Source organism: Bradyrhizobium sp. SZCCHNRI2009 (genome assembly GCF_032485115.1).
Lineage (GTDB): Bacteria > Pseudomonadota > Alphaproteobacteria > Rhizobiales > Xanthobacteraceae > Bradyrhizobium.
In genome coordinates this window covers 115,343-170,429 of record NZ_JAUEUH010000003.1, presented here as the reverse complement: position 1 = coordinate 170,429, position 55,087 = coordinate 115,343, and the positions used below count along the sequence as shown (strand labels likewise).

General features: G+C 65.9%; 54 protein-coding genes and 2 pseudogenes (2 of these 56 cut by a window edge). 30 read left to right on the top strand and 26 right to left on the bottom strand.

Annotated features, from left to right (window positions below; all coding sequences use genetic code 11):
* On the bottom strand, window positions 1–252 hold the start of the coding sequence (locus QX041_RS12710) for a zinc-dependent alcohol dehydrogenase family protein (protein WP_316165548.1). Its footprint begins 786 nt before the window's first position; only the first 252 of its 1,038 coding nucleotides appear in the window; it begins with the start codon at window positions 250–252; its stop codon lies beyond the left edge, outside the window.
* A gap of 255 nt (window positions 253–507) precedes the next feature.
* On the opposite strand from QX041_RS12710, the gene QX041_RS12705 reads away from it, so the two are divergent.
* Window positions 508–1,980 (top strand): D-aminoacylase, encoded by a 1,473-nt coding sequence (locus tag QX041_RS12705; RefSeq protein ID WP_316165547.1) that lies wholly within the window; start codon window positions 508–510, stop codon window positions 1,978–1,980.
* Window positions 1,981–1,985: 5 nt separating this feature from the next.
* On the opposite strand, the pseudogene QX041_RS12700 reads toward QX041_RS12705, so the two are convergent.
* A pseudogene (locus tag QX041_RS12700) lies at window positions 1,986–2,716 on the bottom strand (IS5 family transposase).
* Window positions 2,717–2,812: 96 nt separating this feature from the next.
* On the opposite strand from QX041_RS12700, the gene QX041_RS12695 reads away from it, so the two are divergent.
* Entirely contained in the window at window positions 2,813–3,058 is a 246-nt protein-coding gene (locus QX041_RS12695; RefSeq protein ID WP_316165546.1) for a hypothetical protein, read from the top strand.
* Between the two features lie 50 nt (window positions 3,059–3,108).
* Here QX041_RS12695 and QX041_RS12690 read toward each other — a convergent pair whose 3' ends face one another.
* The 4 genes from QX041_RS12690 to QX041_RS12675 all read right to left on the bottom strand — a co-directional run bounded on the left by QX041_RS12690 (window position 3,109) and on the right by QX041_RS12675 (window position 5,494).
* Entirely contained in the window at window positions 3,109–4,131 is a 1,023-nt protein-coding gene (locus tag QX041_RS12690) for a caspase family protein (RefSeq protein ID WP_315716330.1), read from the bottom strand.
* A complete protein-coding gene (locus QX041_RS12685; protein WP_316165545.1) occupies window positions 4,020–4,448 on the bottom strand; it encodes a hypothetical protein in 429 nt (142 codons plus the stop codon). The genes QX041_RS12690 and QX041_RS12685 overlap by 112 nt, the downstream gene beginning before the upstream one ends.
* A gap of 94 nt (window positions 4,449–4,542) precedes the next feature.
* Window positions 4,543–5,028 (bottom strand): hypothetical protein, encoded by a 486-nt coding sequence (locus QX041_RS12680; RefSeq protein ID WP_316165544.1) that lies wholly within the window; start codon window positions 5,026–5,028, stop codon window positions 4,543–4,545.
* 4 nt (window positions 5,029–5,032) lie between these two features.
* The gene (locus tag QX041_RS12675; protein WP_315716327.1) at window positions 5,033–5,494 is read right to left on the bottom strand and encodes a DUF1843 domain-containing protein; all 462 of its coding nucleotides are present in this window, start codon (window positions 5,492–5,494) and stop codon (window positions 5,033–5,035) included.
* A 79-nt stretch (window positions 5,495–5,573) separates the two neighbouring features.
* On the opposite strand from QX041_RS12675, the gene QX041_RS12670 reads away from it, so the two are divergent.
* Window positions 5,574–7,046, top strand: a complete 1,473-nt coding sequence (locus tag QX041_RS12670) for a radical SAM/SPASM domain-containing protein (protein ID WP_316165543.1) — start codon at window positions 5,574–5,576, stop codon at window positions 7,044–7,046.
* Between the two features lie 112 nt (window positions 7,047–7,158).
* Entirely contained in the window at window positions 7,159–7,617 is a 459-nt protein-coding gene (locus tag QX041_RS12665; RefSeq protein ID WP_315716325.1) for a hypothetical protein, read from the top strand.
* Between the two features lie 360 nt (window positions 7,618–7,977).
* Here the strand turns inward: QX041_RS12665 and QX041_RS12660 are convergent, their stop codons facing one another.
* Genes QX041_RS12660 through QX041_RS12650 form a run of 3 tightly spaced genes read right to left on the bottom strand, consistent with a single transcriptional unit; the run spans window position 7,978 to window position 10,661 of the window.
* Window positions 7,978–8,727 (bottom strand): CoA-transferase, encoded by a 750-nt coding sequence (locus tag QX041_RS12660; RefSeq protein WP_315716324.1) that lies wholly within the window; start codon window positions 8,725–8,727, stop codon window positions 7,978–7,980.
* Window positions 8,724–9,542: a CoA transferase subunit A gene (locus QX041_RS12655; protein WP_315716323.1), complete on the bottom strand. Its 819-nt coding sequence runs from the start codon at window positions 9,540–9,542 to the stop codon at window positions 8,724–8,726. The genes QX041_RS12660 and QX041_RS12655 overlap by 4 nt, the downstream gene beginning before the upstream one ends.
* A 57-nt stretch (window positions 9,543–9,599) precedes the next feature.
* Window positions 9,600–10,661, bottom strand: a complete 1,062-nt coding sequence (locus QX041_RS12650; RefSeq protein ID WP_316165542.1) for a LacI family DNA-binding transcriptional regulator — start codon at window positions 10,659–10,661, stop codon at window positions 9,600–9,602.
* A 122-nt stretch (window positions 10,662–10,783) separates the two neighbouring features.
* On the opposite strand from QX041_RS12650, the gene QX041_RS12645 reads away from it, so the two are divergent.
* Both QX041_RS12645 and QX041_RS12640 read left to right on the top strand, forming a co-directional pair.
* Window positions 10,784–12,085 carry a Xaa-Pro peptidase family protein gene (locus QX041_RS12645; RefSeq protein ID WP_316165541.1) on the top strand — a complete coding sequence of 434 codons (1,302 nt, stop codon included), beginning with the start codon at window positions 10,784–10,786 and terminating at the stop codon, window positions 12,083–12,085.
* Between the two features lie 155 nt (window positions 12,086–12,240).
* Window positions 12,241–13,206: an NAD(P)-dependent oxidoreductase gene (locus QX041_RS12640; protein ID WP_316165540.1), complete on the top strand. Its 966-nt coding sequence runs from the start codon at window positions 12,241–12,243 to the stop codon at window positions 13,204–13,206.
* Window positions 13,207–13,212: 6 nt separating this feature from the next.
* Here the strand turns inward: QX041_RS12640 and QX041_RS12635 are convergent, their stop codons facing one another.
* The 3 genes from QX041_RS12635 to QX041_RS12625 form a co-directional block, all read right to left on the bottom strand.
* Window positions 13,213–14,526, bottom strand: a complete 1,314-nt coding sequence (locus tag QX041_RS12635) for a tetratricopeptide repeat protein (protein ID WP_316165539.1) — start codon at window positions 14,524–14,526, stop codon at window positions 13,213–13,215.
* A gap of 2 nt (window positions 14,527–14,528) precedes the next feature.
* Window positions 14,529–15,539, bottom strand: a complete 1,011-nt coding sequence (locus QX041_RS12630; RefSeq protein ID WP_316165538.1) for an aldo/keto reductase — start codon at window positions 15,537–15,539, stop codon at window positions 14,529–14,531.
* 158 nt (window positions 15,540–15,697) lie between these two features.
* Window positions 15,698–16,120, bottom strand: coding sequence for a PaaI family thioesterase (locus QX041_RS12625; protein ID WP_315716316.1), 423 nt, complete (start codon window positions 16,118–16,120; stop codon window positions 15,698–15,700).
* An 80-nt stretch (window positions 16,121–16,200) separates the two neighbouring features.
* On the opposite strand from QX041_RS12625, the gene QX041_RS12620 reads away from it, so the two are divergent.
* Together QX041_RS12620 and QX041_RS12615 are read left to right on the top strand one after the other, a co-directional pair.
* Window positions 16,201–16,830: a CoA pyrophosphatase gene (locus tag QX041_RS12620; RefSeq protein ID WP_315751410.1), complete on the top strand. Its 630-nt coding sequence runs from the start codon at window positions 16,201–16,203 to the stop codon at window positions 16,828–16,830.
* 25 nt (window positions 16,831–16,855) lie between these two features.
* The gene (locus tag QX041_RS12615; protein ID WP_316165807.1) at window positions 16,856–18,037 is read left to right on the top strand and encodes a hypothetical protein; all 1,182 of its coding nucleotides are present in this window, start codon (window positions 16,856–16,858) and stop codon (window positions 18,035–18,037) included.
* An 18-nt stretch (window positions 18,038–18,055) separates the two neighbouring features.
* Here QX041_RS12615 and QX041_RS12610 read toward each other — a convergent pair whose 3' ends face one another.
* On the bottom strand, window positions 18,056–18,358 hold the full coding sequence (locus tag QX041_RS12610; protein ID WP_315716313.1) for a hypothetical protein: 303 nt from the start codon (window positions 18,356–18,358) through the stop codon (window positions 18,056–18,058).
* 173 nt (window positions 18,359–18,531) lie between these two features.
* Here QX041_RS12610 and QX041_RS12605 point away from each other — a divergent pair, with 173 nt between their 5' ends.
* From QX041_RS12605 to QX041_RS12585, 5 genes are all read left to right on the top strand, one after another.
* Window positions 18,532–19,008 carry a hypothetical protein gene (locus QX041_RS12605; protein WP_315716312.1) on the top strand — a complete coding sequence of 159 codons (477 nt, stop codon included), beginning with the start codon at window positions 18,532–18,534 and terminating at the stop codon, window positions 19,006–19,008.
* Between the two features lie 208 nt (window positions 19,009–19,216).
* On the top strand, window positions 19,217–20,179 hold the full coding sequence (locus tag QX041_RS12600) for a TAXI family TRAP transporter solute-binding subunit (protein ID WP_315716311.1): 963 nt from the start codon (window positions 19,217–19,219) through the stop codon (window positions 20,177–20,179).
* A 156-nt stretch (window positions 20,180–20,335) separates the two neighbouring features.
* A complete protein-coding gene (locus QX041_RS12595; RefSeq protein ID WP_315826740.1) occupies window positions 20,336–22,429 on the top strand; it encodes a TRAP transporter permease in 2,094 nt (697 codons plus the stop codon).
* Window positions 22,426–22,800, top strand: coding sequence for a DUF1850 domain-containing protein (locus tag QX041_RS12590; RefSeq protein WP_315751414.1), 375 nt, complete (start codon window positions 22,426–22,428; stop codon window positions 22,798–22,800). The genes QX041_RS12595 and QX041_RS12590 overlap by 4 nt, the downstream gene beginning before the upstream one ends.
* 23 nt (window positions 22,801–22,823) lie before the next feature.
* Complete coding sequence (locus QX041_RS12585) at window positions 22,824–23,624, top strand: SDR family oxidoreductase (RefSeq protein WP_315716309.1); 801 nt, start codon at window positions 22,824–22,826, stop codon at window positions 23,622–23,624.
* Window positions 23,625–23,771: 147 nt separating this feature from the next.
* Here QX041_RS12585 and QX041_RS12580 read toward each other — a convergent pair whose 3' ends face one another.
* Window positions 23,772–24,542 carry a hypothetical protein gene (locus QX041_RS12580; protein ID WP_315716308.1) on the bottom strand — a complete coding sequence of 257 codons (771 nt, stop codon included), beginning with the start codon at window positions 24,540–24,542 and terminating at the stop codon, window positions 23,772–23,774.
* A gap of 325 nt (window positions 24,543–24,867) precedes the next feature.
* Here QX041_RS12580 and QX041_RS12575 point away from each other — a divergent pair, with 325 nt between their 5' ends.
* From QX041_RS12575 to QX041_RS12555, 5 genes are all read left to right on the top strand, one after another.
* Window positions 24,868–25,617, top strand: coding sequence for a tetratricopeptide repeat protein (locus QX041_RS12575; protein WP_315716460.1), 750 nt, complete (start codon window positions 24,868–24,870; stop codon window positions 25,615–25,617).
* Window positions 25,618–25,718: 101 nt separating this feature from the next.
* Window positions 25,719–27,101, top strand: coding sequence for a tetratricopeptide repeat protein (locus QX041_RS12570; RefSeq protein WP_410051869.1), 1,383 nt, complete (start codon window positions 25,719–25,721; stop codon window positions 27,099–27,101).
* Window positions 27,102–27,224: 123 nt separating this feature from the next.
* Entirely contained in the window at window positions 27,225–29,129 is a 1,905-nt protein-coding gene (locus QX041_RS12565; RefSeq protein ID WP_315716306.1) for a propionyl-CoA synthetase, read from the top strand.
* Between the two features lie 98 nt (window positions 29,130–29,227).
* Window positions 29,228–29,500 (top strand): hypothetical protein, encoded by a 273-nt coding sequence (locus QX041_RS12560; protein ID WP_315716305.1) that lies wholly within the window; start codon window positions 29,228–29,230, stop codon window positions 29,498–29,500.
* Between the two features lie 183 nt (window positions 29,501–29,683).
* Window positions 29,684–30,415: an OmpW family protein gene (locus QX041_RS12555; protein WP_315751420.1), complete on the top strand. Its 732-nt coding sequence runs from the start codon at window positions 29,684–29,686 to the stop codon at window positions 30,413–30,415.
* Window positions 30,416–30,701: 286 nt separating this feature from the next.
* Here the strand turns inward: QX041_RS12555 and QX041_RS12550 are convergent, their stop codons facing one another.
* The gene (locus QX041_RS12550; protein WP_315716303.1) at window positions 30,702–31,397 is read right to left on the bottom strand and encodes a DUF1013 domain-containing protein; all 696 of its coding nucleotides are present in this window, start codon (window positions 31,395–31,397) and stop codon (window positions 30,702–30,704) included.
* 267 nt (window positions 31,398–31,664) lie between these two features.
* On the opposite strand from QX041_RS12550, the gene ispH reads away from it, so the two are divergent.
* From ispH to rnhA, 3 genes are all read left to right on the top strand, one after another.
* A complete protein-coding gene (ispH, locus tag QX041_RS12545; RefSeq protein WP_315716301.1) occupies window positions 31,665–32,633 on the top strand; it encodes a 4-hydroxy-3-methylbut-2-enyl diphosphate reductase in 969 nt (322 codons plus the stop codon).
* A 147-nt stretch (window positions 32,634–32,780) separates the two neighbouring features.
* Window positions 32,781–33,755, top strand: coding sequence for a homoserine kinase (locus QX041_RS12540; protein ID WP_316165536.1), 975 nt, complete (start codon window positions 32,781–32,783; stop codon window positions 33,753–33,755).
* Window positions 33,752–34,216 (top strand): ribonuclease HI, encoded by a 465-nt coding sequence (gene rnhA, locus QX041_RS12535; RefSeq protein ID WP_316165535.1) that lies wholly within the window; start codon window positions 33,752–33,754, stop codon window positions 34,214–34,216. Before QX041_RS12540 ends, rnhA begins: the two co-directional genes overlap by 4 nt.
* A 123-nt stretch (window positions 34,217–34,339) precedes the next feature.
* On the opposite strand, the gene QX041_RS12530 is transcribed toward rnhA, so the two are convergent.
* From QX041_RS12530 to QX041_RS12505, 6 genes are all read right to left on the bottom strand, one after another.
* Window positions 34,340–34,813, bottom strand: coding sequence for a YcxB family protein (locus QX041_RS12530; protein ID WP_315826555.1), 474 nt, complete (start codon window positions 34,811–34,813; stop codon window positions 34,340–34,342).
* Between the two features lie 263 nt (window positions 34,814–35,076).
* Complete coding sequence (locus tag QX041_RS12525; protein ID WP_315716297.1) at window positions 35,077–35,562, bottom strand: peroxiredoxin; 486 nt, start codon at window positions 35,560–35,562, stop codon at window positions 35,077–35,079.
* A gap of 144 nt (window positions 35,563–35,706) precedes the next feature.
* Window positions 35,707–37,398: a long-chain fatty acid--CoA ligase gene (locus QX041_RS12520; protein WP_316165534.1), complete on the bottom strand. Its 1,692-nt coding sequence runs from the start codon at window positions 37,396–37,398 to the stop codon at window positions 35,707–35,709.
* A gap of 191 nt (window positions 37,399–37,589) precedes the next feature.
* Window positions 37,590–39,005, bottom strand: a complete 1,416-nt coding sequence (locus tag QX041_RS12515) for a D-alanyl-D-alanine carboxypeptidase family protein (protein ID WP_316165533.1) — start codon at window positions 39,003–39,005, stop codon at window positions 37,590–37,592.
* Window positions 39,006–39,178: 173 nt separating this feature from the next.
* On the bottom strand, window positions 39,179–40,969 hold the full coding sequence (locus tag QX041_RS12510) for a glucan ABC transporter ATP-binding protein/ permease (protein WP_316165532.1): 1,791 nt from the start codon (window positions 40,967–40,969) through the stop codon (window positions 39,179–39,181).
* A gap of 85 nt (window positions 40,970–41,054) precedes the next feature.
* On the bottom strand, window positions 41,055–42,110 hold the full coding sequence (locus QX041_RS12505; protein ID WP_315751428.1) for an ABC transporter substrate-binding protein: 1,056 nt from the start codon (window positions 42,108–42,110) through the stop codon (window positions 41,055–41,057).
* 276 nt (window positions 42,111–42,386) lie between these two features.
* On the opposite strand from QX041_RS12505, the gene QX041_RS12500 reads away from it, so the two are divergent.
* The 5 genes from QX041_RS12500 to QX041_RS12480 all read left to right on the top strand — a co-directional run bounded on the left by QX041_RS12500 (window position 42,387) and on the right by QX041_RS12480 (window position 45,687).
* Window positions 42,387–42,788 carry a hypothetical protein gene (locus tag QX041_RS12500; RefSeq protein WP_315716292.1) on the top strand — a complete coding sequence of 134 codons (402 nt, stop codon included), beginning with the start codon at window positions 42,387–42,389 and terminating at the stop codon, window positions 42,786–42,788.
* 105 nt (window positions 42,789–42,893) lie between these two features.
* On the top strand, window positions 42,894–43,295 hold the full coding sequence (gene hisE, locus QX041_RS12495) for a phosphoribosyl-ATP diphosphatase (RefSeq protein ID WP_315716291.1): 402 nt from the start codon (window positions 42,894–42,896) through the stop codon (window positions 43,293–43,295).
* A 69-nt stretch (window positions 43,296–43,364) separates the two neighbouring features.
* On the top strand, window positions 43,365–43,946 hold the full coding sequence (locus QX041_RS12490) for a YqaA family protein (RefSeq protein ID WP_315716459.1): 582 nt from the start codon (window positions 43,365–43,367) through the stop codon (window positions 43,944–43,946).
* Window positions 43,946–44,551 carry a hypothetical protein gene (locus tag QX041_RS12485; RefSeq protein WP_316165531.1) on the top strand — a complete coding sequence of 202 codons (606 nt, stop codon included), beginning with the start codon at window positions 43,946–43,948 and terminating at the stop codon, window positions 44,549–44,551. The genes QX041_RS12490 and QX041_RS12485 overlap by 1 nt, the downstream gene beginning before the upstream one ends.
* Before the next feature lie 167 nt (window positions 44,552–44,718).
* Window positions 44,719–45,687: a nitronate monooxygenase family protein gene (locus QX041_RS12480; protein WP_315716289.1), complete on the top strand. Its 969-nt coding sequence runs from the start codon at window positions 44,719–44,721 to the stop codon at window positions 45,685–45,687.
* A gap of 81 nt (window positions 45,688–45,768) precedes the next feature.
* Here QX041_RS12480 and QX041_RS12475 read toward each other — a convergent pair whose 3' ends face one another.
* The 4 genes from QX041_RS12475 to QX041_RS12460 all read right to left on the bottom strand — a co-directional run bounded on the left by QX041_RS12475 (window position 45,769) and on the right by QX041_RS12460 (window position 51,508).
* The gene (locus tag QX041_RS12475; protein WP_315716288.1) at window positions 45,769–47,340 is read right to left on the bottom strand and encodes an ABC transporter substrate-binding protein; all 1,572 of its coding nucleotides are present in this window, start codon (window positions 47,338–47,340) and stop codon (window positions 45,769–45,771) included.
* Between the two features lie 212 nt (window positions 47,341–47,552).
* On the bottom strand, window positions 47,553–49,085 hold the full coding sequence (locus QX041_RS12470) for an ABC transporter substrate-binding protein (RefSeq protein ID WP_315751429.1): 1,533 nt from the start codon (window positions 49,083–49,085) through the stop codon (window positions 47,553–47,555).
* Window positions 49,086–49,217: 132 nt separating this feature from the next.
* Window positions 49,218–50,828, bottom strand: coding sequence for an ABC transporter substrate-binding protein (locus QX041_RS12465; protein WP_315751431.1), 1,611 nt, complete (start codon window positions 50,826–50,828; stop codon window positions 49,218–49,220).
* Between the two features lie 44 nt (window positions 50,829–50,872).
* Window positions 50,873–51,508: a hypothetical protein gene (locus QX041_RS12460; RefSeq protein WP_315751433.1), complete on the bottom strand. Its 636-nt coding sequence runs from the start codon at window positions 51,506–51,508 to the stop codon at window positions 50,873–50,875.
* Between the two features lie 519 nt (window positions 51,509–52,027).
* Between QX041_RS12460 and minC the strand changes: the two genes are divergently transcribed.
* The 4 genes from minC to QX041_RS12440 are packed head-to-tail and all read left to right on the top strand — an operon-like array spanning window position 52,028 to window position 54,626.
* Complete coding sequence (minC, locus tag QX041_RS12455; protein ID WP_315751435.1) at window positions 52,028–52,723, top strand: septum site-determining protein MinC; 696 nt, start codon at window positions 52,028–52,030, stop codon at window positions 52,721–52,723.
* Between the two features lie 20 nt (window positions 52,724–52,743).
* Window positions 52,744–53,559 (top strand): septum site-determining protein MinD, encoded by an 816-nt coding sequence (minD, locus tag QX041_RS12450; RefSeq protein WP_315716283.1) that lies wholly within the window; start codon window positions 52,744–52,746, stop codon window positions 53,557–53,559.
* A complete protein-coding gene (gene minE / locus QX041_RS12445) occupies window positions 53,556–53,831 on the top strand; it encodes a cell division topological specificity factor MinE (protein WP_315716282.1) in 276 nt (91 codons plus the stop codon). Before minD ends, minE begins: the two co-directional genes overlap by 4 nt.
* A gap of 21 nt (window positions 53,832–53,852) precedes the next feature.
* On the top strand, window positions 53,853–54,626 hold the full coding sequence (locus QX041_RS12440; protein WP_315716281.1) for a thioesterase family protein: 774 nt from the start codon (window positions 53,853–53,855) through the stop codon (window positions 54,624–54,626).
* 334 nt (window positions 54,627–54,960) lie between these two features.
* Here QX041_RS12440 and QX041_RS12435 read toward each other — a convergent pair.
* Window positions 54,961–55,087 (bottom strand): annotated as a pseudogene (locus QX041_RS12435) (methyl-accepting chemotaxis protein); its annotated part runs 47 nt beyond the window's last position; the annotation flags it as partial.

Sequence of the window (55,087 nt, the reverse complement as noted above, 5' to 3'; positions counted from 1 at the left end):
GATGATGACGTGGTCGCCCGGCTTGAACGCGCGCACGGCGCTGCCAACCGCGTCGACCACGCCGACGCCCTCGTGGCCGAGAATGCGGCCCGGTGTACATGTCGGCACGTCACCCTTGAGAATGTGAAGGTCGGTGCCGCAGATCGTCGTCTTCAGGATTTTGACCAGCGCATCGCCAGGCTCGATGATCGTCGGCTTCGGGCGCTCGTCGAGAGATTTCTGGCCGGGACCATGATAGACCAGGGCTTTCATGACGTACCTCCGCAGGTTGCTTCCCGGAGGATGGATGGCGCCAGAGAGGTCGCGCGCCGTTGAGGCGTATCAATCCTGGCCAGAGTCCCTATCACTATCGTGTGTCCCGGGTGGCCAGGACGAAAGGCGACGGCGGACGCGCGTCGCGCCTCCAATGCAGTCCAGCCCGGCTCGGATCACATGCGCATCGCTCTGGACGCATCGGTGCGGCTCGCGGATAGTCTCCCGGCTTCCTACAATTCCGCGTGAGATTTCATGACCGACAACCAGCCTTCGTCCGAGTCCTTCGACCTGATCATCCGCGGCGGCACCGTCATCGACGGCACGCGTGCGCCACGCTTCGAGGCGGATGTCGGCATCAAGGACGGCCGCATCGTCGCCATCGGCGGGCTTGACGGCCGGCGAGCCACGCGGGAGATCGATGCCACCGGCCTCATCGTTGCGCCGGGCTTCATCGACTCCCACACCCATGACGACAGCGCCGTGCTGGTCGATCCCGACATGACATGCAAGGTCTCGCAGGGCGTGACCTCCGTCGTGACCGGCAATTGCGGCGTCAGCATCGCGCCGCTGAAGCCGGGCTCGCCGCGGCCGATGCCGCTCGGCTTGCTATCGCCGAGCGAGGGACAGGTGGTCGAGTATGCCGCGTTCGCCGACTACGTCGCCGCGCTGCGCACGGCGCCCGCGGCGGTCAACGTGGCGCCCATGGTCGGCCACACCGCGCTGCGTGCGTCGGTCGTGAGCGACCTCGGCCGGGCCGCGACGGACGTGGAGATCGCCGAGATGCGCGCGCATGTGCAGGAGGCGCTCGACGCCGGCGCCATCGGCGTCTCGACCGGGACGTTCTATCCGCCGGCGGAGGCGGCGCCGACCGAGGAGATCATCGAGGTGTGCCGTCCGCTCACAGGCAGCGGCGGCGTCTATGCCACGCATATGCGCAACGAGGCGAACGAGGTGATCCAGTCGCTGGAGGAGAGCTTTGCCATCGGCAAGGCGCTCGACGTCCAGGTCGTGATCTCGCATCACAAGGTGGTGGGGCCAGCGAATTTCGGCCGCACCAGGGAGACGCTGCCGCTGATCACGAAGGCGATGAGCTGCCAATGCGTCGCACTCGACTGCTATCCCTACAACGCCTCGTCGACCATGCTGCACACCGACCCGGCCAAGCTGCAGGTCAAGGTCGTCGTCGCGGCCTCCGGACCCCATCCGGAAATGGCGGGTCGGGATCTCGCCGACATCGCCGCGGGCTGGGGCGTCGACCGGCTCGAAGCCGCCAAGCGGCTGCAGCCGGCGTCGGCGATCTACTTCGCGATGGACGAGGCCGACGTGCAGACCATCCTCGCCTTCGAGCCGACCATGATCGGCTCCGACGGGCTGCCGTTCGGCGAGCGTCCGCATCCGCGGCTCTGGGGCACGTTCCCGCGCGTGCTCGGCTACTACTGCCGCGAGCTCGAGCTGTTCTCGCTGGAGACCGCGGTGTGGAAGATGAGCGGGCTGACCGCGCGGAATTTCGGCGTCGAGGGACGCGGCACGATCGCGGTCGGCAACCATGCCGACATCACGATCTTCGATGCCGCCAGCGTCCGGGACAGCGCGACCTATGATGCCCCCTGCGTGCCGGCCGCCGGCATCGAGGCCGTCATCGTCAATGGCGCGCTGACCTGGTGGCAGGGCACGCACCAGAAGGCGCGTGCGGGGCAGGTGATCACGCGCGGATCACGGCAGTGATCTAGCTAGGCCGTAGACTCATTAGCCCGCAGCCATAGGCGCAGTGAGGCAAGCTGGACCATGGCGAGGAAGTTGGCGGCGTGCTTGTCGTAACGGGTGGCGACGCGGCGGAAGTGCTTGAGCTTGGAGAAGAACCGCTCGATGAGGTTACGCTCGCGATAGAGGCGCTTGCTGAAGCAGGGCTTCCAGCGCCGGTTGCTCTTGGGCGGGATGTTTGGCGTGGCGCCCTGGTCCTGGATCAGCGCGCGGATGCGGTCGGCGTCATAGGCCTTGTCCGCCAGCACGATGGTGCGCGGGCCGAGATGGTCGAGCAGCGTATCGGCGATCCGCCCATCGTGGGCCTGTCCTGCCGTCAGGCCGAGCCGGATCGGGAGACCCTGCGCGTCGACGACGACGTGGATCTTGGTCGTGAGCCCTCCGCGTGACCGACCGAGACAGTGATCTGCACCCCCCTTTTTGCCGTCGCGGCCTGCTGGTGGGCGCGAACGGAGGTGCTGTCGATCATCTGTATCGCGCCGTCGTGCGCGGCGGTGACGGCGTCCATCAGCCGGTTCCACACACCTGCCTTTCGCCATCGCACAAAGCGGTTGTAGCAGGTGGTGCGCGGGCCATAGCGCTCGGGCAGGTCGCGCCATGGCGCACCGGATCGCAGCACCCAGAAGATGCCGTTCAGCACCCGCCGGTCATCGACGCGGGGCACGCCTCGCGGTTTGTTGGGCAGCAGCGGCTCGATCATGCGCCACTCGAAGTCTGTCAGGTCGTATCGGCTCATGGTAAGCCTGAATCACAAACTGTCGCTTCGTGGAAGCCATTGCCTACGAACGGGTGACGAATGCAATACGATACGGGGCACGAGATCAGGGTCGGCGACAAGGTTATTGCCGATGGAATGAGGGGGGTGGTCGTCTGCGACTTTGACAGCCGCGAGTTCGCGGAGGGCTATGAGGGCTGGGATATGCCGACAACGGAACTGGTCGGTGGGGGCACCCTTTCGTCGGGTATTATGATCGATACCGTCGAGGCCGGCTTGATTCATTATGTCGAGGGAAGCGGCACGATTGCCCGTGTCTCCTCCTAAACGCCAGTGGCTGGTGAAACCCAGCTACGTCCCGTTTATGAGTTCACAGCCTAGATCGTGAACGGGCGCTGGCTGTCGTACTCACGATCTTCCTTGCCGGTCCTGTAATGGTTCGGCGATTGCGTCGGCAGCATCTTGCGCTGAATCTGAAGGTGGAAATCGTTGTAGTTGCCCTTGAATTGACCGTTCGCCCAGACCAGCAGCAGCGCCGCGGTGAAGACGCTGTTGATGGCGCCATCGAATGACACCTGATTGTCCTGGCAGCCCGAGATCAGACGGATGCTGGCCTTGGCGACATCGCTCGACTCCGCACCCGGCGCGCCCTTCGCGGCCCGGCCGATGGCTTCATAAAATGCGCGGTTTTGCTCATACGTACGAAGGGCGATATCCTGCGGCAAGAACTTGGGCGCATAGCTGATCCCTTTCGTCGCGGCCCTGCCGGCCACGGCGATATCCAAATTCCCGGCGAAGCCGGCGGCCTGCGCCATCTCGTAGTAGCTCACCTTGGCCACAGTGCCGCTATGGCAGGAATCGGAGAGAATCAGAACACGAACGCCATCGGCGATCGCGCCGTACACGCGATAGAGTTCATCATCGATCATCTGTCCGTCATAGAGGCACCAGGTCTCATCGAGTGCGTCGATCTCGTCACCATCGAGGTCCGGAACCTGGCTGCCGTGGCCCGAATAGGTCAGCAGCAGAATGTCTCCGCTGTTCAAGTCGCGGGCGGCCATCGTCAGCATGTCGGTCACGGCGCCGCGCGTGGCCTGCTCGCTGAGCAGAATGCCGGTCCGATAGCCCGCCGTCTTCGCAATCGCCTCCATCGCGCGCGCATCATTCTCACAGGCGTTCAGCTTGCCGTCCCACCCAGCATAGTGCTTCGGATCCAGCCGATTGAGACCGATATGCAGCGAAATGCCCTTGGCCATTTCCGTCCCCCTGATGTCTCGGCTCGCAAACATCAAGCCGGCGGTTCGAGCCGATTGCCGCTTTCCGTGACCACCCAGGCGCAGACCGCGCAGATCGCATCGCCGTAGTCGCCGTGCCAACGGCAGTTCGCGCGGATCGAACACCGCGGCAGCGCCACGGTCCGCTCATTCGGCAAGAGCTCCAGCCCGTGCTCGTTAAGGATCTTGGCGACGCCACAGCGCTTGCCGTCCCACTTCGCGCAGCCGCGCGCGAGGCACGGCGACGAGAAGCGGAAGCGCTGTTCCGGCGGACGTCCCTGCCGGGCGATTGCGACGAAGGCGGCGTCGACCTCGAAGCGCTCGGGAATGAAATCGATCCGGCCCTCGGCATTGACGATGCCGAGCAACGTGTTGCCGTCGGCGCAGCGCGAACTCGGGCACATCGGCACCGACTTTGGCTTCACGGATGCTGCATCGGACATCGCCTGAACGCCTCTCGATTAGCTCTCGCCTCGCCCGGCTTGCTTGGTCTGGACATCGCCGTGATCCGAACGTGTGCCGGGCATTCGACCGCACTCAGGGATTATCCAGCTTCGGTCGATAGACAGCTCCGTAAATGTGGGAGCCAGGTCCCGCTCCGAACGCCTTGATCTGCGACAGCGGCGTCGCAACCATGTCGCCGCGCGTATCGAGCTTTGCGATTTCAGCCGTCACCGCCTTCTGAATGGCTTGCTCGATCTCAGACTTCAACTGGCCGGAGAGCGGACCGCCATCGATCTGAGCGACGAAGCGCTCCATCTCCGGCGCGGGCGCCGCCTTGGCGCCTCCACGCTTCGCAATCTCAGCGTCCAAAGCGGCCAGCGCAGCGACAAGATCACCCTGGACGCCGACGATCTGGCGCGCATGGTCGCGCAACGACACCAGATCGTCGATGGATGCGGGCCCTTTGACGGCCGCCGCCAACGCGTTGCCAATGGCAACGCCATAGACCATGATTGCTCCACCGGCGAAGGATGCGATTCCGCCAGCTGTACTCTTCTCGGTCATGATGTCGCCCTCCAAACCTTCAAGGCGCTGACTGAAGATCGATCGTGGCGATCAGACCCGCAGTGGCGCCGCCGTGCGTTCCCCCGAACGATTGGATTTGAGACAACGCCGTGATCTTCAGGTCGCCGCCGCTGTCGTGAGCGGCAATGGCAGCCTTCACCGCATTATTGACGGCCTGCTCGATGCTCTGTCTCGCCTGTGGCTCGATCGGAAGGCCGGTGATCTGCACGGTGAAGCGTTCGGATGGCACCACCTCGGCAGGCGCCGCGCCCTTGGCGGCCGCCTGTCCGCCGCGCTTGACGATTTCCTCGTCGAGCGCGTTCACCGCAGAAACCAGATCGCCTTGAGCGTCGACGATCGCCTTCGCGTGCGAGCGCAATGTGACCAACTCGTCCAGAGTGATACCGCCACTTGCGAGCGCATTGCCGATCGCAAGGCCGTACAGAGGCACCACTCCGCCTGGAACGCCTTCCTTCGCCAAATTCGCCTCCCTCGTCCTCTATACAATCTAAGGTTAGTATTTTACGATACCAATCGTCAACGATGTCGCGGCAAATTTCATGTTCTCTCGTGTACCCCACGCCGATACCGAGATGCCGGTCCGATCAATCCCTTCCGGCGGCTTGCCTACCGCTCAACCGCGCTATGTGGTCTGGGAGATCACGCTCCTTTGCAACCTGAAGTGCAGCCATTGCGGGTCCCGGGCCGGCGCACCTCGCAATGACGAGCTGACCACCGCGGAATGCATCGCTCTGATTGGCGAACTTGCGCGCGCTGGCACCAAGGAGATCGTTCTGATCGGCGGCGAAGCTTACCTCCGCCCCGATTGGCTGGTCCTCGTCGAGGAGATCACTCGTAACGGCATTGTCTGCGGCCTGCAGACCGGCGCCCGGGCACTCACGGAAGCGAAGATCGAAGCGGCCGCGCGCGCCGGACTCAAGACCGTCGGCGTTTCCATCGACGGCCCGGCCGCTACACATGATCGGCTCCGCGGTATCAAGGGCAGCCACGGCCAAGCGGTGGCCGCGATCCGGAACGCGCGAAAGCATGGGCTGATGGCGACCGCCAACTCGCAGGTCAATCGTCTTACCCTGGGCGGCCTGCGCGACATTTTCGATACGATCATCGACGCCGGGGCCTCCGCCTGGCAGATTCAGCTCACCGTGCCCATGGGCAATGCGGCCGATGCTCCATCCATGCTGCTGCAGCCCTTCGATCTCGCTGCGCTGATGCCGGAGCTGTTTGCCCTGTTCGAAGAGGGCCTCGATCGCGGCCTGCAGCTTATGCCCGGTAACAACATCGGGTATTTTGGCCCATACGAAGCGGCTTGGCGCAGTACCTCCGGACGATTCGAATACTACGGCGGCTGCCAGGCCGGACGGGCTGGCCTGGGAATCGAGGCTGACGGCGCCATCAAGGGCTGCCCGTCGCTCCCTACGGCCGCCTATGTCGGCGGCAATATCCGCGATCGATCATTTACCGACATCTGGAACGACAGCGCCGAACTGCGTTTCATGCGCGATCTCGACGAGAGCCGCGGGCGCCGCTGGGGGTTCTGCGCCAAGTGCTACTACGGTCCGATGTGCCGCGCCGGGTGCAGTTGGACCACGCACGTGCTGTCGGGACGGCCTGGCAACAATCCGTTCTGCCACTACCGGGTATTGCGGCTGGCCGAACGCGGCTGGCGCGAGGTGATCGTGCAGCGGACGAGGCCATCGGGACGACAGCCGTTCGACCATGGCTGCTTCGACATCATGATCGAGGACGCCCACGGCGGCCGATACGGCCAGGAAGTGTACGCGAGCGACGAGTTCCAGGATCTCGCGCCTGACGCGGCGGCGAGGCTGGACCAGCTGCTGCTCTGCGAGTCCTGCAAGCACTTCTTCTATCAGGGAGAGCCGGAATGCCCGCATTGCCACGCAGGCGCGGACGCAACGAACAGTGCCGATGATCACGTGCGGGTCGTGCAACGCGTCATGCAGCACCACAACGAGATCGAACAAATCCTGCGCCGTATCGCGGCGCCCGCCTGACCGAAGGGCGCCTCCGCAGGTTGAGCGGAGTCGTTCGTCGGTACCTGCGGCCGCGGGAAGGCGCTGGCGAAAGTCGTCTGGTCCAATCAAACCCAACCGAGGAGAGTATCCCATGAATGCAAATGAAGACGTCAGAGCCGCGCTGGCGAACATTCCCGTGTCCTGGCTGCACATGCCGGCTCTGGCGTTCGCTGAAGCAGGAGCAGCGGGCGCGAAGGAATTCGGTCCGAAGATCGCGCCCGCCGTGCTGGCGCTCGGCGCTGCAGCCGCAGGAGCGATCATCGGTGGTGGCCTGCAACTCACGCACCAATACCTTCACGACAGCAAAGCCGGACCTGTATCGTATCAGGGCATCGACAAGGTGATCTGCACGGCGACCTTCGCCGAGATCGAAGCAGCCGCAACGCGCATCTACCAGGAGTCCGCCCAGGCCAAGGACGGCAATGCGCTGCAGCAGATCATCGATACTGCGGCAGGCGCGAAGTTCGTTCCGGCGCTGGCGCCCGTTGCCGGAGCGGCGGCGGCCTTCATTGCCGGTGTCTATGCCGGTGCTGCGGCGGCACGTCACTGATCAACGGTGAAACTGATCAACGCTGAAGGCGGCGCGCGGCTTGCCCGTGCGCCGGTTTCACCGGCGCGGGGCATCGCATGATGCCGACCGAGTCGACGGGCGGCTTTGGCCCCCCGGGCATCGTGGACGGCGCGTGCGCCAGACCCGCCGCTACCAGTGGCGGCAAACCGTTCCGGTCGCAGCATAGCTCCGCGGAATGGCGATGGGCCTGAGTTTTCTTACTCGTTCGTCCATTTGAGCCTTGGCGGATTTGCCGAGTTCAAAATGCCCGCCCCGCGGCGCGCGGTGGCCTATCCATCCAATTGGCGATCCAATTTTGGCGTCGGCACCAGCATGGACAGGCGTAGCCTGGATCGCTAGCTAAGCCGCTGCAGCCATAGCGCGCGCGAATTCCGGATAGCATTCGGCGAGCTCGTCGAGGATCCGGCCGCGGATCAGCTCGACCGTCGCCCGGTCCGGCGCGGGCGTGGGCGGCACGATCTCCGGCACCGCATAATCGAATCCGGTGCGATCGCGCACGTCGTCGGCGGAGTAGCCCGGGTGCACCGAGCGCAGCCGGAAGCCGCCGCGCTCGCGGTCGAAATCGAACAGCGCCAGATTGGTCAGCAGCGCCTGCGGGCCGCCGCGCCGCTTCACCTCCGGCGTGGTCGCGGCGGCGCTGACGAAATCCACCTTCGGCACCAACACGCGCGGCGAATGCTCCTCGCGAAACAGGATCACCCGCGGAATGAGATGGTAGAGATAGGCCGAGCCGAACGAGCCCGGCCAGCGCACATCCATCCGCGGATAGTCGCCGGTGCCGACCAGGTTGATGTTGCCGCTGCCGTCGATCTGACCGCCGCCGAGAAAGAACGCGTCGACGCGGCCCTGCGCGGCGCAGTCGAACAGCTCGACGCCGCCATTGGTGAAGAAATTGTGCCGGCTCGAGCCGAGGATCGAGATGCGGACCGGCGGCTTGCCCGCTTGCGCGTTCCGTGCGCGCAGCAGCATCGCGCCGGCCGCCGGGATCGGCGACGAGGCGCCGACGGCGACATGGCGGATGCCATCGAGCAGGTCGGCGATGGTGGTGATCAGCAGCTCCTTGCGCGCGCGTTCATCGTGCATGGTCATGCCACCTGCTTGCTGCGGGCCAGGAAGGCGGAGAGATAGCTGCGAAAGCCCTCGTTGGTGCGCGCCATCGCGGCGTAGCGCGCCAGCTCGGCGCCATCGGTCTCGTATTCGTCCCACAGCGGCAGCGGCCAGGCCCCGTTCGCGGCCACCGCGATGGCATCGACATACAGCGCCGGCAGCACGCCGGCCGCCGAGTCTTCGGTCGCCATCAAATCGCGATCGACGATGCGCTCGACGGTGACCAGCGTGCGCTTCGCCGCATAGGCCATCGTCGCCAGCTCGCGGTAGCGACCGATGCGGACATTGCCGAAGCGGTCGGCCTCAGGCGCATGAAACAGCGCCACGTCGGGCGTGATCGCCGGCACCACGACCACCTTGCCGGGCTCGCCGACCGGACTGTCGATCACCTTCCAATCGGGGCGGACCTGCAGCAGATCGCTGCCGATGATGCCGGCGATCGGCATGAACGGCACGCCCTTCTGCCCGGCCAGCAGGCCGGCATGGATCGCAGGGCAGGTGGCATCGCGCAGGCGGATGCTGCCGTCGCGCACGGCCGAGACGAAGCGCGGTGCGCCGCCGGCCTCGCCGAGCGAGACGGCGCTGGTTTCCACCACCGCGGCCACGCCGGCGCCGATCAGCAGATCGGCCTGGAGGCCTGATATCGGCACGCAGACGAGATGCAGTCCGGTGAGGCCGGCCTCGATCATGGCCGCCGTCGCCGCCATCGAGACGCCGGCACGGTCGACCGGGATCGCGATCGATTGCCCCGGTGCGATGGATGCGACGAGCGCCTCCAGACCGACCATCTCCGTCATCGGCGTATCCTCCCGTAGTTGCTTTGCCGCGCAGTGTAGCGATGCCCCGCGGACCTGTCAGTGCTCGTATGCGATCGTCGAGCCGCGGATGATGAGCTCCGGCGCCAGGACGATGTGGTCGGTCGCTGCCTCGCGCCCGGCAAGGCGGTCGAGCAGCAGCCGCGCCGCGGCTTCCCCCATGTCCCGCTGGGCGATCCGCACCGTGGTCAGCGGCGGCGCGACCATGTCGACGAACGGCATGTCGTTGTGGCCGACCACGGAGATATCACCGGGGCAGGTCAGGCCGCGCGCGGCGATCGCGTCATAGACCCCGAGCGCCAGCAGATCATTGGCGGCGACGATCGCGGTCGGACGCGTCCGCCGCGCGAGCAGGCGCAGCGCAGCCTCGCGACCCGCCGCCCGCGTATAGGCTTCGACGGCTTCGACCGGCGCATGGCGGGCGGACAGTCCCGCGACCCTGATGCTGGCCTCGAAGCCGGCGCGGCGCCGTGCACCGGTCGAGATGTGCTGCGGGCCCGCGACGTGACCGATGCGGCGGTGGCCGAGCGCGACGAGATGCTGGACGGCGAGACGCATGCCGGCGGCATCGTCGCTGGCTGCTGAGGGCAGGAGTCCGGCGGCATCGACGCGATTGACCAGCACCACCGGTAGCGCCGCGTCCAGGCAGTGCTTCACGACATCGTCGCGCAAGCTCACCGTCGCCAGCACCAGACCGTCGACGCCGCGGGCAATCAGCCGGTCGACCAGATCCTGCTCCGACCCCTTGCTGCCGACGTCGACGACGATCGTCGCATAGCCCTCGGCGTTGAGACGATCGGCGATGCCGGACAGCACGGGCGGGAAGCCGGGATCGGCGATATCGGGCGCGAGCACACCGATCAGGCCGCTGCGCCCGGTGCGCAGGCCCTTGGCGGCCATGTTCAGCCGATAGCCGAGCGCGTTGGCGGCGGCCTGGATCCGCTCCACGACATCGCCCGCCACCAGATGCTTCATGGCCGGGCTGAGCGCGCGCGACACCGTGGAGGGATGCACGTCGCAGCGCGCGGCGACATCCTTGATCGTCGGGCGTGAGGACGCCGTTGCGCGCGGGCTCCTTGTCGATGGCGACGTCCGTTTCATCTCCGCTCCCCGATGCCGCAGCGCAACGACGTTTTGATCGCGCGGTACCTTGACACATTTTGCGTGCGTGCAATAAATCCGGCTCTGCAATCGATTGCAAGAGCACAATGGGAAACGCCCACATGACAGCTAGCGCGCTGAAGCCGCATCTGGTCAGCCCGGAGCATCTCGATCCGCATTGGCGCTGGGGGCGGGCGATTCCGTCGCATGGCCATGTCTCGGTGGATTTCGAGCGCCGCGTCGATTTCGACAGGTTGCGGCGCTACCGACTGGCGCGGGCGCGCGTGGCGCTGAAGGCGTCGGGCTATGGTGCGCTGCTGCTGTTCGACGTCAACAACATTCGCTACGTGTCCGGCACCAAGATCGGCGAATGGGAGCGCGACAAGCTGTGCCGTTTCGCGCTGCTGGCCGGCGACGGCGAGCCGATCGTGTGGGATTTCGGTTCGGCAGCCGTCCACCATCGTCTGTTCTGCGACTGGCTGGCGCCGGAGAACTGCCGCGCCGGCATGCTCGGCATGCGCGGCACCGTGCCGCCGGCGGTCGGACTGATGAAGGCGCATGCCGAGGAGGTGATGAGCCTGTTGCGGTCGGCCGGCGTCGCCGACATGCCGGTCGGCGTCGACCTCGCCGAGACCGCCATGTTCTTCGAGCTCCAGAAGGCCGGCATGAAGGTGGTCGACGGCCAGCAGGTCATGTTGGACGCGCGCGAGATCAAGAACATCGACGAGATCATGCTGTTGAATCAGGCCGCGGCCATGGTCGACGGTGTCTATCATTCGATCTACGAACACCTGAAGCCGGGCGTGCGTGAGAACGACATCGTCGCGCTCGCCAACAAGATGCTCTACGAGATGGGCTCCGACGACGTCGAGGCGATCAATGCCATCTCCGGTGAGCGCTGCAATCCGCATCCGCACAATTTCACCGACCGCATCCTGCGTCCGGGCGACCAGGCGTTCTTCGACATCCTGCAGTCCTATCAGGGCTACCGGACCTGCTACTACCGCACTTTCAACGTCGGCCGCGCCACGCCGGCGCAGCACGACGCCTACAAGCAGTGCCGCGAATGGCTCGATCATGCGATCGCGCTGATCAAGCCGGGCGTCTCGACCGACACCGTCGCCAAGGTCTGGCCTAAGGCCGAGGAGTTCGGCTTTCCCTCGGAGATGGCCGCCTTCGGCCTGCAGTTCGGCCACGGCCTCGGGCTCGCGCTGCATGAGCGCCCGATCATCTCGCGGCTGGTCTCGCTGGACAATCCGATGGAGATCAAGACCGGCATGGTGTTCGCGCTCGAGACCTACTGTCCGGCGACCGACGGCTTCTCGGCCGCGCGGATCGAGGAGGAGGTCGTGGTCACCGACAGGGGCTGTCAGGTGATCACGCTGTTCCCGGCCGAGGAATTGCCGATCGCCAACCGCTATTGAGCGAACGAACGGTGCGACCAGGAGAGTGGTCTTCGTGTTTTCGTCATTGCGAGCGAAGCGAAGCAATCCAGGGCGGCAGCCGTGACTCTGGATTGCTTCGTCGCTTCGCTCCTCGCAATGACCGCATCCGTGATAAGTAGGACGAGGAGACGACAATGACCACGACGCATTCGCTCGGCTGGATCGGCATGGGGCGCATGGGCTATCCCATGGCCGAGCGCCTGCTCAAGGCCGGCCACAAGGTGTCGATCTACAATCGCACCCGCGCCAAGGCCGAGCCGCTGGCGGCGAAAGGCGGCGTGATCGTCGATCATCCCCGTGATCTCGCCGCGTGCGACATCGTGTTCACGATGGTGTCGACGGGCAAGGATCTCGAGCAGGTCTATTTCGGCGACAACGGCCTGGTGGCTGCCAGTTCCGGATCGCGTCCCCGGATCCTGGTGGACTGCTCCTCGATCGGCATCGAGCAGTCGGAGGCGATCGCCGCCAGGCTCGTTCGACTGGGCTGTGAGTTCGTGCGCGCGCCGGTGTCCGGCAACGGCAAATGCGTCAAGGCCGGCAAGCTGTCGTCGGTCGTCTCCGGCCCCAAGGCCGCATTCGAGGTCATCGCACCCTATCTGGCGAAGATCGCTGTCTCCGGCGTGTCCTATGTCGGCGAGGGCGAGCTCGCGCGCATCTGCAAGATCGCGCACAATGTCTTCCTCGGCGTCGTGATCCAGAACCTCGCCGAGATCACCATCCTGGCGCAGAAGGCCGGCGTGCCGCGCCATGCCTTCCTGAACTTCATGAACGCCAGCGTCATGGGCTCGACTTTCACGAAGTACAAGAGCAACGCGCTGGTCAATCTCGACTGGACCACGACCTTCACGCCGCCGCTGCTGCGCAAGGATCTCGATCTCGGCCTGTCGGCGGCGCGCCAGCTCGACGTCGCGATGCCGGTGACGGCCGCGACGCGCGAGGCATTGCAGGCCCATGTCGGCGCGGCCTCGCTGCAGGCCGATCCTGCCGCCTATCTGGAGAAGGATTTTGCCGCGCTGCTCGAGACCGTGGCGCTCGCCGCCGGCCTCAAGCTGCAGCCCGAGAATGTGCCGATGCCGACCGGGCTGGAGACCGAGGGATAATCCGGCTCAGCTCGCGGTGAGCGCCCGCCAGCGGGTGTCGCGCGCGGAGGGGCGGCGGTGCAGGCGGGCATCGAGCAGGTCTCGCGCCTGGGCCAGCGCGCCGCTGCGGATCAGCGCCAGGATGTAGGTGTCCTCGATCACCTCGCGCTGGGCGTGGCTGCCGCCGATGCGGGGGAGATCGCCGATGACGGGCGCAAGCTCGCGCGCGCATCCGCGCCAATTGTCATCGGCGAACGCACGCAGTGCCCGCAACATGTGCGGCACGATGCGCCCGGCCGGCAGCCTGCCCTCGGCCTGCCGCCGCTCGATCGCGGCAAGGCGTCCCTTGAGCGCGGCGCTGTCATGCGTTGCTGCCGCGATCATCACCAGATGCATCTCGGCGAAGGCGAGGGTCGAACCCGTGAAGCGCGTGCTCGCATAGGCCGCCGTGTCGGCCCATGCGTTGGGCGGCACCGGTTGCTCGTCAGCCATCAGCCGCCACAGCAGCGAGGCGCAGTCGGACAGGGTGTTGAGCGGGGGCGCCGAGTCCATCGTCGGCACCAGCACGTCGGTATAGACCGCCCGCGCCTTGTCGGTATCGCCCCGGTCCAGCGCGCCGAGCGCCTGGTGCCAGCAGATATGGCCATGCAGCATTCCCGTGCGGTCATAGTCGCCGATCCACCCCTCGACGAGCGCATCGGCCTCGTCCACCGCGCCTTCCTCGAACATCGCATGCAGCAGCGCATGCACGGCATAGGCGTTGTGCCGGCGCAGCGCGAAGCTGCGCTCGGTGACGGCGCGGCCCTTCGCCAACTCGCCGGCCTCGGTCAGGGCCCAGCCATGGTTGGACATGAACCACCAGTCCTCGCCATAATCAGCGGCGAAGCGGTCGCAGAGGTCGCGGCGGGCGGCATCGTGATCGGCGCGGCCGGAGAAGGCGAGCAGGCCGAAAGCGCCGAGCGGGAGCGCCATGATCATGGCGTCCCGCGGCCAGTTCGCCAGATGCGCCAGGGTCGATGTCAGCGCGTCAGTGCCGCGTCCCTCGATGGCGAGCACCAGGGTCGCGACATGGCTCTGCTCGCGCGGGGTGCCGCGCTTGGCAGCGAGATCGCGGGCGCGTGCGATGGTCTGCAGCGCCGCCTCGCGCTGCATGTAGATCGCGTGGATGCGAGCACGCGCCGCGTGCGCCAGCGCGAACTCCGGATCGAGCATGATCGCCCGCTCGAACGCGTCAATGGCCCCGGGCCAGAATGCGAGCAGCAGATCCATGCCCTCGCGATAGGCTGCGGCCGCGTCAGTGGAGGCGGTCGACAGTGGCAGGCCGTAGCGATCCTCCTCCATCTTTAGCCCACCCGCGGCCTGCGGCCCTCGATCGGATAGGCCGGATCGTTGTAGCCCGGCGTCGAGGCGTGACCGGTCACGACCAGCCGGTCGATCAGCGCCTCGTCGTCGGCGGCAAAGGGATAGTCGAGCGCGCGGATGTAATCGTCCCATTGCGCCTCGGTGCGCGGACCCGCGATCACGGAGCTGATGAAGGCGGAGTTGAGCACCCAGGACACGGCGAACTGTCCCGGCGTGAAGCCCTTCGTCTCGGCGTGACGCTTGATCTCCTGCGCCAGCTTCAACGATTCGGGCCGCCACTCGGTCTGCATCATTCGCGTATCGTTGCGGCCGGCGCGGGTGTCCATGTCCGGCGGCGCATCGGGGCTGTACTTTCCGGTGAGCACGCCGCGCGCCAGCGGGCTGTAGGGCACGACGCCGAGGCCGTAATAGCCGCAGGCCGGCAGGTGCTCGACCTCCGGCATCCGGTTCATCGCATTGTAGTACGGCTGGCTGACGACAGGGCGGTCGATGCCGATGGCGTCGCAGAGATTGCAGATCTCGGCGAGCCGCCAGGCGCGGTAGTTGGAGACGCCGAAATAGCGGATCTTGCCGGCACGCATGAGATCGCCGATCGCGCGCACGGTTTCCTCGAGCGGCGTCGCGTGATCTTCCTTGTGCAGGTAGTAGATGTCGATGTGACCGGTGCCGAGCCGCCGCAGGCTTTCGTCGGCAGCCCGCAGCACCCAGCGCCGCGACAGGCCGGCGCGGTTGGGATCGTCGCCCATCGGGTTGGCGAGCTTGGTGGCGACGATCCAGCGGTCGCGCTCGCGCGCGATGGCGCGGCCGACCACCTCTTCCGAGACGCCCTTGTTGTAGGCATCCGCGGTGTCGATGAAGTTGACGCCGGCGTCGCGCGCTTTGGCGATGATGCGGGCGGATGCCGGCTCATCGGTGGGACCGCCGAACATCATCGTGCCCAGGCAGATCGGCGACACTTTCAGGCCGGAACGGCCGAGCTGGCGATAGTCCATTGATGCCTCATTCTTGCCACACGCGCGCATGGGTTTGATAGGACGATAAACCCATCAACGCGTCTTTGCGAGCGCAGCGAAGCAATCCAGAGTCCCTTCCGCCACCCTGGATTGCTTCGTCGCTGCGCTCCTCGCAATGACGGCGGAGCGAGTGACCCCTATTCGCTCTTCAAGATCTTGAACACGCCCGAGGCCATCGCGATCACGCGAGGTCCGGCCGTGACCTCGGTGGTGATGAACACCAGGCTGCGGGTGATCCGCACCACATGCGGCCGCGACACCAGGGTCTCGCCGATCTTGCCGGACTCGACGAAATGCGTGTCGAACTGGATCGTCGCCATGTGCTCCTTGCCTGCGGCGTAGCGGGCCGTCATGCCGCAACTGCGGTCGGCCAGCGTCATGATCACGCCGCCCTGGACCAGGCCGCGGCGGTTGTGGTGCTTGTCCTCGGTGACGATGGCGTACTCGTGGACACCGCCGACGACCCGCTGCCACAGCGGGCCGATCAGATGCAGGAAACCGGAGGTGTCGACGATCTCCCAGCCGTCGGACGTCATCCTGGCCGCGGCCGATTTCGTCATCGCTGAAGACCCTTCCCGTTGTGGCCCGAGCCGGCCTGGAGGTCGTTTCATCTGTCGCCGGCCTGGTGTAGTCAAGCTGCATGCCGATGCCGTTCGACGATGCCACCAGGCGGAAAATCGCAAGCTGCTGCGCGGGCTTCGTGCGGTTGGAGGCGACTGCGGCGGCGGCCTCGCTGAAGCGCGCGGCGGTGGTGATCGCGCTGGCCCCCCACCACGAGACCGGCAACACGGCGCTGCTGCTCACTCTGCGTGCCGCAGGGCTGCGCAGCCATGGCGGGCAATGGGCGCTGCCGGGCGGACGCTGCGACGCCGGCGAAACGACGGTCGAGGCCGCCCTGCGCGAGCTCGCAGAGGAGCTCGGGCTGATCCTGGCGCCGGACGCGGTGCTGGGCCTGCTCGACGACTACCCGACACGGTCGGGCTATCTGATTACCCCGGTCGTGGTATGGGCGGGCGATGGCCGCACGCTGCGACCGAATCCGGACGAGGTCTCCTCGGTGCACCGGATCGGCCTGGATGCGATCACGGCGGACGACGCGTTCGACTTCACCGTGATCCCAGAGAGCACGCGGCGCGTGATCCGCTTTCACGCCCGCGAGGGCCTCATTCACGCGCCCACCGCAGCGCTGATCTATCAGTTCCGCGAGGTGCTGTCCGGCCGCGACACCCGGGTGCATGAGCTGGAACAGCCGGTGTTTGCCTGGAAGTAGCCGCCGTTTCGGCTACAAGGGCGGCATGCTTCATCAGCCGATTCGCACGCTTGTCCTGATTGTCGCCTGCGCGGTCGCGGGCGCACCGCCATTGCTGGCCGGGGAACCCGCGCCAGTCGCAGCTCCGCGCGATGCCTTGGCCCAGATGGCCTCGCCCGCCGCGATCGCGGAGTACCAACGCAGGCTCGCCGAATATCAGCAGGCGCGTGCGGTGTTTGACCAGGAGGCGGGCGCCTATTGGAAGGCGATCTCGGATAAGCGCCGCATCCGCAACGCCAAGCGTCGCGACCGCCAGCCGATTGGGCTCGACGACTATGTGCTGGAGCAGCCGCCGGTCTACACCGGGCCGAAGCGGCCGGTGAACCCCGAGCCGGAACCTGAGGGCGAGCCGCGCGAGCGCAAGTACATCCCCGTGGTCGCCGACCTCGTGAAGGCGGCACAGGAGCATTTCCAATGGTCGCCGCAGCGCCCTGCCAACGACATCGATTTCAAACGCGCCTATGCGCGCTTCGCCGCGGCGTCGGGACTGACGCGCGAGCAGGCGGTGCGCGTCTATGCCTTCGAGACCGGCGGCAACGGCAAGCACGACTCGCAATCGGGCTTCAAGGGCAACCGCGCGATCTCGACCGCGATCGGCTACAATCAGCTCTTGACCACCAACAGCGTCGAGCTGCTGGCCGAGCAGGGGCCGCTGTTCATCCGCCTGCTCGGCGAACGCGTGGCTCGGACGTCCGGCCCGGCACGCGGCGCGATGGAGCACAAACTCGCGGTCCTGAAGAAGATGGTCGCGATTGCGCGCTCCGTGCCGGACGACTGGTCGGCGCATGAGAAGATCGGCAACACGCCGCAAGGCTGGGCCATGCATGCGATGGTGCTCGACATCGACGTCGGGCCGATGCTGCAGACCCACAAGCTCTTGACCTCGGTGCTGTTCGCGCGCGCCAAGGGCTACATGAGGCCGCTTTCGGCCGCCGAGCTCGAGATGATGAATCTCACCGGTGACGGCACGGGCTTCGACATGGTGACGATGCCGCTCGAGATGCGCGATCAGGTTCCGACCGCCAACTTCTTCCAGCGCGGCGGCTACGAGCGCAATCCGGTCGCCGTTCGCCACAACACCGTGGCGAAGCTGCTTGCAGTGACGGATTCCAGGATGGACTCGCTCAGCAGCCTGCCCGGCGCCAAGGAACTGGCGGCCGCGTTCTGAGGCTGCGCTCGCTCGCCTTTACTCATCCGCGCCGAACGAGAAGCTGCCGTCGCCGTCGAGATAGGGGGCCGTCCGCATGTAGAGCTGACCGTTCTGGCCGACGAAGAACAGCGTGCCCTTCGGTACCTTCTTGGCGCCCTTGAGCAGCATGTCGGCGTTCTTGGTGCCCATCTTGTAGGCGAGCGTCCGGCCATCCTTGCCATAGGCGTAGCCCATGTCGGGCTTCAGCTCCCACGGCTCCGGTGGTGCCGCGCGCACCGCGCTGGTCAGTGCACCCAGCGCACCGAGGGCGATCAGGGCTTTCAGAACCAAGCTCTTCATGTCCTCCTCCAATCGATGTCGTCTCGAACAAATCACGAACGCTGACGCGACGTCAACGTCGCCCCGTCGCAGTGCAGTGATCGTTGGGCGGATTTTCCATTCGCCGATCTCGCGATTATCCTGCAGCGTGGTTTAGAAACATAGGCCAAGAAAACAATTTGGGGATGATTCGGATGAGCCTTGTCACGAAGATCGGTTGGGTTGCGGCGTTGTCGCTGGTGACGTTGGCATCCGCCCGGGCCGACGACTTCAAGCTGTCCAACAACCAGCGCATCGCCTGCAGCCGCGGTCTCTCCGCCGGCAAGCTCAATACGGCCGTCTGCAAGTCCTACGCCTACCTCTTCAACGTGAAGACCTCGGAATATTTCCGCTGCCAGGTCTCACTGTCGCTGACCCGGGACAACAAGGAAGTCATCAACGTCCAGACCGACGGCGGCTGCACCAGGAAGCCGCGCGTGTTCGACACCGATTCCAAATATGAGTTCGACGCCACCGAGACCGAGCCGGCGAACACCAATTCCTTCTTCGGCAATGGCGGCTATTCGATCTGGGTGGCGGATACGACCCAGCAGAAGGTGCGCGGCTGCATGACGATCTCGTCCGGGCTCGGCTCGGACATCTCCAAGTGCCTCGACATGACGTTCCAGTGACCGGCGGCCTTGCGAGCGAGGCGGCCCGCTCCTCTGGGCTGCACCTGCGGTTCAAGCTGGTGGTGCTGTCAATGTAAGATTGAACGCGGGGCGCATCGGTCCCGGCCTCGCGCCGTGGGAGCGGGAGAGGCTGGTGCGCCAGTCTTTCGGATGGGTTGACCCCGCGCCCGCAGCCGTCCAATTTGCGGCAAAATCAATGGGAGGATCCATGCGCTTCTCGAAAATCTCTGGCACTGCAACCGGTTTCATTCTGGCAGCCGCCTGTCTGCTCGCGGCGCCAGCGGCGCAGGCCCAGAGCTTCATCAACGTGCTCACCGGCGGCACGTCGGGCGTCTACTATCCGCTCGGTGTCGCGATCGGGAAGATCTACGGCGACAAGATCCCCAATGTGAAAACCCAGGTGCAGGCGACCAAGGCCTCCGTCGAGAACCTGATCCTGCTGCAGCAGGGCCGCGGCGAGCTCGCCTTCGCGCTCGGCGACTCTTTGAAGGCCGCCTGGAACGGCGAGGAGGAGGCCGGTTTCAAGACCAAGCTGGACAAGCTGCGCACGATCGGCGCGATCTATCCGAACTACATCCAGATCGTCGCGACGGCCGAGTCCGGCATCAAGACGCTGGCGGATCTCAAGGGCAAGAGTCTGTCGGTCGGCGCGCCGAAGTCCGGCACCGAGCTCAACTCGCGCGCGATCCTCGCCGCCGCCGGCATGAGCTACAAGGATCTCGGCAAGGTGGAGTATCTGCCGTTCGCCGAATCGGTCGACCTGATGAAGAACCGGCAGCTCGGCGCCACCTTGCAGTCGGCTGGCCTTGGCGTCGCATCGTTGAAGGATCTGTCGACCTCGTCGCCGATCACCGTGGTGTCGGTGCCGAAGGAGGTCGTCGACAAGATCGGGCCCCCGTTCGTCGCGGCGACCATCCCGGCCAACACCTATACCGGCCAGGACAAGGACGTGCCGACCGCGGCCGTGATCAACTATCTCGTCACCAGCTCGGCGGTATCCGACGATCTCGCCTATCAGATGACCAAGCTGATCTTCGAGTCGCTGCCGGAGCTCGCCAATGCGCACGCCGCCGGCAAGGAGATCAAGCTGGAGACGGCGGCGCAGGACAGCCCGGTGCCGCTGCACCCCGGCGCGATCCGCTACTACAAGGAAAAGGGCATCCTGAAATAAGGACGCTGCTCGCCCGGCCTGCCTTGTAGGCCGGATCATTCGCAACCGGCTGCGTGGGAAACATTCCGCGCAGTCTTGTCGTTCAGGTGATTGCGGCCATGGTCAGCAGCGCCTGATGGGCGCGTTGGGGGGATCATGACGATCGAAGCCGTGAACATGGAAACGCCGGTCAAGGTCGAGTTCGACAATTTCGAGCACGGCTTTCCGGAAGGCTTCGGCCCCGGCCGCTGGGGCTATCTCGCCTACGGCATCGGGCTCGCCTTTGCGATATTCCAGCTCTACGTCGCCGCCTTCAACTATCTGCCGAGCCAGGTCGTGCGCGGCGTCCATGTCGGCTTCCTACTGCTGCTGACCTTCGGCCTGATCGGCAACTTCACCGCCAGGACCGACGCCGGGCGCATCGCGGGCTGGACCATCGGCGCCATCGGCTTCCTGTGCGGCCTCTATCAGTGGATTTTCTATGCCGACCTGATCGCGCGCGACGGCGATCCGACGCGCACCGATCTCGTGGTCGGAACCCTGCTGGCGGTACTGATCTTCGAGGGCACGCGCCGGCTGATGGGGCTCGCGCTGCCGCTGATGTGCGGCGCCTGCCTGTTGTACTGGTTCTTCGGCCAGTATCTGCCGGCGCCGCTCAACCATCGCGGCTATGATTTCGATCAGGTGATTACACACCTCTCCTTCGGCACCGAGGGCTTCTACGGCGTGCCGATCTACGTCTCGGCGACCTACATCTTCCTGTTCATCCTGTTCGGCTCGTTCCTCGAGCATGCCGGCATGATCCAGCTGTTCACCGACGTCTCGCTCGGCCTGTTCGGTCGCACCCGCGGCGGTCCTGCCAAGGTCGCGGTGTTCGCCTCCGGCATGATGGGCACGATCTCCGGCTCGGGCGTCGCCAATGTCGTCACTGTCGGCCAGTTCACGATTCCGCTGATGATCCGGTTCGGCTACCGCCGCGCCTTTGCGGCCGGCGTCGAAGCCACCGCGTCGATGGGCGGACAGATCATGCCGCCCGTGATGGGCGCGGTCGCCTTCATCATGGCCGAAACCCTGGGCGTCGACTACTCGGTGATCGTCAAGGCGGCGGTCATTCCAGCCATTCTCTATTTCGCCTCGGCGTTCTGGATGGTGCATCTGGAGGCCGGCAAGCACGGCCTGACCGGCATGAAGCCGTCGGAGATCCCGAGCGCCTGGAAGGCGCTGGTGGCGCGCTGGTATCTCGTGCTGCCGCTCGCCGCGCTGGTCTACATGCTGTTCGAGGGTTTCACGCCGCTGTATGCGGGCTCGATGGGACTCGCGCTGACGGTGGCGCTGATCCTGGGCACCTCGATCACCATGGGCTTCTCCAACCAGGTGCTGCGCTACGTCTTCTGGATCGGGCTCGCGCTCGTCGTCGGCGCGCTGTCGCGCAACGGCCTGCAGATCATTCCCGTCGCCTCCGTCGTCGTTGCGCTCATCGTCATCACCGGCTTCGTGCGCGGCGGAATGGGCACCTTGCACGCCTGCCGCGATTCCCTGGCTGAAAGTGCGAAGTCGGCGCTGACCGTCGGCATGGCCTGCGCGATCGTCGGCGTCATCATCGGCATGATGACGCAGACCGGCGTCGGCTCGATCTTCGGAAGCTGGGTGATCGGCCTCGGCAAGACCAGCCTGTTCGCGGCGCTGATCATGACCATGCTGCTGTCGATCCTGCTCGGCACCGGCATCCCGACCATCCCGACCTACATCATCACCGCGGCACTGGCGGCCCCCGCGCTCGCCAAGCTGGGCGTGCCCCTGATCGCGAGCCACATGTTCGCGTTCTACTACGGCATCATGGCCGACCTTTCGCCGCCGGTCGCGCTGGCCGCGCTGGCGGCCGCCCCGATCGCCAAGGAGAATCCCGACAAGATCGGCTGGGAGGCGATGCGGATCGCGCTCGCCGGCTACGTCATTCCGTTCCTGTTCGTCTACTCGCCCGCGCTGATGCTGCAGCCGGGTGACCCGATGGAGACGCAACTCGGCTTCATCGGCGCGGTGGCGTATGCTTCCGTCAAGGCGCTGATCTCGATCGGCCTGTTCGGCATGGTGGCGATCGGCTTCCTGTACGTGCGCATGACCCTGGTCGAGCGCCTGCTGGCGTTTGTCGCGTCCGTCTGCCTACTCGGCGAATTTCCCTACAGTGACGTGCTGGGATTTGCCCTGGCGGTGGTGATCGTGGCGTGGCAGTGGCGGCAGCGGCCGCCGGCTGCCGTGGCGGCGTCCGCTTGAGCCTCTGCCTCGCCTCATCAGGTGTGGTGAAGGCGCTGACCCTCGCCGGCTTCACCTTGGCCTGGACCCACTCGGTCGAGAGGACCGCGTGGCAGGAGGACTGGCGCGTCACGTCTGACGGTCTCGAACTGGTGCAGGCGCGCGTCAAGGGCTCCGGCGCGGGCATGGAGCCGCCGCCGGAGGCGCGGCTGGTCGACGGCTGGTTCCAGTGGCAGACCCAGCGGGGGCCGCTGTCGCGGATCGTGCTCGCCAATTCCGGCGCGGCCGGCGAGTGGCGCATCTGCGCGGACGGGCAATGCCGGACGCTGTCGGACATCTTCGGCCATGACATCGGCGCAGCGACCATCACGATGAGCGCCTGTACCGAATAACGAATAAGCGACGGGAGAACACGATGGATCGTCTCAGGGGCAAGGTGGCGCTGGTGGTCGGTGCGGGCTCGATCGGGCCGGGCTGGGGCAACGGCAAGGCCACGGCCGTGACCTTTGCGCGGCAGGGCGCCAAGGTGTTCTGCGTCGACCGCAACAAGGACGCCGCCGCGGAGACCGCCTCGATCATTTCAGGCGAAGGCGGGCAGGCCGAGGCGTTCACCGCCGACGTCTCGAAGGCCGTCGAGGTCGAGGCGATGGTGAAGGCTTGCGTTGCCGCCTATGGCCGTATCGACGTGCTCGACAACAATGTCGGCATCGCCGAGATGGGCAGCGTCGTCGATGTCGAGGAGGCCGAGTGGGATCGCGTGTTCGCGGTCAACCTCAAGAGCGCCTATCTCGCCATGAAGCACGTCATTCCGGTGATGATCGGGCAGGGCGGCGGCTCCATCATCAACATCTCTTCTGTCGCCTCGATCCGCCAGGTCGGCATCTCCTATGTCAGCTATGGCGCCAGCAAGGCGGCGATGAACCAGATGACGCGCACGACCGCGGTCGAGTTCGCGCCGAAGCACGTCCGCGTCAATGCGATCCTGCCCGGGCTCATGAAGACGCCGATGGTCGAGCACTCAGCGGGGCTGGCCGCGAGCTACGCCAAGGGCGATGTCGAGGAGATGTGGCGCAAGCGTGATGCGCAGGTGCCGATGGGGCACATGGGCGACGCCTTCGACGTCGCCAATGCCGCCTTGTTCCTCGCCTCCGACGAGTCGCGCTATGTCACCGGCACCATGCTGGTGGTGGATGGCGGGCTGACCTGCCGGAGTTAGGTCTCGCCGCGCGCGTCATTGCGAGCAACGCGATGTGTCCGCCGTCGCTCGAAGAGCGAAGGCGGAAGTCTCCAGGAAGCCCTGGATTGCTTCGTCGCCTTCGGCTCCTCGCAATGACGTGTGTTACAGGAGAGATCAGCGCTGCGGCTATTGCGCCATCGCCAGCATGCCGCCTGCAATCGCATGCCACGTCGAGGTCATGCTGATCGGCCAGTTCAGGAGCTTCACGGCGATCAGCGCCAGCCCGCCATAGACGTAGACCCGGTGGACGCGTCCGAACGTGCGGCGGTCGTGGACGATCGCGACGACGAGCAGCAGGTAGGCGACGAAGGCCGGTGGGATCGTCACGAACACCGGCGGCGGGCCGAGCGGGCCGGGCGGCGCCAGGAATGTCAGGAACCAGCGCGCCACGGCGGCGTCGAGCAGCGAGATGCCGGCGAGCAGCATCAGCCGCTTGTGCGTTTCCGGCCGGCGCAGATGGACAACCGCGAGCGCAAAGACCACGGCGAAGAAGGCGATGCCGCTGAGGGGCACGATGGCAAAGGCGATGCCCTCGTTGGCCTGACCCATCGCCGCGGAGCGCTTCATCGCCTCGATGGCAACGAGGAAGCCAAAGATCGTCATCGCCGTGGCGAGCGATACGCCGAAGATGCCGAGCGAGCGGTGCCGCGCCGTGCGTCCGGATGCGGCAAGCCAGCTCTGCAGCGCGAAATACAGAGTCCAGGCGAAGAACAGGAAGCCATGGAAATGAATCACGGGCGCGCCGGAGAATGAGCGGCGGGCCAGTGGCAGCCAGTAGGTCGGTGCGAAGCCGATGATCGCAATGGCCATGCAGGCCAGAGCCATGTTGAAATAGAAATAGCGCGCAGGGGACGCAACGACGCCGCGTGCGCGCGAATTGTCGGTCAGAATAGTCATGCGGTTGTGTCTGCGGGGACCGCAACAGGTTCAAATGGCGACCGAGGACGTCGCCGGGGTGCGCATCCACAACATCTTGAGGGGAATGCGCGGCACGATCACGCGCATTTCAGTCGAGGCCGCAATCCACTCGCGAGCCCCCGTTCGCAAAGGTCGCCTTCTCCCGGAAAGGGACTGTCGCACCGCTGCTGCCGCTGTATAGTTGAAGTGCCGCGGCGGCGATTGCGCCCCCCGCGCGCCGTGCCGGATCGCCCACGACCTGAGAGAGCCATCTGCCTTGACCGCATCCGTCTCCTCGTGGGCTGCTGCCGATCGCCGGGATGGGGTGCTGCGCCTGGCCGCGCTGGTCACGCTCGGATGGCTGGTCTCGACCCAGGCCCATGCGGTCGGCGCGGCCGAGCCCGGCAAGGAGCCGGCGGTGGATGCCGGTGCCTGCATCGCGGCCTCGGAGGCGCACGATGGCGACAAGGTGCTCACCGAATGCGGCGCCGTGATCGACAATCCCAAGGCCGCGAGGGTCGATCGCATCAACGCACTGATCGCGCGCGCCTCGATCTTCATCACCAGGGGTGAGATCGATCGCGCCATCGCCGATTACGGCGTGACCTTGCAGCTCGACCCGACCCTCGCCAGCATCTTCAACGCGCGCGGCGAACTGCATCGCAAGAAGGGCGACCGTCCGAAGGCGCTGGCCGATTTCGCCGCGGCGCTGCGGCTCAATCCGGATCACGCCAGCGCCCGCAGCAACTACCACGCACTCGCTGTGGAGCTCGAGCGCCTGGGCGCGCAGATGGCCGTCGCGGGGCGGCCGAGCTTCAATTGCGCCACGGCGCGTCGCGCCGTGGAGAAGGCGATCTGCGCCGATCCGGAGCTCGCCAATCTCGATCGCGAGATCGACGGCGCGCAGGCCCGCGTCGTTCGCGAGGCGGCCGGCCCCGCCGCAGCCCGCGCCCTGCAGCGCGAGCAGGACGCGTTCATCGCGCGGCGCAACGCCGGCTTTGGCAAGCCCGGCTACGATCTCAAGAAGGCGATGGAGGACCGCCTGCGGCGGCTGAACGGCGTCGACGGCTATTAACCATCGGCGTGGCCGCTTGAACCGGGTTCCGGCCGGAGACGACAACGGGGGAGATCAGCGTCTCACCCGCAACAGTCGAAATTCGAGCCGAGTCCATGCCGATGCACGCTTTCATTCGTTCGATTTCATCCTGCTCATCCTACCTCGCGCTGGGTCTTGCAGCCGGTCTTGTCCTTGGCCTCGGGGCCCAGCCTGCATTCGCCGCGGACCTCGAATGCGCTTTGGGCAGCAAGGCGCCCCCGTCCGAGCTCATCACCGCCTGCTCGACCGCAATCGAGCAGGCATCGAGTTCGCCGAAGGATCAATCCATCGCCTTGGTTGCCCGCGCCGATGCCCGTGCGCGTATCTCGGGCGGCCTGACCCAGGCCCTGAAGGACCTCGACCGTGCCATCGCGCTCGACGGCAAGAATGCGCGCGCCTATCGGCTGCGTGGCGACCTGATGCGCGAAGCCGGTGGCGATGCCGGCAGGGCGGCGGCCGATCTGAGCATGGCGATCTCGCTCGATCCGAATGACGCCGAAGCCTATGAGCTGCGTGGCGTTGTCTATACCGAGCAGCGCCGTCTTGATCGCGCTCTGGCCGACTACGACCAGGCGATCCGGCTGAAGCCCGACTACGCGCAGGCCTTTGCCGACCGCGGCGTCGCCTTCTACCTGCGCGGCGACAACGAGAAGGCCGTGCGCGACTATGACGAGGCGATCCGGCTCGACCCGAAACGGCCGCGCACATTCACCAACCGTGCCGCGGCCTACAAGAAGCTCGGCCAGATGGACAAGGCGCTGGCCGATGACGATGAGGCGATCCGGCGCGATCCGAAGGTGTCGGAATATTACGACAATCGTGGCCTCACCTACGCCGCCATGAAGGAGTACGACAAGGCGATCGCCGATTATGATCAGGCGATCAGGATGGAGCAGCGGGCAAATTTCTTCACCAACCGCGGCGATTCCCATCAGTTCAAGGGCGAGCTCGGCGCGGCGCTCAGCGACTACGACGCCGCGCTGCGGCTCGATCCGAATTTCGCGCTCGCCTACAACAACCGGGCGGTGCTGTACAAGAAGATGGGCGAGCGCGCCAAGGCGCTGGCCGACTACGAGGCCGCGCTGCGGCTGGATCCCGGCAACGACAATGCCATCGCCGGCCGGCGCGTCATGCTGGCCGAGATCAAGAAGTTCGGCGCCGAGCCGCCGCGTCCGTTGAACGCGCCGTCAGAGCGAAGCGGTCCGTCGTTCGATTGCGCCACGGCCGCGCGCGAGGTCGAGAAGGTCATCTGCGCCGACCCGCAGCTCTCGGTGCTCGATCTCGGCATTTCCGAAAGCTATGCCCGGCGCTTGAAGTCCTCCCGCGGCCGCGCCGCTGCCGAGCTGCGCGGAACGCAGCGTGACTTCATCGCGGAGCGCAATGCCCGGTTCGGCAAGCCCGGCTACGACCTTCGTCTAGCCCTGCAGCGTCGCCTGGATACCCTCCGCGATGGAGCGCATTGATCCGGCCCGGAAAATGGCGCGGACGTCCGGGCCTGCCTGATCTGGATCAATTCATGACGGCTTGAACTGTCGCTTTGTCCCGTGACAATACTCGGGAATAAACACAGATCTTGGGGAAACGTCATGAGCGCTGCGAGCCGCTATCACGAGGTCCATGCACGGTCGCTGCAGGACCCGGAAGGGTTCTGGGCCGAGGCCGCCCGCGCGATCGACTGGATCGAGCCGGCCAAGACCATCTTCGATCCCGCGATGGGCGCCTACGGCCGCTGGTTTGCGGGGGCCGTCGTCAATACCTGCTACAACGCGCTCGACCGCCACGTCGCCGCCGGCCGCGGCGATCAACTGGCGCTGATCCACGATTCGCCGCTCGCCAGCTCGGTCACGAAGCTCACCTATGCCGAGATGCTGAAGGAGGTGCAGACGCTCGCCGCGATCATGCAGGATTTCGGCGTCGGCAAGGGCGACCGCGTCATCCTGTATATGCCCATGGTGCCCGAGGCGATGGTCGCGATGCTGGCCTGCGCGCGCATCGGCGCGGTGCATTCGGTGGTGTTCGGCGGCTTCGCGGCCAAGGAGCTCGCGACCCGCATCGACGACGCCACGCCCAAGCTCGTGCTGTCGGCGAGCTGCGGCATCGAGCCCGGCCGCATCGTGCAATACAAGCCTCTGCTCGATCAGGCGATCGAGCTCGCCGACAACAGGCCCAAGGCCTGCATCGTCCTGCAGCGTCCCGAGCATGTCTGCGAGCTGAAGCCCGGCCGCGATTACGACTGGGCGGCGCTGCGCAAATCTGCGCTCGCCAATGGCAAGCTGGCGCCGTGCGTGCCGGTGCTGGCGACCGATCCGCTCTACATCCTCTATACCTCCGGCACGACCGGCAAGCCGAAGGGCGTGGTGCGGGACAATGGCGGGCACCTCGTCGCGCTGAAATGGTCGATGGAGAATCTCTACGGCATCAAGCCGGGTGAGGTCTGGTGGTGCGCCTCCGACATCGGCTGGGTGGTTGGCCACAGCTACATCATCTACGGCCCGCTGATCCATGGCGCGACCTCGGTGATGTACGAGGGCAAGCCGGTCGGAACGCCCGATGCCGGCGCGTTCTGGCGCGTCATCAGCGATCATAAGGCGGTCGCTCTGTTTACCGCGCCCACGGCATTCCGCGCCATCCGCAAGGAGGATCCGGAAGGTACTTTCTTGCGCAAATACGATCTATCGCATTTCCGCACCCTGTTCCTGGCCGGCGAGCGCGCCGATCCGCCGACGGTGGAATGGGCCGAGCAGCAATTGAAGGTGCCGGTGATCGATCATTGGTGGCAGACCGAGACCGGCTGGTGCATCGCCGGCAATCCGGTCGGCCTTGGCCTGTTGCCCGTGAAGCACGGCTCGCCGACGGTGCCGATGCCGGGCTACCAGGTCGACATCGTCGACGAGGCCGCCAAGCCGGTGCCCGCCAACACCATGGGCTCGATCGTGATCAAGCTGCCAATGCCGCCCGGCTGCCTGCCGACCCTGTGGCAGCAGGAGGACCGCTTCAAGGAATCCTATCTCAGCGAATTCCCCGGCTACTACAAGACCTCAGACGCCGGCTACAAGGATGAGGACGGCTATGTCTTCGTGATGGGCCGCACCGACGACATCATCAATGTCGCCGGCCACAGGCTGTCGACCGGCGGCATGGAAGAGATATTGGCCTCGCATCCCGACGTCGCGGAATGCGCCGTGCTCGGCATCAAGGATGCGATCAAGGGCGAGGTGCCGTGCGGCTTCATCGTGCTCAAGGCCGGTGTCTCGCGCAGCCCGTCGCAGATCGAAAAGGAGATCGTGGCGCTGGTACGCGACAAGCTCGGACCGGTCGCTGCGTTCAAGCTCGCCATCACCGTCGGCCGGTTGCCGAAGACGCGCTCCGGCAAGATCCTGCGCGGCACGATCAAGAAGATCGCCGACGGCGAGCAATGGAGCATGCCGGCCACGATCGAGGATCCCAAGGTGCTCGAGGAAATCGGCGAGGCGCTGAAGAGCCGCGTCTGACACGACGCCGCTGAAAAGTGACCCGGGCTTGACCCGGGCGCCCATTCTCGTCAAGCAACGGCGTCAGACCAGCCCGATTGACGAGAATGGAACGTTCGATGCGACAGACCTCCGCCCGCCTGGCCCTGGTGCTGATGGCCGTATTTTCGCTCTCGGCCTGCGCCTCCCGCAACCAGGGTCCGGCGGTGGCGCTCGGCAATGACGACGATGATGCGGTCTGTCAGGCCGGTGGCAAGGTCGCGCCGGGCTCCGCCGAATATGTCGCCTGCCGCAAGGACCGCGACGTGCAGCGGCAGCGCGCCGAGGCACGTGCCGACCGCCGGCAGCGCGATCTCGGCGAATACATGATGAACCACCCCGACCGGCCCTGAGCGCCAGTGCAAGCGCCTCTCATGGCGCGTGACTTCGATGCAACAGTTGCGTGACATCGGCGCTGCAACAATGCCGATTGATTGAGATCAAATCCAACTCCATGGCGTCCCTGCCACATCTGTGACCGCAAGGCGCGGCCGTGCCCGCGCAGATGTTGCTCAAGGGTGGCTATGGGGATCTCGATGAACAGGATGTTGAAACTCTCGTCGTCGCTGCTGGTGCTGGCGGCGATCTGCGGAGCCATGGGCTCGGCGCAAGCGGCCGACCTGCAGGCGGCGCCGGTCTACACCAAGGCGCCGGTGGTCGAGGCGTGGAATCCGTGGATGCTTCGTGTGCGCGCGCTCGGCGTGCTGCCGGATGCTGGCGGCTCCACCGTGAACGTGACCGGCGTGCCGGCGCTGTCGTCGCCGAACTCCGGCCTGTCGATCTCCAACTCGGTCGTGCCCGAGCTCGACATCAGCTACTTCTTCACCAAGAACATCGCGGCCGAGCTGATCCTCGGCGTCACCCGGCATTCCATCGGCGGCACCGGCTCGCTCGACGGTCTCAACATGGGCAAGGCCTGGCTGCTGCCGCCGACGCTGACGCTGCAGTATCACTTCACCGATTTCGGCGCGTTCAAGCCGTATGTCGGCGCGGGTGTGAACTACACGGTCTTCTTCAACCAGAGCGCCGCGAACCAGGTGTGGAACGGTCTTGCCGTCACCAACCTGCACATCTCCAACCAGTGGGGCGCCGCGGTCCAGTTCGGCTTCGACTACATGCTCGACAGGCACTGGGGCCTGAACGTCGACGTCAAGAAGCTGTGGCTGCAGCCGAACTACTCGGCGACCGTCAACGGCGCAATTCCGGTCACCGGCCGCGCCAACATCGATCCGTGGCTGGTCGGCGTCGGCGTCACCTACAAGTTCTGATTTTTTCAGTTCCTCCCAAGACTGTCATGGCGCCGGCATTCCCGGCGCCATTTTTTTTGGACTGTTTGCGGGTCGCGAAGCTCGGGCTCGGGCCTGTAAAACAGGTGTCGTCCCGGCCTTGAGCCGGGACCCATACGCCGCAGCGGGAGTGAGGAAAGACGCGCTGAGTTACAGCCAGCTTGGGCCGTCACGCAATCCTGTGGTTATGGGTCCCTGCGTTCGCAGGGACGACACCGATGGTGGGGCAGTCGCGCGTGAATTGACCCGAGGACAGGAGGTGCCCGTCCTACTCCTCCTCGTCGTCCTGCTTCTTGCCGCCGATGGTCTTGAGCTTGGCGAACACGGCGTCGACGTTGAGATCGTCCTCGTCGCGGCCCGCCGGCTCGTACTCGTCCTTGCGCGTGGTCTCGGAGGCCGGGAGCAGGGTGGCGCCGCTGTAATTGGCGTCGAGCGGCTTTTCCTTGGCGGCACGCTGGACCTCGAAGTCGAGCTCGATCTGCGAGCACAGGCCGAGCGTCACCGGATCCATCGGCGTCAGCGTCTGCGCGTTCCAATGGGTGCGGTCGCGCACGCTCGCGATCGTGGTCTTGGTGGTGCCGACCAGGCGCATGATCTGGGCGTCCTTGAGCTCGGGATGGTTCCGCACCAGCCAGAGAATGGCGCTCGGGCGCTCGTGGCGGCGCGACACCGGGGTGTAGCGGGGGCCCTTGCGCTTGGGCTGCGGCGGCAGCACCACCTTGCTCTCCTGCAGCCGGAGCCGGTAATTCGGGTCGCGCTCGGCCTTCTCGATCTCCTCGCGGGTGAGCTGCCCGGTCGAGATCGGATCCATGCCCTTGATGCCCTGGGCGGCGTCCCCGTCGGCAATGGCGCGCACCTCCAGCGGGTGCATCTTGGTGAAATCGGCGACCTGGTCGAAGGTCAAGGCGGTATTGTCGACCAGCCACACGGCAGTTGCCTTCGGCATCAGCGGGGCGTTGCTCATGGCAAATCTCCTTTGTGCTCCGCCCCGGCCCTGGAGGCGAAACCTGCGGTCATCGGCGATGACGGGAATTGGCCCTATATAAGCCGTCCCGGGGGCAGGGCGCAATGGCCTGGAGAAAACGGCCTTGACAGCGCTCGAAAGCAGTCCCAAGTCCTACCCAAACGAGTGTCAGACCCAAGTTCTTCGCGTATCGACCGCCCCCGCTTGCCGGCCCGGGGGTCCGTGGTCGCCGAAACCAGCCCGCATAGATCAGCTCAGACCAGCCCCATGGCAGCCAAACCAGACCTCAAAATCGTGCTTTGCTCGCCGCGCGGCTTCTGCGCCGGCGTGGTGCGCGCCATCGACACCGTGGAACGGGCGCTCGCCATCTATGGCGCCCCGGTCTATGTCCGACACGAGATCGTGCACAACAAATACGTCGTCGACAGCCTGAAGACCAAGGGCGCCATCTTCGTCGAGGAACTGGCGGAGATTCCCGACAGTACCAATGCACCGGTGGTGTTCTCGGCCCATGGCGTGCCGAAATCGGTTCCGGCCGAGGCCCAGGCGCGCAACTTCTTCTCCCTGGACGCGACCTGCCCGCTGGTGACCAAGGTCCACCGCGAGGCGGCGATCCACTTCAAGCGCGGCCGCGAGATCCTGCTGATCGGCCATTCGCACCATCCGGAGGTGGTCGGCACCGTCGGCCAGCTTCCGGCCGGCGCCGTGACGCTGATCGAGACCGCCGAGGACGCGGCGACCTTCACCCCGAAAGACCCCAACAACCTCGCTTTCGTCACCCAGACCACGCTGTCGATCGACGACACCAAGGATATCGTCGCGATCCTCAAGGGCCGTTTCCCGAACATCTCGGGCCCGCACAAGGAAGACATCTGTTACGCCACCACCAACCGCCAGCTGGCGGTCAAGAAGGTGGCCCCGGTGGTCGATGCGCTGATCGTGGTCGGTGCGCCGAACTCGTCGAACTCGCAGCGCCTGCGCGAGGTCGCCGAGCGCGAGGGCTGCCCGATTGCCGTGCTGGCGCAGCGCGCCTCGGACATCGACTGGGCGCGCTTCGAGGGCATCAAGAGCCTCGGCATCACAGCCGGCGCCTCGGCGCCGGAGGTGATCGTCGAGGAGATCATGGGCGCCTTTGCCGAGCGCTACGTGCTCCATGTCGAGACGGTCTCTGCGGCGGAAGAGAACGAATTCTTCCCGCTGCCGCGCTCGCTCCGGCCGGAAGCGGCAGCCGAGTAAGTCGGCCGGTTCTTTTCCGCCCTCGGCGGCCTCTCGGCCTTGAACGCGGCGCCCGCATGCGCGATGAAGGGCGCTACGGGCCTGTTCGGTGACGAAGTTCGCATCGGAGAGGCGGGGGCAGGCGAACTTCGATAACTGGGATAGCGCATGGCGGTCTATACCGACGTCGCCGCCGACGAGCTTGCGGATTTCATCAAGACCTACGACATCGGCGAGCTGCTCTCTTACAAGGGCATCGCCGAAGGGGTCGAAAACTCCAACTTCCTGCTCCACACCACCAAGGGCTCCTTCATCCTCACGCTGTACGAGAAGCGCGTGGCGGTGGATGACCTGCCGTATTTTCTGGGCCTGATGGCCCACCTCGCCGAGCGCGGCGTGAGCTGTCCGCAGCCCGCCCGCAACCGCGACGGGGCGGTGTATTCGAGCCTGTCCGGCCGGCCCGCGGCGATCATCAACTTCCTGGAAGGCATGTGGCCGCGCAAGCCGAACGTCACCCACTGCGCCGGCGTCGGCGCGGCGCTGGCGCAGATGCATCTGGCCGGACGCGACTTCCCGCTGGTGCGCAAGAATCCGCTCTCGGTCGCCGGCTGGCGGTCGTTGTTCGCGCAGGCCGCCGACCGCGCCGACACGGTGCAGGCCGGCCTCTCCGCGCTGCTCTCCGCCGAGCTCGATCATCTCGGGCGCTCCTGGCCGACGCATCTGCCGGAAGGCGTCATCCACGCCGACCTGTTCCCGGACAACGTGTTCTTCCTCGGCGACAAGCTCTCGGGGCTGATCGACTTCCCGTTCTCCTGCAACGACATTCTGGCGTATGACGTCGCGATCTGCCTCAACGCCTGGTGCTTCGAGGCCGATCATTCGCTGAACGTCACCAAGGCGCGCGCCTTCTTCAACGCCTATGGCCGCGTCCGGCCGCTGTCGGACGCCGAGCTGGAGGCGCTGCCGCTGCTGGCGCGCGGCGCCGCGATCCGCTTCCTGCTGACGCGGCTGGTGGACTGGCTCAACGTGCCGGCGGGGGCGCTGGTCAGGCCCAAGGACCCGCTCGAATATGTCCGCAAGCTGCGCTTCCACCAGGCGGTGACCAGCGTGCGCGACTACGGCATCGGCGGAGCATTGGCGTGAGCGAGCATCCGGTCGTCAGCATCTACACCGACGGCGCCTGCTCGGGGAATCCGGGGCCGGGCGGCTGGGGCGCGATCCTGCGCTTCGGCGACAACGAAAAAGAGCTCAAGGGCGGCGAGCCACACACGACCAACAACCGCATGGAGCTGATGGCCGCGATCTCGGCGCTGGAGGCGCTGAAGAAGTCGTGTCAGGTCGAGCTCTACACTGACAGCCAATATGTCCGGCAGGGCATCACCGGATGGATCCACGGCTGGAAGCGCAACGGCTGGAAGACCGCCGACAAGAAGCCGGTCAAGAACGCCGAGCTGTGGCAGCGGCTCGACGCGGCGCTGAAGCCGCACAAGGTCAACTGGCACTGGGTCAAGGGCCACGCCGGGCACGCCGAAAACGAGCGCGCCGATCAGCTCGCTCGCGACGGCGTGGCTATGGCCAGGATGCAGAAGAACGTGCGGGGCTGACGGGTTGGTTAACCGAATCATCGCCCCACACTCGACTTTCGTCGCCCGGCTCGAGACCGGGCGATCCAGTACTCACCACCGGTCGTGTTCAATCGGCGTACTGGATATGAATCAGGGCGGCCCCTAATTTGCACCGCGCCGATGCCAGGTCTCAACTGCCGCTGCGAAGAGCCGCTTATGTTCCTCCGAGTCGAATGCTCGGCGCGGAATCAAGAGGGCATTTCCGTTCTTCCCGGTGATTGTGACTAGCTCAGGCGTCTCTTCGATCGTGGATATCTCTCTCCAGCTCCATGCACGGCTCTTGTTGCCGATCTTGGTGTAGAGGCCATCTTCGCTGGCTGTGAGCTCTCGGTGCTGCGGCTTGAACATCAGCTGTGGGAAAGCGACGAGAAACGCCACGAAAACGCCAGCGGCAAGCAGGCCATAAAGCAGTTTTGCGTAATCATGCGGTGGCCAATGGCCATCCCAAATGAGTGCGAGCGCAATGAAGAAAAGAGCGGAATATGCGTGCAGCACCCAGAGTTTCTTGCGCCAGGCGCGCCAATACCAATCCCAGACCTCAGCCCGAGTACTGGCGTATTTCAGCGTGACGGCCATCTGAACTTTCGACGCTGGCGAGAGGCGGGGCGGGCTGGCGCAGATGTTCGTCGGTGATATCGTCGATGAGCTGCACCGGCGCTCAATCCCACCCGTTAGTCTTATTATTCAACCGTCATCGCCCGGCTTGACCGGGCGATCCAGCACTCACCGGCCGTCGTGTTCTGGCGATAGGCCGAGGCTTACTGGATTCCCCGCTTTCGCGGGGAATGACACTGGTGAGTCGGGAGGCGGTGTGCCTCGTATCGGAGGCCGGCGCGGCTTTACAGCTGCCCGAGCAGCGTATCGCCGCCGGAGACCTCGACCTTGCCCGGCGCGGCTTCGAGGTTCAGCTTCTTGACCACGCCGTCCTCGACCAGCATCGAATAGCGCTTGGAGCGGATGCCGAGGCCGGCGCCGGAGGCGTCGAGCTCCATGCCGATCGCCTTGGTGAACTCGGCATTGCCGTCGGCCAGGAACACGGCCTCGTCGCGCTGGTCGGTGTCGCGCTTCCAGGCGTTCATGACGAAGGCGTCGTTGACCGAGACGATCGCGATGGTGTCGACGCCCTTGTCCTTCAACGCATAGGCATTGAGGAAGATGCTGGGCAGATGCATCTTGTGGCACGTGCCGGTGTAGGCGCCGGGCACCGCGAACAGCGCGACCTTCTTGCCCTTGAAGATGTCGTCGGTGGTTTTGACCTGCGGGCCTTCGCCGGTCATGACGCGGAATTGGGCCTGCGGCAGCTTGTCGCCAACCTGGATGGTCATTCGAGTTACTCCTTCCCCTGGATGTGTCTTGCGCGGTGCGCGCTACACTATTCGGCGGGCCGGAAACGGCAACGGCCCGCCGTGATCACGTATCCGTCATCGCACGTCCCTCATCGCGCGCCGGGGCTTGCGGCGCCAATGGACTCAGGCCGCTGCTGCCGGCTTCTTCTTCTCGTCGCGCAGCTCGCGGCGCAGGATCTTGCCGACATTGGTCTTCGGCAGCTCGGTCCTGAACTCGATCTGCTTCGGCACCTTGTAGTTCGTGAGCTGCTCGTGGCAGTGCTTGATGATGTCCTCGGACGTGAGGTTGGGGTCCTTCTTCACCACGAACGCCTTGACGACCTCGCCGGTCTTCTCGTCCGGCAGCCCGATCACGGCGGTCTCCAGCACGCCCGGATGGGTCGCGATGACCTCTTCGACCTCGTTCGGATAGACGTTGAAGCCGGAAACCAGGATCATGTCCTTCTTGCGGTCCACGATCTTGACCGATCCGTCCGCGGCCATGACGCCGACGTCTCCGGTGCGGAAGAAGCCGTCCGCCGTCATCACCTTGGCGGTCTCGTCGGGACGATTCCAGTAGCCTGCCATCACCTGCGGGCCCTTGGCGCAGATCTCGCCGGGTTGTCCCAGCGGCACTTCGTTGCCGTCGTCGTCGCGGATCGAGAGCCAGGTCGATGGCAGCGGCAGGCCGATGGTGCCGGTGAATTCCGTCGAGGTCGGCACGTTGCATGTCAGCACCGGTGCGGTCTCCGACAGGCCGTAGCCTTCGGCGATGCTGCAGCCCGTCACCTGCTTCCACTGCTCGGCCACCGGGCGCTGCACGGCCATGCCGCCACCGTTGGAGACCTTCAGCTTGGAGAAATCGATCTTGCGGAAGTCAGGATGATGCAGCAGGCCGTTGTAGAGCGTGTTGACGGCCGGGAAGGTGGTGACCTGATACTTCATGAGCTCCTTGATGAAGCCGGGGATGTCGCGCGGATTGGGGATCAAGAGATTGGCGCCGCCCGCGCGCACCGCGAGCAGGAAGCAGCAGGTCAGCGCGAAGATGTGGTAGAGCGGCAGCGCGCAGACGATCAGCAGCTGATCGACGTGCGGCGGCTTGTCCATCACCGGCTGCAGCCACGCATCGTTCTGCAGCACGTTGGCGACGACGTTGCGGTGGAGCAGCGTGGCGCCCTTGGAGACGCCGGTGGTGCCGCCGGTATATTGCAGGAAGGCGACGTCGTCCGGACCGATGGTGGGCTTCTGGAAGCGCTTGCCGCGTCCGGCGGCGAGCGCATCGTTGAAGGGGACCGCGCCCGGCAGCGAGAACGCCGGCACCATCTTCTTCAGGCGGCGGACGACGAGGTTGACGATCACGCCCTTGAAGCCGAGCAGGTCGCCCATGCTGGCGACGACGATGTGCTTGACCTGGGTGTGGCCGACCACCTGCTGCACCGTGTGGGCAAAGTTCTCCAGCACGATGATCGCCTCGGCGCCGGAATCCTTGAGCTGGTGCTCGAGCTCGCGCGGCGTGTAGAGCGGGTTGACGTTGACGACCGCGTAGCCCGCGCGCAGCACCGCGGAGATCGCGATCGGATATTGCAGCACGTTCGGCATCATCAGCGCGACGCGCGCGCCCTTGGCCAGCCCCAGGCCCTGCAGATAGGCGCCCATCGCGACCGACATGTCGTCGAGCTCGCGATAGCTGATCGCCTTGTCCATGCAGATGAAGGCGCGGCGATCGGCGAATTTCTTGAAGCTCTCTTCCAGCAGGTCGACGAGCGACGGGTATTTGCCCGGATCGATATCGGCGGGAACGCCGGCCGGATAGTGCTTGAGCCAGATGCGCTCCATGATCCTTCCTCTCTCATCGTCTCTTGTTCGTCTATCGGCAGCCGCCGGCCTCGCTCGGGCCGGCGGCGCCAATATCGAATTTCCGGCCGTTCAAGGCAAGCGGCCGGCGCGGCGACGAAAGGGGAGGGACGGGCGGTCCGGGCCGAGGGCCCGTGCCAATTGCTGGCTACCGCCGTATGCGCCGCGCGGGATCAGCCGTCCTTCGGCGCGGGCTTGCCGTCCGTCTTCGGCTTTGCGGCAGCCTTGGGTTTGGCGGGCTTGGGCGCGTCGGAGCCGGTTTTTTCCGCCGTTTTTCCGCCGGCTTCGTGCTTGGCGGCGACGTGGCGGGCCGCGCCCGGCTTGGCCTCAGCCGGCTTGGCCTGCGGCTTCGCAGCGGCCTTCGCATCCGCATCGGTCTTGGCGGCGGTCCGGGTCGCCGCCTTGGCGTCCTTCCGGGCGGCGGCATGCGCCTTCTTGCCGCGGTGCTTGGTCGCGGTCTGCGCGTCGGCATCGGCGGCGACGGCGGCGATCAGCGCCGCGCCGGTGCGCGTCGGGCCGGTGTAGACCAGCACCGGCTCGGACGGGGCGGGCGCCGCCGCCAGCAGCTCGGACGGCTTCATGGTCGGCGTCTGCAGGCCGGCGAGCAGGGTGCCGCCGGTCGCTTCGCCGTCCGCACCGGCAATGGTGTCCTCGTCGTCGTCGCTGGCTGGTCGGTGGCGGCGGCCGTTGCACATGTCGTCGCGCAGGTTGGGCGGCGTCGCGTCGACGGGGGCCAGCTGATCGACCGTGCCCAGCGGCGACTTCAGCCAGCTCAGCTGGTTGCCGTTGAAGCCGCGGTCCAGCATCTGGATCGCGCGCACGGCGCGCATCTGTCCCGAGGAGGCGCCGAGCACCACCGCGATCAGGCGCTTGCCGTTGCGGGTCGCCGACGCCACGAGATTGTAGCCGGAGGCGCAGATGAAGCCGGTCTTGAAACCGTCGGCGCCGGGATAGCGCCCGATCAGCTTGTTGAAGTTCTGCACCACGCGGCGGCCGTAGCGGATCGACGGGATGTGGACGAAATATTCGTACTCCGGAAGATCGCGGATGATGGCGCGCGCCAGGATCGCGAGATCACGCGCCGAGGTGATCTGGCCGTCGGCAGGCAGTCCGTTCGGATTCACGTAGCTGGTCTGCGTCATGCCGAGCTTGCGGGCGGTGTCGTTCATCATCGCCGAGAAGCCGTCGATGGAGCCGCCGACGCCCTCGGCCAAGACCACCGCCATGTCATTGGCGGACTTCACCAGCATCATCTTCAGTGCGTTGTCGACGGTGACCTGCGTGCCGGGCCGATAGCCCATCTTCGACGGCGACTGTGATGCCGCGGTCGGTGAGACCGTGAACAGCGTGTCGAGCGTGATCCTGCCGTCCTTGACCGCCTTCAAGGTGACATAGGCCGTCATCAGCTTGGTGACCGATGCAGGGTACCACGGATAGGTCGCGTTCTGCGCCTCCAGCACCTTGCCGGTGTCGGCTTCGACGAGCAGCAGCGCCTCGGCATGGGCCCAGCGCGGCGCGAGCACGAGAGCGGCAGCGAGAGCGATGATCTTGATCGGGGCGTAGCGGAACAACAGGCGAAGCGTCTGCACTGGTCTGGTCCGGTCCTTTGAGACCCGCCTCGCGCGGCGAGGTGGGCAAGCGGGCTTTCGGGTTTCAAGCGTGTCCGGCGCCGCTTTGGTTGCGGCAGGCCGCGAACCTATACCGGCTCGACGCTGGCGAACAGAGGCCAGCCATTCAATTCCACGATGAAAGCGTCCCGCGATCAGGTCTTGACGATGATGCCGTCGCTGTCGGGCTCTGCGAGAGTCGCGCGCGCGCTCTCCTGCACCATGAACTGGGCCTTCGCGAGTTCCGCGAAGTGGCCGCCCTTGGCGACGAGTTCATCGAACGTTCCGCTTTCGATCACGCGTCCGTTCTCGAACACCAGGATTCGCGTCGCGTTGCGGATGGTCGAGAGCCGGTGTGCGATCACGAAGGTCGTGCGTCCCCTCATCACCTCGTCGAGCGCCGCGTTGAGCTTGGCCTCGGTGACGGCATCGAGCGCGGAGGTCGCCTCGTCGAGAATCAGGATCGGTGGATCCTTCAAGAGGGCACGCGCGATCGAGAGCCGCTGGCGCTCGCCACCGGACAGCATGCGGCCGCGCTCGCCCGCGTTGGTATCGAAACCCTGGTCGGCACGATCGATGAAGTCGAGCGCCTGGGCGCGCGCGGCGGCGGTGCGCAGCTCCTCGTCGGTCGCGTCGGGCTTGCCGACCAAAAGGTTCTCGCGGATCGAGCGGTTGAACAGGAGCGCCTCCTGGAACACGACGCCGATGTTCCGGCGCAGCGCCGCGAGCTTCAATCCGCGCACATCCATGCCGTCGATCTTGATGAAGCCCGACTGCGGATCGAAAGCGCGATGCAGGAGCGCGATCGCCGTCGACTTGCCGGCGCCGGTCGGGCCGACCAGCGCGATGGTCTGGCCCGGCAGCGCGGTGAAAGTGAGGTCCTCCACCGCCGGCCGCTTGCCGTCGTAGGAGAACGACACATCGTTGAATTCGACCAGGCCCGAGAGTCGGCCGACCTCGATCGCGTCGGGGCGGTCGCGCACGGCCGGCACGGCATCGAGCACGGTGAAGAACTCGGCCAGCCGCGGCGCCTCCATGAACACGTTGTTGATGAAGGACACGACCTGCTCCAGCTTCTGGATCAGCATGGTCGCGAACGACACGAACATCACGATCTCGCCCACCGACGTCAGCCCGGCCTGATGCAGGGCGATGCCGAGTGTGAAGATCGCGAGCACGGTGATGGTGGTCGAGGCACGCGTGATGACCGTCACCAGCGCCCACCAGCCGAGCACCGGCATCTGCACCGACAGCAATTGTCCGGCGACGGTGCGCAGGCCCTGCACCTCGGCATCGATGCGCACGAAGCTCTGTACCAGCGCGACGTTGCCGAGCGCGTCGGAGGCACGCGCCGACAGGTCGCTGTAATGCTCCTCGACCTCGCTCTGCATGCCGTAGGTCTTGCGCACGACCAGGGTCGTCAGCACGGTGAACACGACGCACAGCACGAACAAGAGGATCGCGAGCCGCCAGTTCAGATAGAGCGACAGCGGCAGCAGCACCAGCACCGACATGATCGCGGCGAAGTGCTCGCGGAAGAACGACAGCCACAGCTTCCACAGCGCGTCGGTGCCGTTGATCATCACCTTCATCAGCCGGCCGGAATGGGTGCCGGAATGGAACGTCAGCGGCAGCTGCAAAATGTGCTCGAAATAGCTCGTCAGCACCGCATGGCGCTGCCGGTGCGCCAGCCGGTCGGCCTGCAGCGCGACCCAGGCGCTGGCCAGAATCGTGAACAGGCCGAATCCGGCCCAGGCCGCGAGCAGCGGCCAGGCGGTGCTGGCCGAGGCCTTGCCGGAGAGCGAGTCGACAATGCGTCCGAACAGCACCGGGTCGGCGAACTGCGCCACCGCCAGCGCCAGGTTGGCGATCGCGAGAAACCAGCCGAGCCGCGCCTCCTTTCCGAGCAGATGGAGCACGCGGGCATAGATGCGGAGCAGGGACATGGCGGGGCGCTTCGTGTCGGCAGTTGGAATCAGCGCTGGGCGCGCGGCACCATGTTAGCAAGGGAACGGCCGCCGCGGCGAGCGCTCAGTTGACGAGCCGGCTGTCGGCGGGCGGCAGGAAGCTGTCGTCGAAGATGTCGGCGGGTTGCGGACGCTTGTGGTGGAATTTGCCGTCCTCCGCGAGCTGGTCGAGGGCCCGCTCGAACCGGGCGGGCTCGATGCTGCCGATGCCATCGCGGCGGACGTCCGGCGTCAGCACGTTGTCGACGAGCACGCTCTGCAGTCGCTGCAGCTCGAGCTCGCGGGAGCCGTCATCCATCCGGCTCACCACGTCGGCGATCGCGCCGGCAGGGTCCTTGATGGCAAGCTGGAGCCCCGATGTCAGCGCGCGCAGGAAGCCCTTCACCGCCGCCGGCTGCTTGGCCGCAAAGCCGGGATTGACGATCACCGCATGGCCATAGGCCTCGCAGCCATAATCAGCGAAGCGCAGCACCGCGAGATCGGCGGCGGGCACGCCGCGGTCGCGCAGATTGATCGCCGAGAGATACGAGAAGCCGCTGACGGCATCGACCTGGCCGGCGGACAGGATCGGCTCGCGCACGGCCGCGCCAACGCGCGACAGCTTGATGGTCTCGGGCCTGAGATGGTTGTGCCTCACGACCGCCGGCCACAGCCGGATCGAGAGATCGCCCTCGGCGACGCCGAGCGTCTTGCCTTCGATGTCGCCGAGCCCGTTGATGCCGCGACTCCTGCGCGCGATGATCGCATAAGGCGCCCTGTTGAACAGCACGAACACGGCCTTGACCGGCTGGCTGTTCGACGCGTCGCGATAGCGGATCAGCTCGTTGATGTCGGCGAGCGCCATGTCGGTCTCGCCGGAGGCCACCCGCGCGATCGCATCGGGAGAGCCCTTGGCCGTGGTGATGGTGACGGTCACGCCCTCGGTGGCGAACAGCCCGCGGCTGGCGGCGAGGACCAGTGGCGCCATGCTGCCATCGAGCGGCCGATCCAGCGCGAACATGACGGCGACCGGACGTTTCGGCTCCTCCGCTGCGGCTTCCTCTCTCGACAGGCATGAGGGCACGACGAAGGCGGCGAGGAGCGCCAAGGCAAGCAGGGTGACGGGTCGTCGCATGCGCATCATGTCACGCCGGTATTCGCAGGCCGTACCGGTCTTGTCACGCCGGTATTCTAATCAGTTCGCCGGCCATCGCGGGATCGAGATGTCAATTTCGTGACAACGTCGCGGTGCCGCTGCCACTCGGGGCCGGCGGTGCCTGATCATGTCGGATCGAATGTGAACGGTCCATGAGCAAGGCCTGCGGCGATTTGCGGCTTCGACTCCGGGTTTCGCGGGGGGAACTGTGGGCGCAGTTCGCGAGTTGGTACCCGAGATTAGATCGTACGGAGGATCCACATGATCGCACAGCGCGGAAGTTTTTCACGCTTTGGCCGTGCTACCGTCCTGGCGACGGTGGCCGCGGTGACTTTGACGGCCGTGCAGCCGACACTCGCCTTTGCCGGCTCCGCGCCGGCCGAGAAGGGCGTCGTCGCCAAGACGGCCAATGATGGCGGCCTGACCGATGTCAGCGCGCGCCGGCGCCACTATCGCGGCAACGGTGGCGCGGCGGCTGCGGCGGCGTTCGCCGGGATCGTCGGCACCGGACTTGCCATCGCGGCGACGCAGAACCGCCGCTCCTACTACGAGGACAACTATTACTATGGCCGGCCGGCCTATTATGGCTACGGACCGCGCTATCAGTATTACGGCGGCGGCCCCTATTACGGTGGCGGCTATTACCATCACCCGCATTGGTGATGTGAGATCGGACGAAACGATCCGCCGGCCGCCGTGCCGGCGGATTTTTTCTTGCCTGCCGCGAACGTTAATATGCGTACCATCGAATTTAACTATTGTGGCGAGATGACTGATTCGATCGATCGGCTCTATCGCGCTGTCCTGGCGGCCAGGGATCTCGACCCCGCGCGATCGCGCACGGCCAAGCTGATGCAGCAGGGCACGGCCAAGATGGCCAAGAAGCTCGCCGAGGAGGCGATCGAGGTTGCGATCGATGCCGTCGGCGGCGACGCCCAGGCCGTGGTGCGCGAAAGCGCCGACCTGATCTACAATCTGGCCGTGCTGTGGGCCGAGCTCGATGTCCAGCCCGAGGACGTCTGGCGCGAGATGGAACGGCGCGAGCTGATGCTCGGCATCGCCGAGAAGCTGCCGAAATCGCCGGTCAAGGTCGCCAAGGCCGCGCCCGGACGGGTGGCGGGGCGACCGATCGTCGCGGCCGAAAGCCGGACCATCCGCAAGCGGCACTAGTGTGGCGGTCCGATTCGGGCCGACATATGGGCCATGGACAAATCCTGCCCGGTTTGCTTCATCGCCAGCATGCTCAGACGGATCTACGACTGGTGTATCGACGCCGCCCACAAGCCGCATGCCATGTGGATCATGGCCGCGGTTGCCTTCGCCGAAAGCTCGTTCTTTCCGGTGCCACCGGATGTGATGCTGATCCCGATGTCGCTGGCGAAGCCGCAGCGGGCGTGGCTGTTCGCCGGCGTCTGCACCGCGGCCTCGGTGGCGGGCGGCCTGGTCGGTTATGCCATCGGCGCGCTGCTCTACGACTCCCTCGGCCATTGGCTGATCCAGCTCTACGGCCTCGGCGACAAGGTCGAGGCGTTCCGTGCCTCCTACGCCGAGTGGGGCGCCGTCATCATCCTGGTGAAGGGATTGACGCCGATCCCCTACAAGCTGGTCACGATCACGTCGGGCTTCGCCGGCTACAATCTCTTTCTGTTCGTCGTCTGCTCGATCATCGCGCGCGGCGGCCGCTTTTTCATCGCCGCGATATTGCTCAACCGCTATGGCGAATGGATCAGGGTGCGCATCGAGAAGCATCTCGGCCTGTGGGTGGCGATCGGCGCGGCCGTGCTGGTGGCCGGATTCGTCATCGCCGTGAAGCTGATCTGATGCGGCCGCTGCGCCCGGGGCTGGGGGCAGGCGCGGCGCTGCTCGCCGTCGTCTCGGTTCTCTCCGCCGCCGCGGCATGGGCGCAAACGACGCCTTCCTTGGGGCTGCGAGAAGCGCCGCAACAGCCACCGCAGCAGGCGCCTGCCGTCCAGCCTGCGCCGCCTTCCAGTCCGGGTCTGGTGGAGGAGCTCGGCAAGCTGTTCGAGAAGATGTCGATCATTCCGCTGAAGCCTTCGGGCGATGCCCGCGCCGAGCCGCCGGCGGCCGGCAGCGATCCCACCGGCGCTGCCGCGGATCAGCCCGCTGCAACACCGGTGCAGCCCAGTGGCCCGGTCGCGCCGAAGGGCGGCGCCGACGTGCTGAAGGAGACCGGCGAGACCTTGTCGCGCCTCGCCCAGCCCTCGAGCATGATCTCCGGCCGCTCGGTCTGCCCGATCGCCGCCAACGGCACGCCGGATTGCAAGCTCGGCGCCGACCGGTTGTGCCAGGGCAAGGGTTACAAGGAAGGCAAGAGCCTCAACACCGATTCTGCGGAGACCTGCTCGGCGCGGGTGCTGATCCCCGGTCGCGAGCGCAAGCCGGGCGATTGCCGGACGGACACCTAGGTGACCTCGGCGCTCTGCCAATGACGCCGGCACGCCAGCGTCTCAACGCAAGACCCTGGTCCGGCTTTTCCGGTCCCTCTGCGAGCGAATTGCCATCACGGCATGATGTCGGGCATGCTCGCGATCACGAGTGTTTCCGCATTTCAACGCAAGAGGAATTCCCATCCATGTCCATGCCCGCCTTGTTCAAGGGCCGCCTGACGATCCCGGTGATCGGCTCGCCGCTGTTCATCATCTCCGTGCCCGACCTGGTGATCGCGCAGTGCAAGGCCGGCGTGGTCGGTTCGTTTCCGGCGCTCAACGCGCGGCCGGCCGCGCTGCTCGACGAATGGCTGGCGCGCATCACGGAGGAGCTCGCCGCCTATGACCGGGCGCATCCGGAACGCCCGTCGGCGCCGTTCGCCGTCAACCAGATCGTGCACCGTTCCAACAACCGGCTCGAGCAGGATCTCGCGCTGTGCGAGAAGTACAAGGTGCCGATGATGATCACCTCGCTCGGCGCGCGCGAGGAGCTGAACCGGGCGGCGCATGGCTGGGGCGGCATCGTCTTCCACGACGTCATCAACCAGACCTTCGCGCACAAGGCGATCGAGAAGGGCGCCGACGGCTTGATCCTGGTCGCGGCGGGCGCCGGTGGACATGCCGGCACGATCTCGCCGTTTGCCTTCGTGGCGGAGACGCGGAGCTGGTTCGATGGCCCGATCGCTCTGTCTGGCGCGATCGGGAACGGCCGCGCCATCCGTGCCGCGCGCGTGCTCGGCGCCGACTTCGCCTATATCGGCTCGGCCTTCATCGCCACCAAGGAGGCGAATGCGGTCGAAGGCTACAAGCAGATGATCACCAGCTCGGGCGCCGACGACATCGTCTATTCGAACCTGTTCACAGGCGTGCACGGCAACTATTTGAAGCCGTCGATCGTCGCCGCCGGCCTCGATCCGGACAATCTCCCGACCTCCGATCCGTCGAAGATGAGCTTCGGCACCGACGCCTCGGGCGAGCGCGCCAAGCCGAAGGCATGGAAGGAGATCTGGGGCTCGGGGCAGGGCATCGGCGCCATCAAGGACGTGCTGCCCGCCGCCGAGCTGATCGCGCGCTTCAAGAAGGAATATGACGAAGCAATCGATCCGCCGCTCTAAGCGGCTCCGCGACGGACAAAAGAAAAGCGCGGCAGCCAGGGCTGTCGCGCTTTTTTGTTGAGGTCGCAACAAGCGGGCGGGCTATTCCAGCTCGATCGCCTGGAACTTGCCGCGCTCGTCGAGCGCCGTGCCCCAGATCTTATGCGAGGCCTGGTGTTCGGCGCGGCCGAAGCCGAGCTTGGCACCGAGACCGAGATCGATGTCACGCATGTTCTCCAGCGTGTCGATCAGCGCCTCGGTGTCGAGCTGCGGGCCGACCCGGCGCAGCGCCTGGACCAGCACGTTGGCCGAGACGTAGCCTTCGAACGACACGTAGGACGGTGCCTCGCCCGGGAAGTACTTCTCGAGCGCGCTCTTGTATTCGAGCACGGCGCTCGAATAGCCGCCGACGGCCGGCACCACCTGGGTGACGATGACGCCGCTGGCATAGCGCGGGCCGAGCAGCATCAGCTCGTCCGAGAGCTCGGTCGAGCCCACGAAGGAGACGTTGGTGTAGATCATGTGCGGGAACAGATCGCGCGTCTTCTCGATGAACTTCGCGGCGGCGCGATAGGTTGCGACCATGACGATCGCCTTGGGCGGGTTCTTCAACGCCCGCAGCTGGTTGACCGCGTCGTCCACGTCGACCGTGTTGCGCTTGTAGTTGAGGCGCAAGATGGACGTGTCGGCAAGGCCGAGCGAGCGGAAGGCCTTGGCCACACCGGAGAAGCCGGCATCACCATAGGCGTCCTGCTGCGCGAACACGGCGATGTCCTTGGCCGGCAGGCGGCGCAGCTTGACCAGATAGCGAACGACGGTGTCGGTCTCTTCGGCGTAGCTGGCGCGATAGTTGAACACGTAGCGATCCGGCGGATCGTTGCGCAGGAGGTTGGCGCCGGTGAACGCGCCGTAGAACAGCACGCGGCGCTGCAGGGCGTAGGGCATCGCCACGGCAGACGTCGGGGTACCGACATTGCCGACGAAGCCGAACACCTTGTCCTTCTCGTAGAGCTGCTTCATCGCGTCCAGCGTCCGCGACGGCTCGTAGCCGTCGTCGGCCGAATAGAGCCGCAGCGAGCGCCCGGCGATGCCGCCGGCGTCGTTGGCGCGGTTGAAGGCGGCCTCGATGCCCATCTTCATCTGCCGGCCGAGCTCCTTGGCAGCGCCCGAGAACGGAGCGGCGATGCCGAAGCGGATCTCGTTGGCGGTGACGCCCTGGACGTTGGAGGTGGACGCCGGCGGCAGCGTCGCGGTTGGTGCCGTCGCAGCCACGGCCGCGGACGGGGCGATCACCCCGGCGAGGCTGGTGGCGGTCTGGCTCGGCGCGCTTTGCCCGAGCGAGCGCTCGAGCTCGGCGAGCTGGCGGCCCGCGGAGTTGCAGTCGGTCTGAGCCGCCCCGACACGGTTGCGTCCATCGGCGACGTAGCCGTTGAAGACGCGGGTGAGCTCGTCACGATCCGAGCCGCCGGTGGAGGCCTCCCGGATCACCTCGCGAAACTTGTCGACAATGGCCTGAACGCGGCCCTGGTCGATCGCCTGACAGGCGGATGCTGCTCCCACGATCGGCCCGACCCGGCTCGCAAGATTACGCACCACATCCGCATTGGTGCCCGCCGCGCTGGCGGGCGTTGCGAGCAATGCCGCAACCAAGAACACGCTACAACGAAAGTTCATTGCCACTATCCCACTTTGGACCCCATCCAGGTCTTCCGCCTGGTGAATTGACGCCGTGTCTGCGACGGAGAAGACATAAGACCGTCACCATGCACAGACCAGCCTTTCCTAAGAGCATGACCATTTCGGTAACCCGACACGCCTTTTTCCGATCATACTTTAGGACCTGCTAACGAAACGTCTTCACCAGTTCTTCCCCTTAGAAGCTAATTCTACTCAAGTTCGATTGCCTGATACGTGCCGGTTTCGTCGAGTGCGGTGCCCCAGATCTTGTGTGAGGCCTGGTGCTCCGCGCGTCCAAATGCGAGCGTCGTGCCGAGGCCGAGATCGAGGCTGCGCATCGATTCGAGCGTGTCGACCAGCCGCTCGGTGTCGAGCGGATTGGTCTGCTTCAGCGCCTGGATCAAAATCGTCGCCGCGATATAGCCTTCGAGAGACGTATAGTCCGGCGCCTCGCCGGGCGCGTATTTGGCCAGGGCGTTCTTGTAGTCGAGCACGAGGCTCGAATAGCCCGAAACCGCCGGCACGCCCTGCGTCACGATGACGCCGTTGGTGAAGCGCGGGCCGAGCAGCTTGAGCTCGGTCGCGAGCGAGGTCGAGCCGACGGCGGACACGTTGGCGTAGATCAGGCCCGGTACCGCGTCGCGCGTCTTCTCGATGAACTTCGCGGCGGCGCGATCGGTCGCTACCATGATGACCGCCTTGAGTCCCGGCTTGTGCGCCTTGACCTGATTGACCGCCTCTTCCACGTCCATCGTCGCGCGCGGATAGTTGATGCGCGTTACGGCATCGCCGATTTTCAACTGCCGGTAGGCCTTCGCGACACCGGCGAAACCGTCGTCGCCGAATGGGTCCTGCTGGGTGAACACGGCGATCTGCCTGGGCGAGACGCGCTTCATGTTGATCAGGTAGCGCACCAGCGCGGCCGTCTCCTCGGCGTAACTCGCCCGGTAGTTGAAGACGTAGCGATCCGGCGGATCGCGTCGCACCACTGCTGCGCCGGTGTTCGGTGCAAAGAACAGCGTGCGCCGCTCCAGCGCATAGGGGATCGCCACCTGCGAGTTGGCGGTGCCGACGTTGCCGATGAAGCCGAACACCTGCTCCTTGTCGTAGAGCTGCGTCATCGCCGCCAGCGTGCGGCCCGGGTCGTAGCCGTCGTCCGCCGCCACGAGACGGAGCATGCGCCCGTTGACGCCGCCGGCGTCGTTGGTGCGTGCGAACGCGGCCTCGATGCCCTGGCGCATCTGACGCCCGGTCTCCTTGCGGATGCCGGAGAACGGCAGGACCATGCCGAAGCGGATCTCGCGGTCGGTGATGCCGCGCACGGGGCTCGCGGTGACGGCGCCAGTCGTCGTTTCGGCCTTGACCGGTGTGATCGGGGCCGTCGCCGCAGCCGGCTGGTCGAGCGAGCGTTCGAGCTCCGTCAGTTGCCGCTCCGCGGCGGCGCAGGTCGCCTGCGAGGCGCCCGTACGACTACGGCCCTCGGCGATGTAGCCATTGAAGCTGCGGGTCAGCTGATCGCGCTCGCCGTCATTCCTCGTCGCCTGGCGGATGGCTTCGCGGAATTTGTCGACCATGCTCTGGACGCGGCCCTGCGCGATGTCGGGGCACGCGGAGGCCTGTCCCACGATCGGTCCAACCCGGCCGCCAAGCTCCCTGACGACGTCGGGAGCCGCCGCCAAAGCGGGGCTGAAGGGAGCTACGAAAACACTCCCGATGATCAACGCGGACCAACGCACGGCCATCGAACCTTCCACCTGCTCAGCTTGTTTCAAACCCTCTTCGTTCTACTATTCGTGGCATTTCGAATTAATGTCGGGTTTCTCTGTCGCTCTTTATGTCCTGGTAGTTGAGGCCGTCGCGCCTCTAGCGGTATCCTATTCAAGTTCGACGGGTTGGTAGGTGCCGCTGTCGTCCAGTGCCGTGCCCCAGATCTTGTGCGAAGCCTGGTGTTCGGCGCGGCCGAAGCCGAGCTGCGTGCCGAGGCCGAGATCGATGTTGCGCATGTTCTCGAGCGTTTCGACCAGTTGCTCGGTATCGAAGTTCGGACCGGCGCGCTTCAGTCCCTCGATCAGGATGCTCGCGGCGATGTAGCCCTCGAGCGAGGTGTAGTCGGCCGGCTCGCCCGGGGCATATTTCGCAAGTGCGGTCTTGTATTCGAGCACCAGGCTCGAATAGCCGGAGACGCCGGGCACGGTCTGGCTGACGATCACGCCCTCGGCGTAGCGCGGTCCGAGCAGCATCAGCTCGCTGGCGAGCGCCGAGCCAGCAACCGCGGAGATGTTGGCGAAGATGACGCCCGGAAATACGCCCTGGGCCTTCTCGATGAACTTGGCTGCGGCGCGCGTCGTCGCCAGCATCACCACCGCCTTGACCGGTGTCTTCAGCAGCTTCAGCTGATTGATGGCGTCGTCGACCTCGACCGTGTTGCGCGGATAGTTGACCCGCACGATCGAATTGTCGCTGACGCCGAGCGTGCGGAACGCCCTGGCCACCCCGGCGAAGCCGGCGTCGCCGAAGGCATCGTTCTGCGCGAACACGACGATCTGGCGCGGATGCAGCCTTCGCATCTTCACGAGATAATGGACCAGCGCGTCGGTCTCCTCGGCATAGCTCGGCCGGTAGTTGAAGACGTAGCGGTCGGGCGGATCGTGGCGCACGACGTTGGCGCCGGTATAGGGCGCGAAGAACAGCGTGCGGCGCTCGAGCGCGTAGGGGATGGCGACCGCGGCGGTGGCCGAGCCGAAATTGCTGATATAGCCGAACACCTGCTCCTTCTCGTAGAGCAGCTTCATCGCATCCAGCGTGCGCGCGGGATCGTAGCCGTCATCGGCGGTGACGAGCTTCAGCATGCGGCCGTTGACGCCGCCGGCCTCGTTGGCGCGATTGAACGCCGTCTCGACGCCGATCTTGAGCAGTCGCCCGCTCTCCTTCACCGGTCCGCTGTAGGGAATGACCATGCCGAGCTTGATCTCGCTCTGCGTCACCCCGCGCACGTTGCCGGCCGGCGGCAGCAGTTGCGCCGGTACAGTCGCGGCCTGCGCCGTCGCAGGTCCGATGCTCACGGCAGACAGGTTCGCGCGCGCCGGAGGCGGCGCTGCGATGGATTGTTCGAGATCGGCAAGCTGCCGATTGGCGCCGCCGCAATCCAGCCGGCCCGACGTGACGAGGCTGCGACCTTCGGCGACATAGCGGTCCAGCAGGCGCGTCAGCTCGTCACGGTCGGCCTCGCTGGCGGCGGCCTCGCGGATGACGAGCTGGAATTTCTCGATGATGGCCTGGATGCGCGGCCGGGCGATGTCGCGGCACGCGAGCGCGGCGCCAATGATCGGGCCGACGCGGCTGCCGAGCTGGCGCGCCACGCTCACACTCTCGCCGGGCGCAGCAGCGGCCTCGCCGGCCACGAGGGACGCGAGCAGGATGGCTGCCATACGGGCGTGAGCCAGCGGACGGCGTGCTGCCGCTTTCTGCGGTAGGACGTCGATCATCGTCGCCTGTGATGTGTTGGAAGTCGGATCAGTCGTGCAGAGGGTTAGCGAACCCGCTCCATCTGACCCGTCTTCTGGTTCCACTGCATGAACTGCTGCAGCATGGGCTTTTCTGGAGTGTCGGTCTCTGCCGTCGGCGCCGGAGCGTCCGCGAGCAGCGATTTGAACTGCGACAGCGCCGGAGCCTGCGGCTCGACCCGCTCGGGCAGCGCGCTGGTCTGGTCCGCCTTGGCGTCCTGGACGTCGGCGGCGACCGGCGGCAGCGTCTTCATCGACTGCACGGCGGCGACGAAGGACGAGCTGGCGTCGGGCTGGCGCCACACCGGCACGATGTTGACGAAGAACAGCGCGACGACGGCGGCGACGCCGGTTGCGGCGGCGAAGCGGCCGGCCACCTTGAACACGACCGACCGGCGGTCGCGCTCGCGCTCCAGATCCGGCGGCTCGCGCATGACTTGCGGATTCAGCGACTGGCGAAGGGATTCGAACACGGCGGTCTCCAGGCGAGCATCGAGCTGTCCTTGCTGTCCCGAAGCGGGACGCTCGGCCGCCTCCGCTGCCTTGGCATTGTCACCGACGAGAGATAGACGCGCGGCTTCCGGACGTTCGCGCAGCCACCGCGGCGCATAGTGCAGCGGGTCCTGCGGGTTCATCGGATTCTGTTCACTCAACGAACTCATACGCTACTCCTCTGACGCTCGATTCCGGTAAACTGATACGCTTCTGCCACGGTCGTATGAGAGCTAGTTTCAAACGAAGAGCGGGAGCTGGTCTGCCACTTCAGAGTATACGGAATCACTTGCAGAATCAGACGTTTCGCGTCGATCAGCGATCGCACGCCAGCGGTCCCTTCCTGCAAGGCGCCGTGGCACGTTTGCCGTGCCTTGGGCGCCTCTATCGATCCCATGCCCCGCCCCCTGACGAGTGTCAATCGATCGGAACCTCTTAAAGTCGTCGGTTCCGAATTATATGTACGTTAAAGTTATCATCATGATGTGATTAAAATGAGGCGTGACGGGTCTTGACGCAGATGCTCATGAATTGCGTCTCATTGATGCCAAGATTGCGCCTTGATTCGATCATCATCGAACTATGTCGGGCGGGCCGCTGTCGATTTTTGAGCGGCTTAGCGTCGATTTAACTATCCGTTAACCATCTGGCGCCGACAGTTAACCAATCACTAAGAAGGGTTGGGTCGGATGGTCATGAGTGCCAGCGCTGAAACGGTGCGTCCTGTTATTCGTCTGCGCGGGCGCTCCTACGTCGCCTTCGTGTTTTCGCCGGTTGTGCCGATTGCCGATTGGCTGGCTGAGCTCGATGCAACGCTCGCGGGCTCGCCCGGCTTCTTCGTCGGCAAGCCGATCGTGCTCGATCTCTCAGCGCTGGATCTGAGCCCGCTCGCCATCACCCATCTCATCAAGAGCATCGAGTCGCGCAACATCCGCGTGCTCGGTCTCGAAGGCGTCGAGCAGGGGCGGCTGTCGCTCGGCATGCCTCCCTTGTTGTCGGGCGGCCGTCACTGCGCCGTGCAGGAGATCGAGCCGGAGAAGCCGTCGCTGCAGCAGCCGACCTCGCTGCTGCTCGACCAGCCCGTACGCTCGGGCCAGTCGGTCGTGTTTCCCGATGGCGACGTCACCGTGCTCGGCGCGGTGTCGTCGGGCGCCGAGATCGTCGCCGGCGGCTCGATCCACGTCTACGGCACGCTGCGCGGCCGCGCGATGGCCGGCATCAACGGCAACGCGGCGGCGCGCATCTATTGCCAGAAGATCGAGGCCGAGCTGGTCGCGATCGACGGCTACTACCAGACCGCCGAGCAGATCGACGCCGCGTTGCGCGGCCGGGCCGTGCAGGCGCGGCTCGAAGGTCATTCCATGAAGATCGTTGCATTGAACTGAGTAGCAGGAGGATCCGTGACATGTCGAAAGTACTCGTAGTGACGTCGGGCAAGGGTGGCGTCGGCAAGACCACCACGACGGCGGCGATGGGCGCGGCGCTGGCGCAGGCCGGCGAGAAGGTCGTCGTCGTCGATTTCGACGTCGGCCTGCGCAACCTCGATCTGGTGATGGGCGCGGAACGCCGCGTGGTGTTCGATCTCATCAACGTGGTCCATGGCGTCGCCAAGCTGCCGCAGGCTCTGATCCGCGACAAGCGGCTGGAGAATCTCTGGCTGCTGCCGGCGTCGCAGACCAAGGACAAGGACGCGCTGACCGAGGACGGCGTCGGCCGCGTCATCGCTGAGCTGCGCAAGACCTTCGACTGGGTGATCTGCGACAGCCCGGCCGGCATCGAGCGCGGCGCCATGCTGGCGATGCGCTATGCCGACGAGGCTCTCATCGTCACCAATCCGGAAGTGTCGTCGGTGCGCGATTCCGACCGCATCATCGGCATGCTCGACTCCAAGACCGTGCGCGCCGAAAACGGCGAGCGCGTCGAGAAGCACATTCTCATCACCCGGTACGATGCCGGCCGCGCCGCGCGCGGCGAGATGCTGTCGATCGATGACGTGCTGGAAATCCTGGCGACGCCGTTGCTCGGCATCGTGCCGGAGAGCCAGGACGTGTTGCGCGCCTCCAATGTCGGCTGCCCGGTGACGCTCAACAGCCCGGCGAGCGCCCCCGCACGCGCCTATCACGATGCGATGCGCCGGCTGCTCGGCGAGGAGGTCGAGATGCAGATCCCGACCGAGCGCAAGGGCCTGATGAACCTGCTCTTGGGACGGAGGGCTGCATGAGTGTGCTGCGGCTCTTTACGGGGCGTGCAGCCTCCGCGCCCGTCGCGCGGGAACGGCTGCAGATCCTGCTCGCGCACGAGCGCAGTCTGCGTGGACAGCCCGATCTCCTGATGCAGCTGCGCGAGGAAATCCTCGCCGTGGTTTCGCGCCATGTGGTACTTGATCCGGACAAGGTCATCGTTCGCATGGACCGGGGAAAGCATGTCTCGACGCTCGAGGTCGACATCGAACTGCCCAATGGCGCCGACCGCGCCTTTGCCAGCGCCGGCTGAGACGTGGCGAGGCGCGCGCTGATGCGGCCGATCTTCCGCATCGCGGACAATCGGGTCGCCGTCGGCTCCGATGCTGCGGGACCCTGGGATCCGACCATGCAACATGGGTCTGCGCCATCGGCGCTGGCCGTGTGGGCGGCCGAGCGCATTCCGACGAAGTCGCCGATGCGCATCGCCCGCGTCACCATCGACCTGATGCGCCCGGTGCCGCTCGCAGAGCTCCTCATCGAGACCGAGGTGCTGCGCGAGGGGCGCAAGATCCAGCTCTGCGCCGTGCGCTTGCGCGCCGGCGACACGGTGGTCGTCACGGCGACGGTGCTCAAGATCAGGCAGGACGCGGTGCCGCTGCCGGACGATGTCCGCGAGCTGCCGGTCGATCTGGTCGGCCCTGACGAGGCCCTGCCGGAGCCTGCGGATTTCTCGACCAGCCCCTTCGTGCGTGGCATGACGCTGCGCGCTGCGCGCGGCCGGTTCGGCGTCAAGGGTCCCGGCGCGATCTGGTATCGCGTCGACTGGCCGCTGGTCGAAGGCCACGCCGTGTCGCAGGCGATGCGCGCCGTGGTCGCGAGCGACTTCTGCAACGGCACCTCCGCCGCGCTCGACTTCCACAGCTATACGTTCCTCAATGCCGACCTCACCGTGAACATGGCCCGCGAGCCGGTCGGCGACTGGATCCTGCTCGACGCCGAAAGCTGGATCGGCCCGGACGGCGCGGGTCTGGCGATGGCGCGGCTGGGCGATGTCAGGGGCTATTTCGGCCGGGTGGTGCAGAGCCTGGTGATCGAAAAGCGGTGAGGGGGCGGTCAGCCGTCCGGATTGCGTTCACGGCGAGTTGGCGAACTGATCACCGCACCGGCGCTGCCTCGTTTCCAACGGCGTGCTGCGGCGAGGTGTTATTAAGTTGGGCCGGTGATCGGCAGTTGCCTGCTTCGTTTCCGGTGAACCGATCAACCCCGCGCCAAGCTCCGCTGTGCCCTCTCCCCCGCTTGCGGGGGAGAGTTGGAGAGGGGGCGCCACGCACACCGCCGCTGGAGCGGCCCCCTCCCTAGCCCTCCCCCGCAAGCGGGAGAGGGAACAAACTGCCGTTGTCGCGAGTGAACGAGTTCAACGACGAACGATTTCGCTCTTGCGCCGCCCGCACCGTGTTCAAGAATCGTCCCACCTCCAGCTTCAGCCGGTTGCTGTCCTGTGACAGCGACTGCGCCGCCGACAGCACCTGGGACGAGGCCGAGCCGGTTTCGCTGGCGTCGTGCTGC

What these genes read in the sequence shown, in the direction of transcription:
- QX041_RS12610 (WP_315716313.1), bottom strand. Translation starts at nt 18,358, where the DNA reads ATGAAGAGCTTGGTTCTGAAAGCCCTGATCGCCCTCGGTGCGCTGGGT.
- QX041_RS12645 (WP_316165541.1), top strand. Translation starts at nt 10,784, where the DNA reads ATGACAGCTAGCGCGCTGAAGCCGCATCTGGTCAGCCCGGAGCATCTC.
- QX041_RS12585 (WP_315716309.1), top strand. Translation starts at nt 22,824, where the DNA reads ATGGATCGTCTCAGGGGCAAGGTGGCGCTGGTGGTCGGTGCGGGCTCG.
- QX041_RS12595 (WP_315826740.1), top strand. Translation starts at nt 20,336, where the DNA reads ATGGAAACGCCGGTCAAGGTCGAGTTCGACAATTTCGAGCACGGCTTT.
- QX041_RS12635 (WP_316165539.1), bottom strand. Translation starts at nt 14,526, where the DNA reads ATGGAGGAGGATCGCTACGGCCTGCCACTGTCGACCGCCTCCACTGAC.
- QX041_RS12550 (WP_315716303.1), bottom strand. Translation starts at nt 31,397, where the DNA reads ATGAGCAACGCCCCGCTGATGCCGAAGGCAACTGCCGTGTGGCTGGTC.
- QX041_RS12500 (WP_315716292.1), top strand. Translation starts at nt 42,387, where the DNA reads ATGATCGCACAGCGCGGAAGTTTTTCACGCTTTGGCCGTGCTACCGTC.
- QX041_RS12440 (WP_315716281.1), top strand. Translation starts at nt 53,853, where the DNA reads ATGCGGCCGATCTTCCGCATCGCGGACAATCGGGTCGCCGTCGGCTCC.
- QX041_RS12510 (WP_316165532.1), bottom strand. Translation starts at nt 40,969, where the DNA reads ATGTCCCTGCTCCGCATCTATGCCCGCGTGCTCCATCTGCTCGGAAAG.
- QX041_RS12525 (WP_315716297.1), bottom strand. Translation starts at nt 35,562, where the DNA reads ATGACCATCCAGGTTGGCGACAAGCTGCCGCAGGCCCAATTCCGCGTC.
- QX041_RS12630 (WP_316165538.1), bottom strand. Translation starts at nt 15,539, where the DNA reads ATGGACTATCGCCAGCTCGGCCGTTCCGGCCTGAAAGTGTCGCCGATC.
- QX041_RS12490 (WP_315716459.1), top strand. Translation starts at nt 43,365, where the DNA reads ATGCTCAGACGGATCTACGACTGGTGTATCGACGCCGCCCACAAGCCG.
- QX041_RS12640 (WP_316165540.1), top strand. Translation starts at nt 12,241, where the DNA reads ATGACCACGACGCATTCGCTCGGCTGGATCGGCATGGGGCGCATGGGC.
- QX041_RS12620 (WP_315751410.1), top strand. Translation starts at nt 16,201, where the DNA reads ATGCCGATGCCGTTCGACGATGCCACCAGGCGGAAAATCGCAAGCTGC.
- QX041_RS12615 (WP_316165807.1), top strand. Translation starts at nt 16,856, where the DNA reads ATGCTTCATCAGCCGATTCGCACGCTTGTCCTGATTGTCGCCTGCGCG.
- QX041_RS12625 (WP_315716316.1), bottom strand. Translation starts at nt 16,120, where the DNA reads ATGACGAAATCGGCCGCGGCCAGGATGACGTCCGACGGCTGGGAGATC.
- QX041_RS12695 (WP_316165546.1), top strand. Translation starts at nt 2,813, where the DNA reads ATGCAATACGATACGGGGCACGAGATCAGGGTCGGCGACAAGGTTATT.
- QX041_RS12470 (WP_315751429.1), bottom strand. Translation starts at nt 49,085, where the DNA reads ATGGCCGTGCGTTGGTCCGCGTTGATCATCGGGAGTGTTTTCGTAGCT.
- QX041_RS12580 (WP_315716308.1), bottom strand. Translation starts at nt 24,542, where the DNA reads ATGACTATTCTGACCGACAATTCGCGCGCACGCGGCGTCGTTGCGTCC.
- QX041_RS12555 (WP_315751420.1), top strand. Translation starts at nt 29,684, where the DNA reads ATGAACAGGATGTTGAAACTCTCGTCGTCGCTGCTGGTGCTGGCGGCG.
- ispH (WP_315716301.1), top strand. Translation starts at nt 31,665, where the DNA reads ATGGCAGCCAAACCAGACCTCAAAATCGTGCTTTGCTCGCCGCGCGGC.
- QX041_RS12670 (WP_316165543.1), top strand. Translation starts at nt 5,574, where the DNA reads ATGTTCTCTCGTGTACCCCACGCCGATACCGAGATGCCGGTCCGATCA.
- QX041_RS12505 (WP_315751428.1), bottom strand. Translation starts at nt 42,110, where the DNA reads ATGCGCATGCGACGACCCGTCACCCTGCTTGCCTTGGCGCTCCTCGCC.
- QX041_RS12540 (WP_316165536.1), top strand. Translation starts at nt 32,781, where the DNA reads ATGGCGGTCTATACCGACGTCGCCGCCGACGAGCTTGCGGATTTCATC.
- QX041_RS12660 (WP_315716324.1), bottom strand. Translation starts at nt 8,727, where the DNA reads ATGACCATGCACGATGAACGCGCGCGCAAGGAGCTGCTGATCACCACC.
- minE (WP_315716282.1), top strand. Translation starts at nt 53,556, where the DNA reads ATGAGTGTGCTGCGGCTCTTTACGGGGCGTGCAGCCTCCGCGCCCGTC.
- QX041_RS12485 (WP_316165531.1), top strand. Translation starts at nt 43,946, where the DNA reads ATGCGGCCGCTGCGCCCGGGGCTGGGGGCAGGCGCGGCGCTGCTCGCC.
- QX041_RS12480 (WP_315716289.1), top strand. Translation starts at nt 44,719, where the DNA reads ATGTCCATGCCCGCCTTGTTCAAGGGCCGCCTGACGATCCCGGTGATC.
- QX041_RS12655 (WP_315716323.1), bottom strand. Translation starts at nt 9,542, where the DNA reads ATGACGGAGATGGTCGGTCTGGAGGCGCTCGTCGCATCCATCGCACCG.
- QX041_RS12475 (WP_315716288.1), bottom strand. Translation starts at nt 47,340, where the DNA reads ATGAACTTTCGTTGTAGCGTGTTCTTGGTTGCGGCATTGCTCGCAACG.
- QX041_RS12650 (WP_316165542.1), bottom strand. Translation starts at nt 10,661, where the DNA reads ATGAAACGGACGTCGCCATCGACAAGGAGCCCGCGCGCAACGGCGTCC.
- minC (WP_315751435.1), top strand. Translation starts at nt 52,028, where the DNA reads ATGGTCATGAGTGCCAGCGCTGAAACGGTGCGTCCTGTTATTCGTCTG.
- QX041_RS12685 (WP_316165545.1), bottom strand. Translation starts at nt 4,448, where the DNA reads ATGTCCGATGCAGCATCCGTGAAGCCAAAGTCGGTGCCGATGTGCCCG.
- minD (WP_315716283.1), top strand. Translation starts at nt 52,744, where the DNA reads ATGTCGAAAGTACTCGTAGTGACGTCGGGCAAGGGTGGCGTCGGCAAG.
- hisE (WP_315716291.1), top strand. Translation starts at nt 42,894, where the DNA reads ATGACTGATTCGATCGATCGGCTCTATCGCGCTGTCCTGGCGGCCAGG.
- QX041_RS12460 (WP_315751433.1), bottom strand. Translation starts at nt 51,508, where the DNA reads ATGAGTTCGTTGAGTGAACAGAATCCGATGAACCCGCAGGACCCGCTG.
- QX041_RS12600 (WP_315716311.1), top strand. Translation starts at nt 19,217, where the DNA reads ATGCGCTTCTCGAAAATCTCTGGCACTGCAACCGGTTTCATTCTGGCA.
- QX041_RS12530 (WP_315826555.1), bottom strand. Translation starts at nt 34,813, where the DNA reads ATGGCCGTCACGCTGAAATACGCCAGTACTCGGGCTGAGGTCTGGGAT.
- QX041_RS12560 (WP_315716305.1), top strand. Translation starts at nt 29,228, where the DNA reads ATGCGACAGACCTCCGCCCGCCTGGCCCTGGTGCTGATGGCCGTATTT.
- QX041_RS12705 (WP_316165547.1), top strand. Translation starts at nt 508, where the DNA reads ATGACCGACAACCAGCCTTCGTCCGAGTCCTTCGACCTGATCATCCGC.
- QX041_RS12565 (WP_315716306.1), top strand. Translation starts at nt 27,225, where the DNA reads ATGAGCGCTGCGAGCCGCTATCACGAGGTCCATGCACGGTCGCTGCAG.
- QX041_RS12605 (WP_315716312.1), top strand. Translation starts at nt 18,532, where the DNA reads ATGAGCCTTGTCACGAAGATCGGTTGGGTTGCGGCGTTGTCGCTGGTG.
- QX041_RS12665 (WP_315716325.1), top strand. Translation starts at nt 7,159, where the DNA reads ATGAATGCAAATGAAGACGTCAGAGCCGCGCTGGCGAACATTCCCGTG.
- QX041_RS12465 (WP_315751431.1), bottom strand. Translation starts at nt 50,828, where the DNA reads ATGATCGACGTCCTACCGCAGAAAGCGGCAGCACGCCGTCCGCTGGCT.
- QX041_RS12520 (WP_316165534.1), bottom strand. Translation starts at nt 37,398, where the DNA reads ATGGAGCGCATCTGGCTCAAGCACTATCCGGCCGGCGTTCCCGCCGAT.
- QX041_RS12570 (WP_410051869.1), top strand. Translation starts at nt 25,719, where the DNA reads ATGCACGCTTTCATTCGTTCGATTTCATCCTGCTCATCCTACCTCGCG.